This window comes from Nocardia inohanensis NBRC 100128 (assembly GCF_001612945.1).
Taxonomy (GTDB): domain Bacteria; phylum Actinomycetota; class Actinomycetes; order Mycobacteriales; family Mycobacteriaceae; genus Nocardia; species Nocardia inohanensis.
Window position 1 is genome coordinate 743366 of record NZ_BDBK01000008.1, and the last position, 57671, is coordinate 801036.

53 protein-coding genes (1 of these 53 cut by a window edge) are annotated in these 57671 nt (G+C 68.8%); 29 read left to right on the forward strand and 24 right to left on the reverse strand.

Annotation, left to right across the window (positions count from 1 at the left end; translation table 11 throughout):
- Nucleotides 1–78: the final stretch of a hypothetical protein gene (locus NI1_RS19150; protein ID WP_067822156.1), read on the forward strand. The gene continues 129 nt to the left of window position 1, outside the view; the window shows 78 of its 207 coding nt (coding positions 130–207); its start codon lies off the left edge, out of view; the stop codon is at nt 76–78.
- On the opposite strand, the gene otsB is transcribed toward NI1_RS19150, so the two are convergent.
- Entirely contained in the window at nt 63–4055 is a 3993-nt protein-coding gene (gene otsB, locus NI1_RS19155; RefSeq protein WP_281179502.1) for a trehalose-phosphatase, read from the reverse strand. The genes NI1_RS19150 and otsB overlap by 16 nt on opposite strands.
- 145 nt (nt 4056–4200) lie before the next feature.
- Here otsB and NI1_RS19160 point away from each other — a divergent pair, with 145 nt between their 5' ends.
- The 4 genes from NI1_RS19160 (at nt 4201) to NI1_RS19175 (ending at nt 8438) form a co-directional block, all read left to right on the forward strand.
- Nucleotides 4201–5190, forward strand: a complete 990-nt coding sequence (locus NI1_RS19160; protein ID WP_067822161.1) for an Acg family FMN-binding oxidoreductase — start codon at nt 4201–4203, stop codon at nt 5188–5190.
- Between the two features lie 110 nt (nt 5191–5300).
- Nucleotides 5301–5936: a response regulator gene (locus tag NI1_RS19165; RefSeq protein ID WP_067822718.1), complete on the forward strand. Its 636-nt coding sequence runs from the start codon at nt 5301–5303 to the stop codon at nt 5934–5936.
- Between the two features lie 109 nt (nt 5937–6045).
- Nucleotides 6046–6960, forward strand: coding sequence for a universal stress protein (locus NI1_RS19170; protein ID WP_067822164.1), 915 nt, complete (start codon nt 6046–6048; stop codon nt 6958–6960).
- Complete coding sequence (locus NI1_RS19175) at nt 6957–8438, forward strand: bifunctional aminoglycoside phosphotransferase/ATP-binding protein (protein WP_245663292.1); 1482 nt, start codon at nt 6957–6959, stop codon at nt 8436–8438. Before NI1_RS19170 ends, NI1_RS19175 begins: the two co-directional genes overlap by 4 nt.
- Before the next feature lies 1 nt (nt 8439).
- On the opposite strand, the gene NI1_RS19180 is transcribed toward NI1_RS19175, so the two are convergent.
- On the reverse strand, nt 8440–8916 hold the full coding sequence (locus tag NI1_RS19180) for a pyridoxamine 5'-phosphate oxidase family protein (protein ID WP_067822720.1): 477 nt from the start codon (nt 8914–8916) through the stop codon (nt 8440–8442).
- Nucleotides 8917–9229: 313 nt separating this feature from the next.
- On the opposite strand from NI1_RS19180, the gene NI1_RS19185 reads away from it, so the two are divergent.
- The 3 genes from NI1_RS19185 (at nt 9230) to NI1_RS19195 (ending at nt 12074) form a co-directional block, all read left to right on the forward strand.
- Nucleotides 9230–9787: a flavodoxin domain-containing protein gene (locus NI1_RS19185; protein ID WP_067822167.1), complete on the forward strand. Its 558-nt coding sequence runs from the start codon at nt 9230–9232 to the stop codon at nt 9785–9787.
- A 54-nt stretch (nt 9788–9841) separates the two neighbouring features.
- Complete coding sequence (locus tag NI1_RS19190) at nt 9842–10999, forward strand: site-2 protease family protein (protein WP_067822170.1); 1158 nt, start codon at nt 9842–9844, stop codon at nt 10997–10999.
- 73 nt (nt 11000–11072) lie between these two features.
- Entirely contained in the window at nt 11073–12074 is a 1002-nt protein-coding gene (locus NI1_RS19195; RefSeq protein WP_067822726.1) for a zinc-binding alcohol dehydrogenase family protein, read from the forward strand.
- A 41-nt stretch (nt 12075–12115) separates the two neighbouring features.
- Here the strand turns inward: NI1_RS19195 and NI1_RS19200 are convergent, their stop codons facing one another.
- Nucleotides 12116–13459, reverse strand: a complete 1344-nt coding sequence (locus tag NI1_RS19200) for a wax ester/triacylglycerol synthase family O-acyltransferase (protein ID WP_067822173.1) — start codon at nt 13457–13459, stop codon at nt 12116–12118.
- 231 nt (nt 13460–13690) lie between these two features.
- Here NI1_RS19200 and ppsA point away from each other — a divergent pair, with 231 nt between their 5' ends.
- The gene (gene ppsA / locus NI1_RS19205) at nt 13691–16006 is read left to right on the forward strand and encodes a phosphoenolpyruvate synthase (RefSeq protein WP_067822729.1); all 2316 of its coding nucleotides are present in this window, start codon (nt 13691–13693) and stop codon (nt 16004–16006) included.
- Nucleotides 16007–16096: 90 nt separating this feature from the next.
- Nucleotides 16097–17812, forward strand: coding sequence for a GAF domain-containing sensor histidine kinase (locus tag NI1_RS19210; protein ID WP_067822176.1), 1716 nt, complete (start codon nt 16097–16099; stop codon nt 17810–17812).
- A gap of 78 nt (nt 17813–17890) precedes the next feature.
- On the opposite strand, the gene NI1_RS19215 is transcribed toward NI1_RS19210, so the two are convergent.
- The 5 genes from NI1_RS19215 to NI1_RS19235 all read right to left on the reverse strand — a co-directional run bounded on the left by NI1_RS19215 (nt 17891) and on the right by NI1_RS19235 (nt 23139).
- Complete coding sequence (locus NI1_RS19215; RefSeq protein WP_067822179.1) at nt 17891–18790, reverse strand: universal stress protein; 900 nt, start codon at nt 18788–18790, stop codon at nt 17891–17893.
- 92 nt (nt 18791–18882) lie between these two features.
- On the reverse strand, nt 18883–19473 hold the full coding sequence (locus NI1_RS19220; protein ID WP_157535192.1) for an Rv1733c family protein: 591 nt from the start codon (nt 19471–19473) through the stop codon (nt 18883–18885).
- Between the two features lie 6 nt (nt 19474–19479).
- The gene (locus NI1_RS19225) at nt 19480–20472 is read right to left on the reverse strand and encodes an Acg family FMN-binding oxidoreductase (protein ID WP_067822732.1); all 993 of its coding nucleotides are present in this window, start codon (nt 20470–20472) and stop codon (nt 19480–19482) included.
- On the reverse strand, nt 20472–21377 hold the full coding sequence (locus NI1_RS19230) for a universal stress protein (protein WP_067822185.1): 906 nt from the start codon (nt 21375–21377) through the stop codon (nt 20472–20474). The genes NI1_RS19225 and NI1_RS19230 overlap by 1 nt, the downstream gene beginning before the upstream one ends.
- Nucleotides 21378–21444: 67 nt before the next feature.
- Nucleotides 21445–23139 (reverse strand): SulP family inorganic anion transporter, encoded by a 1695-nt coding sequence (locus tag NI1_RS19235; RefSeq protein ID WP_067822188.1) that lies wholly within the window; start codon nt 23137–23139, stop codon nt 21445–21447.
- A gap of 416 nt (nt 23140–23555) precedes the next feature.
- Between NI1_RS19235 and NI1_RS19240 the strand changes: the two genes are divergently transcribed.
- Nucleotides 23556–24545 carry a potassium channel family protein gene (locus NI1_RS19240; protein ID WP_245663293.1) on the forward strand — a complete coding sequence of 330 codons (990 nt, stop codon included), beginning with the start codon at nt 23556–23558 and terminating at the stop codon, nt 24543–24545.
- Between the two features lie 14 nt (nt 24546–24559).
- On the opposite strand, the gene NI1_RS19245 is transcribed toward NI1_RS19240, so the two are convergent.
- The 3 genes from NI1_RS19245 to NI1_RS19255 are packed head-to-tail and all read right to left on the reverse strand — an operon-like array spanning nt 24560 to nt 26724.
- Nucleotides 24560–25405 carry an alkylmercury lyase family protein gene (locus tag NI1_RS19245; protein ID WP_067822195.1) on the reverse strand — a complete coding sequence of 282 codons (846 nt, stop codon included), beginning with the start codon at nt 25403–25405 and terminating at the stop codon, nt 24560–24562.
- A gap of 15 nt (nt 25406–25420) precedes the next feature.
- A complete protein-coding gene (locus NI1_RS19250; RefSeq protein WP_067822198.1) occupies nt 25421–26131 on the reverse strand; it encodes a TetR/AcrR family transcriptional regulator in 711 nt (236 codons plus the stop codon).
- Nucleotides 26132–26166: 35 nt separating this feature from the next.
- The gene (locus NI1_RS19255; protein WP_067822201.1) at nt 26167–26724 is read right to left on the reverse strand and encodes a hypothetical protein; all 558 of its coding nucleotides are present in this window, start codon (nt 26722–26724) and stop codon (nt 26167–26169) included.
- Nucleotides 26725–26815: 91 nt separating this feature from the next.
- Here NI1_RS19255 and NI1_RS19260 point away from each other — a divergent pair, with 91 nt between their 5' ends.
- Nucleotides 26816–27457: a maleylpyruvate isomerase family mycothiol-dependent enzyme gene (locus tag NI1_RS19260; protein WP_067822203.1), complete on the forward strand. Its 642-nt coding sequence runs from the start codon at nt 26816–26818 to the stop codon at nt 27455–27457.
- Nucleotides 27458–27479: 22 nt separating this feature from the next.
- Here the strand turns inward: NI1_RS19260 and NI1_RS19265 are convergent, their stop codons facing one another.
- The 4 genes from NI1_RS19265 to NI1_RS19280 all read right to left on the reverse strand — a co-directional run bounded on the left by NI1_RS19265 (nt 27480) and on the right by NI1_RS19280 (nt 31225).
- Entirely contained in the window at nt 27480–28124 is a 645-nt protein-coding gene (locus NI1_RS19265; protein WP_067822207.1) for a TetR/AcrR family transcriptional regulator, read from the reverse strand.
- A gap of 78 nt (nt 28125–28202) precedes the next feature.
- Nucleotides 28203–28931 (reverse strand): alpha/beta hydrolase, encoded by a 729-nt coding sequence (locus NI1_RS19270; RefSeq protein WP_067822210.1) that lies wholly within the window; start codon nt 28929–28931, stop codon nt 28203–28205.
- Nucleotides 28932–29025: 94 nt separating this feature from the next.
- Nucleotides 29026–30330, reverse strand: a complete 1305-nt coding sequence (locus NI1_RS19275; protein ID WP_067822735.1) for a cytochrome P450 — start codon at nt 30328–30330, stop codon at nt 29026–29028.
- Between the two features lie 187 nt (nt 30331–30517).
- Nucleotides 30518–31225, reverse strand: a complete 708-nt coding sequence (locus NI1_RS19280) for a hypothetical protein (RefSeq protein WP_067822214.1) — start codon at nt 31223–31225, stop codon at nt 30518–30520.
- Nucleotides 31226–31491: 266 nt separating this feature from the next.
- Between NI1_RS19280 and NI1_RS19285 the strand changes: the two genes are divergently transcribed.
- The 6 genes from NI1_RS19285 (at nt 31492) to NI1_RS39405 (ending at nt 37940) form a co-directional block, all read left to right on the forward strand.
- Nucleotides 31492–32466 carry a FecCD family ABC transporter permease gene (locus NI1_RS19285; RefSeq protein ID WP_245663294.1) on the forward strand — a complete coding sequence of 325 codons (975 nt, stop codon included), beginning with the start codon at nt 31492–31494 and terminating at the stop codon, nt 32464–32466.
- Between the two features lie 260 nt (nt 32467–32726).
- Nucleotides 32727–33752 (forward strand): FecCD family ABC transporter permease, encoded by a 1026-nt coding sequence (locus tag NI1_RS19290; RefSeq protein ID WP_245663295.1) that lies wholly within the window; start codon nt 32727–32729, stop codon nt 33750–33752.
- Complete coding sequence (locus NI1_RS19295; protein ID WP_067822223.1) at nt 33749–34579, forward strand: ABC transporter ATP-binding protein; 831 nt, start codon at nt 33749–33751, stop codon at nt 34577–34579. The genes NI1_RS19290 and NI1_RS19295 overlap by 4 nt, the downstream gene beginning before the upstream one ends.
- A gap of 269 nt (nt 34580–34848) precedes the next feature.
- Nucleotides 34849–35256: a BlaI/MecI/CopY family transcriptional regulator gene (locus NI1_RS19300; RefSeq protein ID WP_067709720.1), complete on the forward strand. Its 408-nt coding sequence runs from the start codon at nt 34849–34851 to the stop codon at nt 35254–35256.
- Nucleotides 35257–35293: 37 nt separating this feature from the next.
- Complete coding sequence (locus tag NI1_RS19305; protein ID WP_067822226.1) at nt 35294–36235, forward strand: M56 family metallopeptidase; 942 nt, start codon at nt 35294–35296, stop codon at nt 36233–36235.
- A complete protein-coding gene (locus NI1_RS39405) occupies nt 36228–37940 on the forward strand; it encodes a DEAD/DEAH box helicase (protein WP_245663296.1) in 1713 nt (570 codons plus the stop codon). Before NI1_RS19305 ends, NI1_RS39405 begins: the two co-directional genes overlap by 8 nt.
- A 111-nt stretch (nt 37941–38051) precedes the next feature.
- Here the strand turns inward: NI1_RS39405 and NI1_RS19315 are convergent, their stop codons facing one another.
- Entirely contained in the window at nt 38052–38492 is a 441-nt protein-coding gene (locus tag NI1_RS19315) for a nuclear transport factor 2 family protein (RefSeq protein ID WP_067822228.1), read from the reverse strand.
- A 208-nt stretch (nt 38493–38700) separates the two neighbouring features.
- Here NI1_RS19315 and NI1_RS19320 point away from each other — a divergent pair, with 208 nt between their 5' ends.
- The 8 genes from NI1_RS19320 to NI1_RS19355 all read left to right on the forward strand — a co-directional run bounded on the left by NI1_RS19320 (nt 38701) and on the right by NI1_RS19355 (nt 47697).
- The gene (locus NI1_RS19320) at nt 38701–40137 is read left to right on the forward strand and encodes a GuaB1 family IMP dehydrogenase-related protein (protein ID WP_067822231.1); all 1437 of its coding nucleotides are present in this window, start codon (nt 38701–38703) and stop codon (nt 40135–40137) included.
- A gap of 524 nt (nt 40138–40661) precedes the next feature.
- A complete protein-coding gene (locus NI1_RS19325; RefSeq protein WP_067822738.1) occupies nt 40662–42038 on the forward strand; it encodes a hemolysin family protein in 1377 nt (458 codons plus the stop codon).
- Nucleotides 42031–43095 (forward strand): hemolysin family protein, encoded by a 1065-nt coding sequence (locus NI1_RS19330; RefSeq protein WP_067822234.1) that lies wholly within the window; start codon nt 42031–42033, stop codon nt 43093–43095. Before NI1_RS19325 ends, NI1_RS19330 begins: the two co-directional genes overlap by 8 nt.
- A gap of 2 nt (nt 43096–43097) precedes the next feature.
- Nucleotides 43098–43961, forward strand: coding sequence for a 3-methyladenine DNA glycosylase (locus NI1_RS19335; RefSeq protein ID WP_067822236.1), 864 nt, complete (start codon nt 43098–43100; stop codon nt 43959–43961).
- A 130-nt stretch (nt 43962–44091) separates the two neighbouring features.
- Nucleotides 44092–44544, forward strand: coding sequence for an SDR family oxidoreductase (locus NI1_RS19340; RefSeq protein WP_067822239.1), 453 nt, complete (start codon nt 44092–44094; stop codon nt 44542–44544).
- A gap of 137 nt (nt 44545–44681) precedes the next feature.
- Nucleotides 44682–46256 carry an LVIVD repeat-containing protein gene (locus NI1_RS19345; RefSeq protein WP_067822741.1) on the forward strand — a complete coding sequence of 525 codons (1575 nt, stop codon included), beginning with the start codon at nt 44682–44684 and terminating at the stop codon, nt 46254–46256.
- Nucleotides 46253–46903 (forward strand): DUF305 domain-containing protein, encoded by a 651-nt coding sequence (locus NI1_RS19350; protein WP_067822242.1) that lies wholly within the window; start codon nt 46253–46255, stop codon nt 46901–46903. Before NI1_RS19345 ends, NI1_RS19350 begins: the two co-directional genes overlap by 4 nt.
- A gap of 83 nt (nt 46904–46986) precedes the next feature.
- Nucleotides 46987–47697, forward strand: a complete 711-nt coding sequence (locus NI1_RS19355) for a PaaI family thioesterase (RefSeq protein WP_067822245.1) — start codon at nt 46987–46989, stop codon at nt 47695–47697.
- A gap of 1 nt (nt 47698) precedes the next feature.
- Here the strand turns inward: NI1_RS19355 and NI1_RS19360 are convergent, their stop codons facing one another.
- Complete coding sequence (locus tag NI1_RS19360; protein ID WP_067822248.1) at nt 47699–48226, reverse strand: DM13 domain-containing protein; 528 nt, start codon at nt 48224–48226, stop codon at nt 47699–47701.
- Nucleotides 48227–48278: 52 nt separating this feature from the next.
- A complete protein-coding gene (locus NI1_RS19365) occupies nt 48279–48896 on the reverse strand; it encodes a TetR/AcrR family transcriptional regulator (RefSeq protein WP_067822251.1) in 618 nt (205 codons plus the stop codon).
- 65 nt (nt 48897–48961) lie between these two features.
- Between NI1_RS19365 and NI1_RS19370 the strand changes: the two genes are divergently transcribed.
- Complete coding sequence (locus NI1_RS19370; RefSeq protein ID WP_067822254.1) at nt 48962–49855, forward strand: oxidoreductase; 894 nt, start codon at nt 48962–48964, stop codon at nt 49853–49855.
- A gap of 25 nt (nt 49856–49880) precedes the next feature.
- Here NI1_RS19370 and NI1_RS19375 read toward each other — a convergent pair whose 3' ends face one another.
- Genes NI1_RS19375 through NI1_RS19385 form a run of 3 tightly spaced genes read right to left on the reverse strand, consistent with a single transcriptional unit; the run spans nt 49881 to nt 52560 of the window.
- Nucleotides 49881–51170: an acyl-CoA dehydrogenase family protein gene (locus tag NI1_RS19375; RefSeq protein ID WP_067822256.1), complete on the reverse strand. Its 1290-nt coding sequence runs from the start codon at nt 51168–51170 to the stop codon at nt 49881–49883.
- 2 nt (nt 51171–51172) lie between these two features.
- Nucleotides 51173–51817, reverse strand: coding sequence for a TetR/AcrR family transcriptional regulator (locus NI1_RS19380; RefSeq protein WP_067822259.1), 645 nt, complete (start codon nt 51815–51817; stop codon nt 51173–51175).
- Entirely contained in the window at nt 51814–52560 is a 747-nt protein-coding gene (locus tag NI1_RS19385) for an SDR family NAD(P)-dependent oxidoreductase (protein ID WP_067822262.1), read from the reverse strand. The genes NI1_RS19380 and NI1_RS19385 overlap by 4 nt, the downstream gene beginning before the upstream one ends.
- A gap of 195 nt (nt 52561–52755) precedes the next feature.
- On the opposite strand from NI1_RS19385, the gene NI1_RS19390 reads away from it, so the two are divergent.
- Together NI1_RS19390 and NI1_RS19395 are read left to right on the forward strand one after the other, a co-directional pair.
- Nucleotides 52756–54936, forward strand: a complete 2181-nt coding sequence (locus tag NI1_RS19390; RefSeq protein WP_067822265.1) for a malate synthase G — start codon at nt 52756–52758, stop codon at nt 54934–54936.
- A gap of 86 nt (nt 54937–55022) precedes the next feature.
- Entirely contained in the window at nt 55023–55622 is a 600-nt protein-coding gene (locus tag NI1_RS19395; protein WP_157535194.1) for a hypothetical protein, read from the forward strand.
- A 245-nt stretch (nt 55623–55867) separates the two neighbouring features.
- On the opposite strand, the gene NI1_RS19400 is transcribed toward NI1_RS19395, so the two are convergent.
- The 3 genes from NI1_RS19400 to NI1_RS19410 are packed head-to-tail and all read right to left on the reverse strand — an operon-like array spanning nt 55868 to nt 57473.
- A complete protein-coding gene (locus tag NI1_RS19400; RefSeq protein ID WP_067822270.1) occupies nt 55868–56830 on the reverse strand; it encodes an NAD(P)-dependent alcohol dehydrogenase in 963 nt (320 codons plus the stop codon).
- A 2-nt stretch (nt 56831–56832) separates the two neighbouring features.
- Nucleotides 56833–57054 (reverse strand): helix-turn-helix transcriptional regulator, encoded by a 222-nt coding sequence (locus NI1_RS19405; RefSeq protein WP_067822273.1) that lies wholly within the window; start codon nt 57052–57054, stop codon nt 56833–56835.
- Nucleotides 57048–57473: a hypothetical protein gene (locus NI1_RS19410; RefSeq protein WP_174564508.1), complete on the reverse strand. Its 426-nt coding sequence runs from the start codon at nt 57471–57473 to the stop codon at nt 57048–57050. The genes NI1_RS19405 and NI1_RS19410 overlap by 7 nt, the downstream gene beginning before the upstream one ends.
- Between the last annotated feature and the right edge of the window lie 198 nt (nt 57474–57671).

Below are 57671 nucleotides of genomic sequence, written 5' to 3' on the forward strand. Positions count from 1 at the left end.
ATCTATCTGGCGTTCGCCGAGTACGTGGCGGTGGCGACCGGCCTGCTGCGCTGGGGCGTCGGTCAAATGCGTTCCTGATCCGGCCGCCGGGCCGGAATCGGAATGCGCACCGTCTCGCCCGGCGCGAGCCGTTCGGTCCGCCCCGCGCAGTCGATCTCCACCGGTGCGGCCGCGCACGGGTCCGAGGCGACCTCGACCTCGCCGGTGCTGATGCGCAAGGTGAGCCGGTGCCCGCGGTAGACGAGCGGCAGTCTGGCCGCGCCGAGTTCGCCGGGCCAGCACGGATCCAGGATCAGCCGGTCGTCGCGCAACTCCAGGCCGGTGAAGCACCGCTGCACCAGATCCACGCTCCCCGCCATGGCACCCAGGTGGATGCCCTCTTCGGTGGTGCCGCCCTGCAAGTCCGCCACATCGGAGTCGAGGACCCGCTCGAAATAGCGCATGGCCTCGTCGCGGTGGGCGCGCGCCAGCACCCAGGCGTGCACGAGGGCGCTCAGGGTCGAGCCGTGCGAGGTGCGGGCCAGGTAGTAGTCGATGGTGCGCGGGATCATCTCGCCGGGCAGTTCGTAGTCGAGCCGGGCCAGGGTCTCGCGCAGTTCGTCGGCCGAGAGCAGATAGAACAGCATCAGCACATCGGCTTGTTTGCCGGCGCGGTAGCGGTTGACGTCGTCGCCCTCGGCCTCGAGGACGCGGTCCAGGCGCGCGATGTCGTCGTACTCGGCGTGGTAGTGGTCCCAATCCAGTTCGGCCAGTTGGTCGTAACCCTCGAATTGGGAGAGCACGCCGTCGTGGAACGGGACGTACAGGCGGCTGCCAACGGCTTCCCATCGGGTCCGCTCGACGGCGGTCACGCCCAGCGACTCCAGCAATCGCACCCGGTCGCGCGGTGCCAGGCGGTCGAGGGCGTCGCGGGCGCGCGCGATGGTCCAGGCCGCCATCACATTCGTGTAGGCGTTGTCGTCGATGCCGTCCTGCGGCGCGTCCGGATAGCCGGAGTGGAACTCGTCGGGCCCGATCACGCCGCGCAGATGGTAGCGGTCGCCGCGCGGATCGTATTCGGCTTTGCTCGCCCAGAAGCGCGCGATCTCCACCAGCAGTTCGGCCCCGTAGGAGGTGAGGAATTCGATATCACCGGTCACCTGGTAGTACTGCCAGACGTTGTAGGCGATCGCGCTGCCGATGTGGTGCGCGCGCCAGCTCGGATCCGGATGCCAGTGGCCCGACAGCGGATTCAGATGCATGCGCTGGCTCTCCTCCCGGCCGTCGTTGCCCGACTGCCACGGGAACATGGCGCCGCGCAGCCCGGCCGCCGCGGCCGCCCGGCGCGCCTCGGGCAGCCGGCGGTGGCGGTAGCGCAGCAGCGCGCGGGTCAGGGCCGGGAAGCGAATGTTCAACAGCGAGAACACGAACAGCTCGTCCCAGAAGATGTGACCGCGATACGCCTCCCCGTGCAGGCCGCGCGCGGGCACGCCGACGTCGAGATCGGCCGAGTGCGGGGAAACGGTCTGGATCAAGTGCAGTTGGTGCAGGCGCAGTACGCGCAAGGCGTGCTCGCCGTCGTCCAGGTCGATGCGCATGCGATCCCACAGGTGTTCCCACGCCACGGTGTGCGCCGCCAGCAGGTCGGCGAACCGGCCCGCGCCGTCGAGCTCACGCAGCGCGTCCTCGTCGGGCGCGGACACCGCGGGGTCACGGCCGGTGACCACCGCGACGGTCTTCTCATGCGTGACGCTGTCCCCGGCCGTCATTTCCACGGTGTGGAGGTGCCCCACCGTTGGCTTCGTGTCGATGTATTCGACTGCCGCGCCGGATGATTCGCCGTGCCGGTACAGCTCCGCGCGCGCCGCCATCGCCACCGCGATACCCGACTGGCTGGTCCGCATGACCAGCAGCGCCGTCGCGGGTCCGGCCGCGCGCGCGATGACCGGATTCAGGTGCCGGTCGGCCAATCCCGCGTAACGGGCGACCAGCGTATTGCGCACGCCGCCGTCGATCAGCGACCGGAGAGTCAGGCGATCGCTCCAATTCTCGGCCGTGATCGTGGTTTCCAACGCGCACAGGTGCGGCGCGGACATGGACACGAAACGCCGCTGATCGATGCGGGTGATGCGCCCGGCGGCATCCCGGACCCGGATCCGCCGGGTCAGCAGGGCGCGCCGCAGGTCGAATTGTTGCTGATAGGAGAGAATTTCGGTGGCGTCCAGATCCCACCAGTCGCCGTCACCGATCCGGAAGGTGAGCGGCAGCCAGTTGGGCAGGTTGACCAGGCTCTCGTTGTCCGCGACCCGATCGCCGATCCGGTCGTAGCGCCGGTTGTAGATGCCCGCCACGTAGGTGCCGGGGTAATGATGCTGTCCCGCAACCGATTCCGGCGCGGCGCCACGGGTGGCGAGATAACCGTTGCCCACCGTGCACAACGCCTCGCGCAACCGTTCGCGGTCCGGATCGTAACCGTCGTAGGTCAAGGTCCAGGCGGCCGAGGCGGCCGACTCACCGCCGTCGCGCAGTCGTTCGTGCAGGCGCTCGAGCAGGTCGCGCGCGCCGGCCGGGCCGGTCAGCGAGAATTGTGCGCCGGTGCGCCGGTCGCCGTCCTCGTCGTGGCGCACCACGATGCCGACTCCGTCGGCGCTCACCGCGTCGAAGGCGTCCTCGTCGGTGAGGTCGTCACCGAGATAGATCGGCTGCACCGATTCGGTCAGCTGCGCCAGCACCCAGCGCAACGCGGTGCCCTTGTCCCAGTCCAGATCCGGCCGCAATTCGACGAGCTTGCGACCGGCGGTGACCCGCAGCCCGTCCCGGCCACCCTGTTCGTGCACGGCCGCCAGCACCGTGTCCACCTGCTCCGCCGGAACCTGGCGATAGTGCACGGCGAGCGCGAAACGCTTGTGCTCCAAACGGATTCCGGGCACCTCGGCGAGCCGCGCGGAGAGTTCCGCGGCGGCCGCGGCCAGCGCGCGCTCCGCGCCCGGCGCCGCCTCGGGCTGATGCGCGGTGCCGTCGGGGGCGAGCACGTCGAACCCGTGACAGCCCGCGTACCAGACCCCGGGAACCGTGATCCGCTCGCGCAGATCGGCCAGATCGCGGCCGCTGATAATGGCGACCGGGCAGCGCGCCGCCAGATCGGTCAACGCCGACACCACCCCGGCCACCGGCGTCGCTGCCGCCGGGTCCGCCACGATCTCCGCCAGCGTGCCGTCGAAATCGAGCAGTACGCCGACCTTCTCGGCATCGAGCTCGTCGGCGATCCGGTCCCAGTGGGCGAGCGCGTCCGGCAGCCGGGACATGCGTTCGAAACCGCCGAGCACCCGGACCCCGGCCAGATCGGCGACGATCGCATCGGCGCCCGCCGCCGCCAGCAGTTCCCGGTGACCGCCGCGGTCCACGCCGATCACCAGCCCGAATCCACCGGTATGCCCGGCGCGCACGCCCGCGGCGGAATCCTCGACGACCACCGTGCGTGCCGGGTCCGCGCCACATCGGCGGGCGGCTTCGAACAGCATGGCGGGATCGGGCTTTCCGGCCAGGCCCATGGTCTCGGCGACCAGCCCGTCCACCCTGACCTCGAACAAACCGTCCACTCCGGCGGCGCGCAGTACTTCGGCGCTATTGCGGCTCGCGGAGAACACCGCCGTGGCGACGCCGGCGGCTCGCAGTTGGTGAATCAATGCCACCGTCGACTCGAACGCCGGAACGCCCTGTCGCGCAAGCTGTTCCAGAAACATCCGATCCTTGTCGTTGCCCAGCGCGCACACCGTTCCGGCGGCCGCACCGTCGGCGGGATCCCCCCACGGCAGGGTGATACCGCGCGCGGCGAGGAAGTCACGGATACCGTCGTAGCGGGGTTTGCCGTCGACATGGCGTAGATAGTCGGCGTGGGTGAACGGGGCCAGGTCCTCCCCGGGAACGGGCGGGCGCTGCGCCAGGAAGTCGTCGAACAGCCTGGTCCAGGCCGCCGCGTGCAATTTCGCACTGTCGGTGACCACCCCGTCCATATCGAAGATCACCGCGTCGTAGCGCCGCGAATCGATCAGCGGCACAGTCGTTTTCCACTCCACCCCCACCACGGTGCACCCGACCGGACCGAGGCCCAAGGGCCACAGGTCCCCAACCGGCCCGCGCAGGTCCCCGGTGGCCGGAGTGTCCTGGGATCGAGGACCAAGGACCCCTGGCAACCGCGCCGCCGACACCTAGCGTGGAGATATGAACGACGAACCGAGCGGTGCAGTCATCGAACAGGCCGTGCGGCTCGCCGGGCGGGCGCCGTCACTGCACAACAGCCAGCCCTGGCGCTGGACCTTCGACGGCAGCGCGCTGCGATTGTTCTCGGTCGCCGACCGGATGCTGCCCGCCACCGACAATTCGGGGCGGCAGATGTTCCTCAGCTGCGGTATCGCGCTCGGGCATCTGCGGGCGGCGCTGGCCGCGGCCGGGTGGCGCGCCCACGTCGCGTACCTGCCCAACCCGACCCGCCGCGATCAGCTGGCGACGGTCACCTGGACCCCGGCCACCGTCGTCACCGACGCGGATCGCGAACGCGCCGCGGCCATCGAGCGCCGCCGCACCGATCGGCTGCCGTTCGCGCCGCCGGACGGCTGGGACGAATTCGCCATCGCCCTGCGCAGCATCGTTCCCGCCGAGCAGACCACCCTGACCGTCTTCCCGGACGGTGTGCGGCCCGAACTCGAGCACGCCGCGCGGCTGACCACCGCGCTGCGCCGTTACGACTCCCCGTATCAGGCCGAATTGCAATGGTGGACAGGGCATTCCGGCATGGCCACCGGCGTACCGGCCGACGCGCTGCTCAGTGAGGCGGATCGGAGCCGGGTCGCCGTGGCCCGCCGCATGCCCGCCGGCACCGCACCGGACACGCCCGTGCATACCGATCCGGCCGAGGATCGCGCGACGATCCTCGTGCTGTCGACGGACGGTGACAGCACCGCGGAACTGGTCCGGTGCGGGGAGACGCTGTCGACCGTGCTGCTGGAGTGCACCGCGGCCGGCTACGCGACCTGCACGGTCACCAATATCACCGAGATGCCGCGCAGCCGGTCGTTCGTGCAGGCACTCACCGGATCGCCGCGGCGGCCGCAGGTACTGATCCGGGTCGGCACCCGCACCGGGGATCCCGGCCCGCACACCCCGACCCCGCGTCTGCCGCTGGATCAGATCCTGCACGGATCGCAGGGGTGACACAGGTCACGACCAAGACCATTTGTTCAGGGGACTTTAGGCCATCCCGGCTGTGCCGTACCGGGGGTTATGTTTGAACTGACACAACCCTGGTAGATCGGATGCTGGCCATGATCAAGGTATTCCTCGTCGACGATCACGAGATCGTCCGTCGCGGACTGGTGGACCTGCTCGACAGCGATCCCGACCTCACCGTGATCGGTGAGGCGGGCGATGTCGCGCACGCCCTGGCTCGCATTCCCGCGCTGCGTCCCGATGTCGCCGTCCTCGATGTCCGCCTGCCCGACGGCAACGGCATCGAACTGTGCCGGGAACTGCTGTCCCGCAACGACGGCCTGCGCTGCCTCATCCTGACCTCGTTCACCGACGAACAGGCCATGCTGGACGCCATTCTCGCCGGCGCCAGCGGCTATGTCGTCAAGGACATCAAAGGGATGGAGCTGGCCAAGGCGATCAAGGAGGTCGGCTCCGGCCGCTCCCTGCTCGACAACCGGGCCGCGGCCGCGCTCATGGACCGGCTGCGCCGCAGCGCCGAACCGGACGGCCCGCTGGCCGGCCTCACCGAACAGGAACGCAAGCTCCTGGACCTGCTCGGCGAGGGCCTGACCAACCGGCAGATCGCCGAACGCATGTTCCTGGCCGAGAAGACCGTCAAGAACTACGTCTCGCGACTGCTGGCCAAGCTCGGCATGGAGCGGCGTACCCAGGCGGCCGTGCTGGCCTCCAAACTGCGCAGCGGGCAATAGGATTCGACACTCCGCGGCGGTCCGGCCCGGCCACCGTGGGACTTTGGTCTCTGGGGTTGCCGCTGCCGGTCCCTATCCTCGATCGATCCGCCCGTACACGCTTGTTTACATGGACGCCAACACTTCCCGGCCCGGGCCGCAGGAACTACCGCTACCCGTGACGGCCGGGATCGACGGATCCGGGGCCGGGCTGCGCGGAGCCGTGTGGGCCGCGCGCGAAGCGCTCGCCCGGTCGGTTCCGCTACGCCTGGTCGACGTGCTCGCCGAGCCCGACAGCCCCGCGGCCCGGCCCGGCGGGATCCATTACCGTGACGCCCAGCGCACCCTCGACATCGCGAAACACGCTGTCGAACAGCGCATTCCGGCCGACGCACGGGAACGCCTGGAAATCCGTACGGAGATCGGGCGCGGACGCCCGGCATCGGCGCTGGCCGAGCGCACCCGATCGTCTAGCCTGCTCGTGCTCGGCTCGGCCGAGATCGGGCCGGTCCGGCATCTGATGCTCGGTTCCACCGCCCTCGAAGTCACCCGCACCGCGGCCTGTCCGGTCGCGCTCATCCGGCACACCGATTCCGCGCACGGCCCGGTCCTGGTCGTGGTGGAGGGGTGGCCATCCGCCCGGCCCGCCCTGCTCGCCGGATTCCACGCGGCTCGCACCCGCGGCGGCGAGGTGACCGTGGCACGGGTGTGGCACGGCCCGGAATGGACAACCCCGACTGACTGGTACCTGGACAAGGCGGTGGTATCCGACCAGCAGATCGAGCATTGCCGGCGCGAGTTTCCGGAGATCACCGTGCGGCCGATCACCGTCGTCGGCGACACGATCACCGCCATCGAAACCTTCAGTGCCCTGGCCTGTCTGGTGATCGTCGTCCGCGACCGGTCCATCGCCCACCCCGACCGGCTCGGGCCGATCAGCCGGGACCTGGTACGCCACGCGCCGTGCCCGGTGCTGGTGCTGCCGGAGCCGAACGGAACGGCCGAGCGTGGCGAAACGCAGTCCCTCGGGCAGGTGCTCCCGTGAGAACCGAGGACTCCGCGACGCGGGTCGCGACCAGTGTCGAACCCTTCGCGCAGGTGCGCGAAACCCATACCGGCGTGGTATTCCTCTACGGCGAACGCGCGTACAAGGCCAAGAAACCGGTCACCACCGACTTCCTCGATTTCGGTACTCCGGCCGCGCGCGAACACGCGTGCCGGCGCGAACTCGGGTTGAATCAGCGGCTCGCGCCCGACGTCTACCTGGGGGTGGCACACCTGAGCGATCCGCTCGGCGGGCCCGCGGAACCCCTGCTGGTCATGCGGCGGATGCCCGATGACCGGCGGCTGTCCACCATGCTCGCCGCGGGTGAACTGGATCCCGGCGAATTCTCCACGCTGGCAACGGTACTCGCCGATTTCCATGCGCACGCCGAACGTAGTCCCGAGATCGACCGGGAGGGCACCGTGCCGGCCCTGCGCCGCCGCTGGCGCGTCCTGTTCCACGGTCTGGCCGCACAGCCGCCCGCAGCGATCGACCCCGATCACGTGCTCCGCGCCGAGCATTGGGCCATGCGCTTTCTCGACGGCCGGGCCGCACTGCTGGGCGGCCGCATCAACGCCGGGCGCATGGTCGACGGGCACGGCGATCTGCTCGCCGAGGACATCTTCGCCCTGCCCGACGGCTTCCGCCTGCTGGATTGCCTGGACTTCGACGATCGACTGCGCTACGTGGACGGACTCGACGACGCCGCGTTCCTGGCCATGGATCTGGAATTCCGCGGGCATGCCGAACTCGCCGATGCTTTCCTCGACGCCTACCAGCACGCGGCGGGCGATCCCGCGCCGATCGCACTGCGCCGGCACTACATCGCCTATCGAGCGATGGTGCGCGCCAAAACCGATCGCATCCGCGCGGCCCAGCACGATCCGGCCGCACCGGCGAGCGCGGCCCGGCACCTCGAGCTGGCCCTCGCCCAGTTGGCGGCCGCGCGGGTGCGGCTGACGCTGGTCGGCGGCTTGCCGGGCACCGGAAAGTCCACGGTGGCAACCCGATTGGCTGATCGCACCGGCGCGACCGTGATCTCCAGCGATGCGGTGCGGGCCGAATTGCGCGCGTCCGGTGAGATAACCGGCCCGGCCGGGAACTACGGCGCGGGCGCCTACACCGCCGCCGCCCGCGCCCTGGTCTACGAACGGATGCTGCGGCGGGCGCGGCCATTGCTCGAGCACGGCCACTCGGTCGTGCTCGATGCCAGCTGGCTCGACCCGGACGAGCGCCGTCGCGCGACGGCCCTGGCCGAGCACACCGCCAGCGATCTGATCATGATGCGTTGCGCCTGCCCGCAACCGCTGGCCGCCGCGCGCATCGGCACTCGCACGGCCGGGAATTCGGAGGCCACCCCGGCAATCGCCGGAACCATGGCGGCGTCCGTGCCCGCCTGGGACGACGCCGCGCTACTCGATACCACCGCACCGCCCGCCGAGACCATGGCCTCGGCGCTGGACGCCTGGAATCGCTAGGTCAGCAGGCTTCGGGGCGGAGCCGGCGCGCCTCGTCGGCGGAGACGAGGCGGACACCGGTCACCAGGGTGGGTTCGATGGCGATGACGGTATCCATCGCCCCGGAGACCCAGGGCCGCAGGCGCGCTTCGTATACGGCCTTGCGCACGGGGTCGGTGACCGGACGCGCGATGCCGGTCACCACGACCGACCAGCCCAGCTGCGTGACGGCGTCGATCTCGTCGGCCTCGTAGGCCACCACCACGTGGGTTTCGGCGCGGACCGCGGAGGTCAGCCGGGAGGTGAGCCGGGTACGGACGATGATGATCTCGCCGTCGTCCACCAGGTGGTTGACCGGTCGGATCGCCGGCAGCGCGTCACGGGTGAAGACCACCCGGCCGAAGGGGACCCCGGCCAGTAGTCGCAGGGCTTCGGAGCGGGAAAGGTCCACCATATCGCGGGCTTCCGCGTCGAACGCGCTCATGATCGCACGCCCCATCCGTCGCGCGCCCACGGCGGCGCGGTCCTTTCCGGGCGCACCCGGAACGATGGCTCGCACGAACACATAGGGTGACGATCCCTTCTCGGATTGCTCGCGAACAACGGTCGATTCCATGTCAGCATCGAATCGCGCGGCCGGACAGGGCCGAAGGTCCTCGACGCGGGGACCATCTGGACATGCGACTCAGGGCTGGATTTCGAAGCCGCTGCCGCCGGCCGCCCGCCACCCCGCGTCCTCGGTGACAATCGGCTCTCCAAGCGAGGCACGATGCCCCTCAAAGGTTTTCGCCGCGGCGAGCAGTGTCTACCTCATGAACCAGTACCCACTCCCCCGCATCGCGGTCATCTATGCCACCGCGCAGGGTTCCACCCGGGAAATCGCCGAATACATCGCCGCGGACCTGGCGGCACGCGGCGCGACCGTGGAGGTCGCCGACGTCGAACACGCGCCCGACCTGTCCCGCTTCGACACCGTGATCCTCGGCAGCGCCGTCCACAACCGGGCGCTGCTCCCGGAAGCGGCCGAATACCTCCGCTCGCATCGGCAGGAGCTGCTCGCCCGTGAGGTGTGGATGTTCAGTGTCGGTCTCGGCCCGGCGCTGCGCGGTCCGATCGGGCGTCGCGTGGGCACCGCCGTCCCCAAGCGCATCGCCCTGGCGCGTGATCTGGCCGGCGCCCACGAATACCGGGCCTTCGCCGGGCATTACGAGCGCGCGGGCGTCTCGTGGAGCGCCCGCACCATCTACCGGCTGCTGGGCGGTACGCGCTACGGCGACCTGCGCGATTGGACGGCCGTCTCGCTGTGGTCGGCCTCGATCGCGCGGGCCCTGAAACTGCCGCAGCCCGCGGCGATCCCGACTCACCCCTGACGACGCACGGCTCACCGCCGATCGGCGCACGCTACTCCTCGCGAAGGATCGCTCATGTTCGAGGCAACCATTCCGCTCGGCCGCATCGCCGGTGTCCGCCTGCGGGCGCACTGGACGGCCCTGATCACCATCGGACTGCTCACCTGGCTGCTGGCGGCATCACTGTCGGGCACCGGCGACCCGCTCGCGGTGTGGCTCAGCGCCGGGCTCGGCGCGACGGCCTTGCTCGGCTGTCTGCTGGCGCACGAGCTGGCGCATTCGATCGTGGCCCGCCGAGCCGGTGTGCGGGTGCACGGGATCGTACTGTGGCTGTTGGGCGGTCTCTCGGAACTGGCCGAGGAACCGCGAGATCCCAAGTCCGACTTGCGTATCGCGCTGGCGGGACCGGTCACCAGCGTGGCGCTGGCCGTTGCCGCGGGCGCCGCGGCCGGGCTGTCCGGGCGCATCGCGCCGGACGGGCCGGTGACCGCCGTGCTGGTGTGGCTGGCCACGGTGAATCTGGTGCTGGCCGTGTTCAATCTGCTGCCCGGCGCTCCACTCGACGGTGGGCGCGTGGTGCGGGCGGTGCTGTGGTGGCGGACCGGTGACCGCTTGCGCGCCGAGGCGACCGCGGCGCGCTGGGGCCGGCTGCTCGGCGCCACCCTGATGCTGCTCGGTATCGCCGAGGTGATCGTGCTCGGCCAGTTCGGCGGGTTGTGGCTGATCCTGCTCGGCTGGTTCCTGCGTAACACCGCCGCCGAGGAAATGGTGGTCGCCGGGCTGCGGCATCGGCTGGGCGACACCACGGTTCGCGACCTCATGACACCGAGCCCGATCGCGGTGGCGGCGGACTGGCGGCTGCCCGACCTGCTGGCGTCGCCCGCAGCCTGCTCCCGGCATCGGGTCTTCCCGGTGGTGGATGCCGAAGGCCGCCCGGTCGCGGTCCTGGCCTGGTCGGATCTGTCCGCGCTGCCCGCCGGCCGCCGCACGGAGGCACACCTGGGCGAGGTGGCGCGCAAGCTCCCACGCGCGGCCATCACGACGGCGGCGGAACGCCTGTCCGATCTCATGTGCCGAATCGTGTTGCGCCCCAACTTGGATGCGGCCGTGGTGGTGGATGAATACGGCCGGCTCACCGGGATACTGACGGCCACCGATCTGATCCTGGCCGCCGACCGATCGGCGCTGTCGCTGCCGGTCGCACTCCCCGCCCACGACACGGCCGCCGGGTAGGCGGCGACCCGGGCCCGGCCACCGGGGCACACTGTAGAAAGCCGGGAGTCGAAGGGTGAATTCGATGGTGTCGATGCGTGCGTGGCAGGTGACGAAACCGGGTCCGATCGACAACGGGCCCCTGCGTTCCGAACTGCTCGAGGTGCCGGACCCGGGACCGGGCGAACTCCAGGTCCGGGTACTCGCGTGCGGGGTGTGCCGCACCGATCTGCATGTCGCCGAGGGCGATCTGGCGGTGCACCGCACGGACGTGGTGCCCGGCCACGAGGTGGTGGGGGTGGTCACCGCGCTCGGCCCGGACGCCGGAACCGAATTCGCGGTCGGGGATCGGGTGGGGATCGCCTGGCTGCGGCACACCTGCGGGGAATGCCGGTTCTGCCTGCGCGGCGCGGAGAATCTGTGCCCGCGTTCGCGATACACCGGATGGGACGCCGACGGCGGGTATGCCGAATTCGCGGTGGTGCCGGCCGCATTCGCACTGCCGCTGCCCGCGGGCTACGGCGACACCGAACTCGCGCCGCTGCTGTGCGCGGGAATCATCGGCTACCGGGCGCTGCGCCGGGCCGCCTTGCCGCCGGGCGGGCGGCTGGGCATCTACGGGTTCGGCGGCAGCGCGCATCTGGCCGCGCAGGTGGCGCTGGCCGAGGGCGCCGAGGTGCATGTGATGACGCGCGACGCCGCCGCCCAGCGCCTGGCCCTGGAGCTCGGTGCCGCCTCCGCACAGGGCGCGGCCGAGCCACCACCGGTCCCACTGGATTCCGCCATTCTCTTCGCCCCGGTCGGTGACCTGGTGCTGCCCGCCATGGCGGCATTGGACCGCGGCGGTGTCCTTTCCATCGCTGGCATCCATCTTTCCGACATCCCGCCCTTGAATTACGACCGGCATCTGTTCCAGGAGCGCGAGATTCGCTCGGTCACCGCGAATACCCGCGCGGATTCCCGGGAGTTCCTGGCCTTCGCCGGCGCGCACCGCCTGGAGGTCACGGTGCATCCCTACGCGCTCGCGGACGCCGATCGGGCCCTGCGCGATCTGGCACACGGCCGCTTCGCGGGTGCGGCGGTCCTGGTGCCGTAACACGGACTACAGATCGCCCGCGTTACGGCCACGCCACGGGGTCAGGCGGCGCGGGCGGCCCGCAACAGCTCGGCCACGGCCGAATCGATGCCCGCCGCGATCACTCGCAGGTCCGGCACGGTGTCGTAATCGCCGGTGAGCCCGAAGGTCAGCTGATCGGTGTAGCTCAGGATGGCGATGCCGGTGCGCAACCGGACCGCGATGGGCACGATCGGGAGCAGTTCCAGCACCGCACGACCCGCGAACGTCAGCGGGGCGCGCGGGCCCGGGACATTGGTGGCCACGGCGGTGACCCGGTTCTGCGGCAGGCGGGCCACGAGCCGGACGGCCCAGCCGAGCGGCGCGAAGGGCAGCAGGCCGGCCAGACCGAGCAGGCTGCTCTCGGCGGCGGCTTCCCCGCGGGCCTTGTGCTGCCGCATCCGCCCGCTGATCACCGCGAGTCGTTCGACGGGATCGCCGACGTGCACCGGGAGCAACGGCAGCACCGCCGAAACCCGGTTGTCCAGTACCGATTTCGCGTCGGCGGCGCGAGTGGAGACGGGGACGAGGATGCGGAGTTTATCGGGGGTGGGGTCCTCGCCGCGATGCAGCAGCAGCGCACGGTAGCCGGCCGTGATGACCGCCAGCACCACGTCGTTCACGGTGGCGTCGAAGGCGTGGCCGATTTCCCGGATGTCGTCGAGCGCCGCCCGGGTGACGGTGTAGCGGCGCTGCTGTCCGATCGCACCGATGAGGGTCGATCCTTCGGTGGCCGAGAGGAAGGCGGACATGACCGGGAGCAGTCCGCGCACGGTACGAATCGTGCCCAGCGGCAGGTCGATCGGCAACCGGGCCAGCGACATCATCCGGCGATACCAATCCGCCGACGAACCGCCATCCGCCGAATCCGCGGTGGCGGAGGGTGTCTCGGCCGCAGCACGGGGATCACAGAACCCGGTGAGCAGACCGATTCCGGAAACACCGTCCAGCACACTGTGATGCGCCATCAGCAGGATCGCCCACCGGTCCCCCGCCAGCCGCTCGACGACGGTGCACCGCCACAGCGGATGATCCCGGTCCAGCCGGTCCGCCACCTCCCCAGCCACCACATCGCAAAGCGCATCCTCGTCCGACGGCTCGGGCAGCGCGATCCAGCGCACGTGATGGGCGATATCGAAGGCCGGATCCTCCTCCCAGCTCGGAATGGCCAAATCCAAGGTGGTGCGCCGCATGCGCTGCCGCAGCCGCGGATCGACCGCCAGCCGCTCGGCCAGCGTGGCCGTGAATTCCGCGCGGCTGGGCGGCGGTCCGGCCAGTATCGCCACCACCCCGATACCGAGGCTGATGTGCCGGTCGGAGTCCTCGAGTTCGACGAACCCCGCGTCCAACGGTCGTAATTCGGTCATGACCGGTACCTGAATTCTGGAGTGACGCTGATCCTTACAGCGTCGCATCGCGCACTTGCGCCGGGGAGAGCCGAAAGACCCCGTCGCCGTGCCGATTCGCCGCTGTCGCAGGGTTCCCGCCCGCAGTGACCGGCAGGTCCAACGCCGGTCGAGTCGGGACCTTGGCCCCTGCTCCGGACCGGGTTTCGCGCTGGAAGCTGAAACGACGACACCCGATGGATCGGAGCGATGATGGGCGACTATGTGGCCAGTCTGGGTGAACTGCGGATGGCCGATGCCGACCGCGCCGGCGGCAAGGGTGCGAACCTCGGTGAACTGGTGGCCGCGCGCCTGCCGGTCCCGCCCGGATTCGCGGTGTTGAAGTCCGGCTATCAGGAGGCGATCTGTGCCGGGCCGCACGGACCGGAGCTCGACGACCTGCATCGGCGCGCGCTGGCGGCGGCCGCGGCGGACCGGGGCGCGGAACTCGAGGAACTGTGCCGCCGCATGCGGGAACTGGTGCACGACAGCCCGATTCCGCCCGCCCTCCGCGATGCCCTGCTGACCGCCTATCACGGCCTGGACCCCGCTGCGCCGGTCGCGGTGCGGTCCTCGGCCATCGGCGAGGACGGCGCCACCGCCTCGTTCGCGGGAATGAACGTCTCGCGCACCAATATTCGCGGCGACGAACGCCTGCTGAACGCACTCGTCGACTGCTGGTCGTCACTGTTCACGCCCCGGGTGCTCACCTATCGCTCCCGGCGCGGCATGCACGAGCGCCCGGTCATGGCGGTGATCGTGCAGCGCATGGTGACCGCGCGCCGGGCCGGCGTGGCCTTCACCGCCGATCCGGGCAGCGGCCGCCGGGACCGGGTGGTCATCGAGGCGGCCCGCGGACAGGGCGAGGTGGTGGTGTCGGGGGCCACCGAACCCGACACCTATCTGCTGGATGCCACCGGGCCGGTGCTGCTCGAAAGCCGGCTCGGGCAACAGAGTTTCGCGATCGTGGCCGGTGACGACGGTGACCGGCGCGTCGAGCTCGACCCCACCGAGACCGCCGGGCCGGTGCTGACCACGGGCGAAATCGTCGAGGTCGCCACCCTCGCGCTGGCCGTGCAACGCCATCACGATGGTATCCCCCAGGATGTCGAATGGGCCTACGACGATCAGTCCCTGTGGCTGGTACAGGCCCGCCCGATCACCACCCTGTCCGAACCGGGAACAACGGAAACCCCGGTGGCCCAACCGGTTCCCGGCCGGGTGCTGCTGCGCGGCCTCGGGGCCGCGCCGGGCTCCGCGGCCGGCCCGGTGCGAATCCTGTTGTCCCCCGGCGAAGGCCGGTCGCTGCGGGACGGTGAAGTCCTGGTCGCGCCGATGACGAACCCGGACTGGCTGCCCACCCTGTCGCGCGCGGCCGCCGTCGTCACCGACAGCGGCGGCATGACCTGTCACGCTGCGATCGTCGCCCGCGAGCTCGGGGTGCCGTGCATTGTCGGAACCCGCACGGCCACCAAGGATCTCACCGCGGGAGCCCTCGTCACCGTGGACGGGGCGACCGGCCAGGTGCGCGAAGGCCGGGACGGACGTCCGGCCGCCAGCACCACGGCCCGGCCCGTCGGTCCGGCCGTCGCGGCGGCCGAAACCACGGCCACCCGCATCTACGTCAACCTCGCCCTGCCCGAAGTCGCCGAACGAGTGGCCACCGCAGCGGTCGACGGCGTGGGACTGCTGCGCGCGGAAACCCTGCTCACCCAAGCGCTCGGCGGACGCCATCCCCGCGACCTCATCGCACGGGGCGAGGGCGAACGCTTCGTCACGTCCATGACCGAATCGCTGCAACGCATCGCGGGCGCCTTCGCACCGCGCCCGGTCGTCTACCGCGCAACGGACCTGCGCAGCAACGAATTCCGGGCACTGGAAGGCGGCGGCAAATACGAGCCGCTCGAACACAATCCGATGATCGGCTTCCGCGGCTGCTACCGCTACGTCCGCGAACCGGAACTGTTCACCCTGGAGCTGACCGCACTGGCCCGGGTCCGCGAGCAGCACCCCAACCTGCACTTGATGATTCCGTTCGTGCGCACCCGCTGGGAACTGGAGGAATGCCTGCGGCTGGTGGATGCCAGCGCACTGGGCCACCAGCGCGGACTGCACCGGTGGGTGATGGCGGAAGTGCCTTCCATCGTGCACCGCCTGCCCGAATACGTGAGCATGGGCATCGACGGCGTCTCCATCGGCAGTAACGATCTGACCCAGCTCATGCTGGGCGTGGACCGCGACTCCGCCGAATGCGCCGAACTGTTCGACGAATCCGATGCCGCGGTGCTCGATGCCATCGACCAGATCATCGGCACCGCCCGCCGGCACGGCATCACCTCGTCGCTGTGCGGGCAGGCGCCGTCGACCCATCCGGAATTCGCCGAACGGCTGGTACGCATGGGTATCACGTCGATCTCGGTGACGCCGGACGCCATCGATCGCACCCGCCGGACGGTGGCGGCCGCCGAGCGTCGCCTGCTGCTCGAGCAGGCGCGATCCGCCGCTGCCGCGAACCATCTTCGCGTCTGAACACAGGGGTTCCCCACGTCCGAATAAACTGTGAGCACACGGCCCGTCACAATCGTGCGTGCTGCACCACAGAAGTACAGGACATCAGACATGACCGGGGATTCCGCCGACTCGTACTCGGTGCGCACCACGCTCTCGCAGTTGCGGCTGCGAGAGCTGCTGTCCGAGGTCAAGGACCGGGTCGACCAGATCATCGACGCCCGCGACCGGATGGACGGTCTGGTCGAGGCGATGCTGTCGGTGACGGCCGGTCTCGATCTGGACGAGACGCTGCGCACCATCATCCGAACCGCGATCAGCTTGGTGGACGCGCGCTACGGGGCGCTGGGCGTGCGCGGTTCCGACTCCCATCTGGTCAATTTCATCCACGAGGGCATCGACCCCGATACGGCCACCTTGATCGGGGATTTGCCCTCGGGCCGCGGGGTGCTCGGATTGCTGTTGAGCCAGCCCAAGCCGATCCGGCTGGACAATATCGCCGATCACCCGTCGTCGGTGGGCTTCCCGGCCAATCACCCGCCCATGCACACCTTCCTGGGCGTGCCGGTGCGGATCCGCGACGAGATCTTCGGCAACCTCTACCTCACCGAGAAGAAGAACAACCTGCCGTTCAACGAGGACGACGAGGTGATCGTGCAGGCGCTGGCGGCGGCCGCGGGCATCGCGATCGACAATGCGCGGCTCTACGAATCCGCGCGCACCCGCCAGGCCTGGATCGAGGCCACCCGTGATGTGGCGACCGCGTTCCTGGCCGACACCGATGCCGACGACGTGCTGGCCGAAGTGCTCGAGCACGTCCGCACGCTGACCGAATCCGAACAGGCGTTCCTGGCCGTCGCCGACGACCCGGAGGGCCTGCCCGAGGAGACCCCGCAATTGCGGATCGCCCGGTGGTCCGGTCCCGGTGACGGGCCCGCCGTCACGTCGGTCCGCACCACCGGCACCGCCATCGGGCAGGTGTTCATGGAGGGCACACCGCTGCGTTTCGACGATCCGGGCGGCATCGACCTGGGCAAGCCGATCTCCGACGCCGGCCCCACCCTGATCCTGCCGTTGCATGTGCAGAACGGCACTTTCGGGGTGCTGTGCGTGGTGCGGCCGCTGTCCGCGCCGTCGTTCTCCGACGAATTGCTGGAACTGGCGGCGGCGTTCACCGATCAGGCCGCACTGGCCATCCAGATGTCGGAGACGCAGCGGCGCATGCGCGAACTCGACGTGCTCACCGACCGCGACCGCATCGCCCGCGACCTGCACGACCATGTCATCCAGCGGCTGTTCGCGGCCGGTTTGAGCCTGCAAGGCACCATCGCCCGCGCCCGGACTCCCGAAGTGCGGCAACGACTTACCGATGTGGTCAACGATCTCCAGGATGTGGTGCAGGAGATCCGCACCTCCATCTTCGATCTGCACGGCGGCAACGGCCAGAGCACGCGGTTGCGGCAGCGGCTCGAGCAGGTGATCGCCAAGCACACCGCCGACGTCGAAATCCGTAGCTCGCTGCGCATTTCGGGTCCGCTGTCGGTGGTCGGCGCGGAGCTGGCCGATCACGCCGAGGCGGTGATCCGTGAGGCGGTCAGCAATGCCATCCGGCATTCGGGGGCCGAAACCCTCACCGTGGCAGTGGATGTCGGCGACGATCTGACCATCGTGGTCTCCGACGACGGCCGCGGCATGCCCGACGATGTCACCTCCAGCGGCCTGAACAATCTGGCGCGGCGCGCGGAGCAGGTCGGCGGCGAATTCGCCATCCTGCGCAATACCGACGACACCGGCACCCGGCTGCGCTGGTCCGCGCCGCTGGACTGAGCCCGGGCCCTTGACGCCGAAACGGCTCGGTGGGCAGCCCTTTCGGGACTGCCCACCGAACCGGCGGGGCCGCGGCTGTCAGGGTTGCCGCACCACCACGGTCGGGCAGTCCACACTGTGCAGCACCGCGGTGCTGGTCGATCCGAGCAGCATGCCGCTGAATCCACCGCGGCCGTGGCTGCCCACGACGAGCAGCTGCGCGTTCTCCGATTCCTCGAGCAGCGCGCGAACCGGGCGGTCCAGCACCAGGATTCGGCGCACCTCGACATCCGGGTAGCGTTCGCCGAATCCGGCCAGCCGCTCGGAGAGCAGTTCGCTCTCCTGCTCGCGCACCATGTCCCAGCCCGGGACCGGCAGGGTCGGACCGGTGAGGTCGGTCCAGGCATGCAGGGCGGTGAGACCGGCCTTACGCAGCGAGGCTTCCCGGAACGCGAATTCCAGTGCGGGCACGCTGTTCTCGGTGCCGTCCACTCCGACCAGGACCGGCTGCTCCGCCGACACCGGGTCGGTGTTCGCGGTCGTGTGAATCACCGCGACCGGACAGTGGGCGTGGCGGGTCACCGCCGAGCTCACCGAGCCGAGCAGACCGCGGCGCAGGGCGCCCAGGCCGCGACTTCCGACGACGATGGTGCGGGCGCTACCGGATTCGGCCAGCAGCCGGGGGATGATCGGCTCCATGGTCTGCTCGGTGTGAATGGTCAACGCCTCCCCCGGGACCGCCGTCCGCGCCACCCGGCTGGCTTCGTCCAGCACCCGCCGCCCGTCCCGCCGCAGCCACTCCACATCGGATTCGGTGAGCACCGTGCCCGGCGCGAAACCGGTCGGTACGGCCGACGAATTGACGATCCGCAGCGGAGCGCCGTGCAGGGCCGCGTCCACCGCTGCCCACGCGACGGCCTGATAGGACACCGCCGAACCGTCCACGGCGGCGATGATCGGCGGATTCGATTCGCCTCGGGCTGTGCTGTTCTCGGTCATCCTGATCTCCTTCGTTCGTGCTCCGGCGGACCGAAGTCCCTTCCGGCACCACCGCTCGGGCGGCGCTGGATGCTTGCTTTCGTTGGTGTCGTTCAGGTTTCGACGGAGTCGGCCAGGCTGCGCCATTCCAGGTCCAGCCGACGGCCGCGAATCACGTTCAGCAGCAGGCCGATCGACCACGCCGAAGCCATCGCCACACACCAGCCGGCCAGCATTACCGCGAGCGCCGCGCCCACGCCGTCGCCGACCGCGACACCGGCGGGCTTCGGCGCCTCGGTGGGCCGTCCGTCCGCGCCGAGCCAGATGCGAACCGTGGCACCGGCTTTCGTCTTCGCGTCGACTTCGACGGTGCCGGTCGACTCGGTTCCGTTCCAGACCCAGCGGGCGGCGGCCCGATAGTCGTCGCTCACCTGGCGCGAGTTCGCGGGCAGTCGCAGCTCCGGTTTCCCGGTCACGATGGCCGCTACCTCGACCTTTTCGGCATTGGACCGCGCCAGGTCAGCGGCACTGCGGCTGTAGGCGGCGGTTCCCATGGCCGCGGCCACCGGGATCAGCAGTAGCGCGGCCACGACCATCAGCAGCCGCAAGCCCGCCTCTCCGCGATCGATGCCGCGCATCAGGCGGTTGGCGCTCCAGGGCTGTACTCGCCAGATACGTAGCAGCGGAATCGATATCGACGACATGGGTCCTCATCCCAGGGTGTCGGCCGGCTCCAGCGGGCGCAGCACCGTGTCGAGCGCGAGCCGCGGCGTCGCGGGCACGGGCTCGGCGCTGGTGGCGGCCCAGCCCAGCCGGATGATCAATTGCGGGTAGCCGAAACCGCCCAGCAGGTCGGCGCGAATGCGTTCGCGCACCTGCGGCAGTTCGAGGGGCTCGGTCAGCGGACAGGTCGCCAGCCCGCGGGCGGTGGCGGCCAGCAGCACCGCGCTGGTGGCCTCGCCGGCGCTGAGCCAGGACTCCGGATCGTTGGATGCGGTGCACACCAAAAGCATTCGTGCGGGCTCGTCGGTGTCGGTCACCACCGCCTCGGTCAGTTGCGGATCACCGAACGGGCGCACCGTGGGATCGGTGACGGCCACCGCATTGCGGGCCGGGACACCCTCCGTGGTGGCGTGATGGCCACTCCAGGAGGACAGTTCGGCGTTGTAGCCGGGATCGGCGGCATGCAGGGCGGCGGCTTCGGCGAAAGCCCGTTGCAGGCGGGTGCGTTCACCGCCGGTGTCGACGACCCGGACGTTCACGCCGGGTCCGGCGCCCGCCGCGACCAGGGCGTCGAGCTGCCCCGATGTCACCTCCCACGAGGTGAAACGCCTACGGTCACTGTGCCTTCGAGCGATCGCGCGCGCCGACCGCACCGCTTCCGGGTCGGGTTCGGCATGCCGGAATTCGATGGCCGCCAGATGCCGGGGTTCGGCGGGATTGGGTAGCCGGTGCACCACCGTGTCCCAACCGAAGGCGCGCATCGCGATTCGGAAGTGGTGCAGGGCCGCACCGCAGCTCATCAGCATTTCGCGGCTGTCGGGGTCGGCGTGGGTCAGGTGGCGGCTGTCGTCGGAGTAGAGGTGCACGGTGGTGTCGCCGAGCCGCCACTGCCAGGGCTGGGTGTTGTGCACCGACGGGGCGCGCAACGCCAATGCCAGTGCGGCACGGACGGTGTGGTGGTCGGGATGGTGCGCGGACATCACTCGGCCGCCGTTTCCCGCGAGCGCACCACGAGCACCGGGCATTCGGCATCGTGCAGCAGCGCGGTGCTCACCGAACCGAGCACCAGGCCGGCGAATCCGCTGCGGCCGTGCGTGCCGACGACCAGCAGTTGCGCACCCGCGGCGTGTTCGAGCAGGGCGCGGACCGGGGTGTCGCAGACGACGTAGCGTTCGACCTTCACATCCGGGAACTCCTCGCCGAATCCGGCGAGCCCCTCGGCCATCAGCACGTCCTCGGTCTTGCGGATCGTATTCCAGCCGACCACTTCCAGATCGAAACCGCTGGAATCGCTCCAGGCGTGCACCGCGATCAACGGAACCTCACGCCGCGACGCCTCTTCGAAAGCCATTCGCACGGCGGGCAGGCTGTTCGCGGACCCGTCGACGCCGACCACGATCGGTTTGCTCCCCGCGCCGGCCTCGGCATCGCCGTGCACGACGGCCACCGGGCAGTGCGCGTACCGCGAGAGCCCGGTGCTGACCGAGCCCAGGACCGCACGCCGGATGGCGCCGCGACCGCGATTGCCCACCACCATCAGCGCGGCCTGCTTGGAGCGTTCGATCAGGGTGGGCAGCACCAGATCATCGATCGCCTCGGTGGTGATGTCGAGGGTCGGCTCGGACGCGGCGTGCCGGGCCACCCGGGCGGCTTCGGTCAGGACCCGTTCGGCCTCCGCGCGCATGGCCGCCATTTCCGCCGCCCCGAGCGAGGTCCGGGTCTCGCGGCCGATCGGCAGGCCGTAGGCGAGCACGATGCGCAGCGGCCGGTGGCGCAGTACGGCTTCCGCCGCCGCCCAGGCGACAGCTTGGTACGAGATCTCCGACCCGTCGACGCCCGCGACGACGGGGTGTTCGCCGGTGACCGGAGCGGTCTGGTCTGCCATGATTCCTCCTGGAAGCGGTGTTGTTTCGAGCATCGCGCGCGCTCGCACCGCAACCCAGAGACCAATGTCATTCGCCCGCCGGGCCGTCGGGCCCCGAATCACCGGACTCCCGTCGGTAGGCCGCCAGCGCGGTCGGCAGCGTGGGATACATCCGCTGCGCTCCGATCAGCTCGGTCAGCCCGGCCGCGTCCAGCGCGCGGCGCAGGTCCTGTTTCACCCGGGCCATGGCGAAAACGATGCCCCGCGAAGCCAATTCGGTGCGCAGCTGACCGACCGCGTCCAGCGCGGTCAGGTCGACCTCGACATTGGCCTCGGCATTGAGCACGAACCAGCGCAGCGGCGGGGCGGCCTGGTCGGCGGCGGCCAGGGCGCGCCGCCGGAAGTCCTCGGCATTGGCGAAGCAGAGCGGGGCGTCGTACCGGTAGATCACCATGCCCGCAACGGGTTTCGCGTCCGGATAGTCGTCCACGTCATGCATGCCCGCCAGGCCCGGCACGAATCCGAGGATGGCGTCGTGACCGCGGGCCACCCGGCGCAGCAGATCCAGAATCGACAGGGCCACCGCGATTCCGATGCCGTAGAGCACGCCGAAGACCAGGACCGCGGCGGCCGTTCCCAGCGCCAGCACCAGTTCGCTGCGCCGGAAGCGTGCGATCCGGGCGAATTCCGCCACATCTATCAGCCGCAATGCCGCATAGATCACCAGCGCCCCCAGCGCGGCCGACGGGAAGCCCGCCAGTACACCGCGCGCACCCAGCAACACCACCAGTACCGCCGCCAGCGCGACGACCGAGTACAACTGGCTGCGTACCTTCGCGGCGTCGGCGATCGAGGTGCGGCTGCCGCTGCAACTCACCGGAAACCCGTGCATCAGCCCGGCCGCCAGATTGGTCGCCCCGAGCGCCGCCAGCTCCCGGTTGGCGTCGACCTCCTCGCCGTGGCGCACCGCGAAAGCCCTTGCGGTGAGCGCGTTGTCGGAGAATCCCACCAGGGCGATACCGACTGCGGGCGCGGCCAGCGTGGCGATATCGGCGACGGCCAGATCGGGCAGGCCGACTGGTGGCAGCCCCGCCGGTATCGCGCCGACCACCTCTATTCCGAACCGCCGCAACGCGAACACCGACACCACGGCCGTCGCGCCCAGCGTCACCAGCAACGGCCCGGGCACTCGCGGCAGTCGCCAGGCCAGCAGCAACAGACACGCCAAGGTCGCCGCCGCCAGCGTCACCGTCGGCCAATGCACGGCATCGAGATGTTCGGCGAAGGAACGCAATTGGCGCGGCAGGACTTCCCCGTCCACCGGAATCCCGGTCGTGCGCTCCAGTTGCCCGGCGATCATGATTCCGGCCGTCCCCGCCATGTACCCCACCAGCACCGGTTTCGACAGCAGCTCCGCCAGCACCCCCAATCGCGCTGCCGCGCCCACCAATCCGATCACGCCGACCAGCAGCGCCAGCCCGGCGGCCAGCGCCGCGTAGCGCCCGGGATCGCCGGCGGCCAGCGGCGCCAAAGCCACCGCCGTCATCAACGCCGTCGTGGACTCGGGGCCCACCGATAAGCGCCGCGACGTTCCCAGCAGCACGTACACCGCCAGCGGCCCGATGACCGCCCACAACCCCGCGACCGGCGGCAGACCCGCCACGGTCGCGTAGGCCATCACCTGCGGGACCAGATAGGCCGCGACCGTGATGCCCGCGAGCACGTCCGATCGCAGCCATGCACGCCGATAGCCGCGAAACTGCCGCACTCCCGGCAACAACATCGCCGGCCGCCCCGCCTCGGGGCTATCGCGGCTGATCACATCGTCATCATGGGAAGCACGCCCTGCTGGTGCAGCCACATCATCATCGTGCACAGGGCCTGGCAGAGCGGCGATTGCATATCCATCGTGTTCATATCCATCGATCTCATCTCCTGAAATCCGCAGCGGTCGCGAAATTCCCCGGCACCTACGATCCAGCCGTCGCTCTCGGTCTCAGCAGGGCCGAACGTCCTCGAAGGAGGCGACGTCGGGCCCGGCCGGGCGCGAGGGCCGGTGGGCCGAAGACCTCGGGCGGCGGGACCATTCGATCTTTCGGCCGCCCCGGGGATGCGGAATTCTGCGGGTATGAAAGCGAAATCGTCCACCGGGACCGGGATGCCGACCGCGGCATGCGGCGCCGATGCCATAGTTCACGGGTGAATCCGTTGCGCCGCATCATCCGAGTGCTGCTGGCATTCCTGCTCGTGGCCATGGTCGGCACGCTGGGTTACCGAATCCTCGGGTTCGGTTATCTCGACGCGCTGTACCAAACCGTCACCACCATCACCACGGTCGGGTTCCGCGAGGTGCATCCGCTCAGCCCCGCAGGCCAGGTATTCACCATGGCGCTCATCCTTTTCGGCGCGGGTACCGCCTTCTACATGTTCGGGGTGCTGCTCGAGGCGCTCATCGAAGGTCATCTGCATCAACATCTGGAGAGACGGCGAATGAACAAGCAGATACAGCGCATGCGCGGGCACATCATCGTGTGCGGCTGGGGCCGGGTCGGGCGGTCGACCGCGCAGTATCTCAACGGTCTCGGCAAGAGCATCGTGGTGGTGGATCGCGAACCGCAACGGCTCGTAGATATCGAATTCCCTTGCATCCTGGGCGATGTCACCGATGACAGCGTCCTGGAAGCCGCCGGTATCGAGCACGCGCACGCCCTCATCGCGGCCCTCGACGGCGATGCCGACAATGTCTACGTCACCCTGTCCAGCCGGGCCATGCGCAGCGATCTGGTGATCATCGCTCGCGCCCGCACCGAGAGCTCGAAGTCGAAACTGTTGCGCGCCGGCGCGAACCGGGCCGTCAACCCGCAGCTGATCGGCGGGCGGCGGATGGCGGCCTTCGCGCTGCAACCCAATGTCGCGGAGTTCCTGGACGTGGTCATGCACGACGAGAACCTGGAATTCCGGATCGAGGAGATCCTGATCGATCCGGACTCCCCGGTTCTCGACCGCGCCCTCGCCGACATCGATCTGCGGGGCGCCACCGGCGCCCTGGTGCTCGCGGTCCGCACCGCCGACGGACGGTTCGTCGCGAATCCCAACGGGGACATCAGGCTTCGGCCCGGGACGGTACTGATCGCATTGGGCACGCCGCCGCAGCTCGCGGCGATGCGCGCGCACGCTGAATGCGCCTGACCGGCGCGGCCGGTTCAGTTGAAATGGAACCGGAGGAAATTGCCGAGACCACGGCGACGCCAGTCGATGACCATCCGCGGCGTCGGCATCCAGAACGGGTCCGGCATCGGCACGCCGAGCCGGGAGGGCCGGGTGAGACCGAAGCGGCTGGCTTTACGCATCACCGTCGACAGCGGGAAGTCCGGCTGGTAATCGTGGGCGAGGCGGCCGCGGCCGAGCAGTTCGGTGATCAGGTGCGACATTTCCTCCGGAGACCTGGTGACTCCGCTGATTTCGGGATGCTCGCGCTGCCATTCGACGGCGGCTACCTCGGAGACGAAGAAGCTGTTGTAGTCGCACCAGCCGACGACCCGGTCCGGCATCTCGCGCAGCGGATAGCCGAGGTGTACGCGCAAAGTGGCGGGCGCGTAATCCAGCAGCACCCCGTCGCGGCCGACCAGCCGGATCGGCTCCCCGGTCCGGCGGCAGATCGAATCCACGACCACCTCGGCTCCCGGGAACTGGCCCGAGATCGCGCAGGCTTCCACCGCGCACTCGGCATACCATCGCTGCTCACCGTCGACGCTCACCCGATAGTGGTTGGGGAAGGTCGCGAACGGCCGCGCGTAGACGAGTTCGCCCAGCGCCGGTTGCGGGGTGGCGAGCGGCTCGTCCTGAAAATACGGGCTGCCGGCATGCTCGCCGTCCTGGCGTGCCACGCAGATCGCACCCTCGAGATCGCGTAGATCAGCGGCTAATTCCGCCTCCGAAAGCCCGAATTCCGTACGCAATTCGGCGATCGTCGGCGCGGTGCCGGCGCCGCGCACCTGGTCCATGATCCGCTGCCGGACGGCCCGGGCCCGCGTACTCAACTCTGCCATGACTGTCTCCTGGATCTATCGCTCCGCCGGAGCTGGTTCGTCTCGAAACCCCATGCCGCGCATGACGGTTCGCACATGACTGTGGAAAAGCTCATCGGGGTCCGCAATGAGCTGGGCGAGGCTGCCGAAGGTCTCCGCGGCGAGGAAACCGAGAACCGAAGCCCACGCATTGACGAGAATTCCGGGAACCGCTGAGCCGGAACCGGTTTCACCGCCCAGCAGCGGCCCGGGAGCCAATGGCGGCACCAGCGTGGTCGCCGGATCCGCCGCACCGCTCGCGATGGCCTCCAGATACGGGCTCGCGACCGCGTCCATCAGCAGCGCCGCCGCCGGCCCGGTGTCCTCGACCCGGGCCTGATACCCGGGAATGGGAGTGCCGTTGATCAAGGCGAATTCACCCGGATTGGCCAGCGCCCACCGCCGCGCACCCGCGCACCCGGCACTCCAGCGCGCGCCCGGATCCGCTCCCGCGGCCGCCTGCGCGGTGGTCATGGCCTCGGTGAGCGCACCGTACGAATCGACGCACAGCGCCGTGATCAGCGCCGACTGACTGTCGAAATACCGGAACAGCGACGCCGGGGATACCCGCATGGCCCGCGCGATCCCCCGCAGCGACAATCCCCCGGTGCCTTCGGTCGCAAGCTGTTGCCGCGCCTGCGTTTTGATCTCGGCGATGGTCGCCGCGCGGCGTTCCTCGCGCCGGGTCGGCGGCACCGTGTTTCCCATGCCTGCTCCTGTCCTGTACGTCGGCGAGTGCCGGGCTACCACTTGACCATCGGCAAGGGCGACAACGGGTGACTGCGTACCCGGCGCGCGCCGAGCTGGGCGAGCCGGCGGTGGAATCCCGCGTTCGGGTAGCGCTCCGCCACCGCGCGGTAGGCGCGGCGGCTGATCCCGGATCGCACCAGTCCGGCGCTGACATCGACCAGATCCGCCCGCCGGAACACTTCGACCCCGGGATAGGGGCCGCGCACCGGGCGGATCCGGTGATGGTCGTCGATCATCGCGGTCACCTCGGGGACCAGTTCCGGTTGCCCGTTCCCGATCAGCCAGTCGCGCGCGAGATCGATCGACGGCGGCAGATAGTCGAAGGTGTTCGCCGTCCACACCCCGAGGTCGTGAAAGACCGCCGCGCACCGGAACTCCGGGCGAGCGCTCGGCGCGTTCGTCCCCCCGGGACTCGTTCCGGCGAGGAGATCGCAGAACGACAGCACCCGCAGCACGTGGTTGGTGTAGGCGTCACGGTCACCGCCCAGCTCCGCGGCCCACGGTTCCAGCCGGTCGCGGACGACGGCTTCGAATTCGAGCGGGTCCGGCATGCGCCTGCCCCTTCCCTTGTCGAAATACGATCACTGATTACATAATGATCAGTGTTCACGTTTCGCGCAAGATTCGCTGGAAGGCGGCACCATGACAGGCTCGAACACCACCGGGTTCACCACGCTGTCCGCGGTGACGGACGAGAGACGCCAACTGGCGGCGCTGTTGCGCACCCTCTCCCCGCAGCAGTGGAATACCGAATCGCTGTGCGCCGGATGGCTGGTGCGCGATGTCGTCGCACATCTGCTCTACGCGAGCACTCCACTCCCGGCGTACCTGCTGGAAGTGGCGCGCGCCGGCGGTTCGAACGATCGGCTCAATGATCTCTATATCCGGCGCGGCCGCACCATGACCCTCGACGAACTGCTGACCGCCTTCGAATCCACCATCCGGCCGGGCCCGCTCACCCGGTCGGCACCGCGAATCATCCTGGCGGACACCTTCATTCACCATCAGGACATCCGCCGCCCGCTCGGACTCCCCCGCGAGATCCCCGAACAGCGTCTCGCCGCCCTGCTCCGCCACCCCGACCCATTCCTGCGTCCCCGCCGGCGCATGCGTGGATTGCGTTTCACCGCAACCGATGTCGACTGGCAGCACGGAGACGGCCCGACCGTGCAGGGACCGGGCGAGGCCATCGTCATGGCCATCGCGGGCCGCTCCGCCGCGCTGGCGGATCTGGGCGGCGCGGGAGTCGACATCCTGCGCGAAAGGCTCGGCGCCGCCGCCTGATTCGGCCGCCGACTCCTCTGGGTCAGGCGCGGATCGCAGGCCAGATGGTTGCGGTGAGCTTGTCGGCCAGGCCGCTGCGGACCTCGGCGTCGTCGCCACGCAGGAAAGCACCGAAGTAGGCGCCGAAGACCATGGTGGCGATGGTGCGGGTATCGAGGTCCGGTTGGACGGCGCCGCGTTCGGCGAGCCGACGCAGGATCTCCTCGACCTGACCGACGCGGGGTTCGACGGCGCGTTCGACCACGTGGGCCAGGAGTTCGGGCACGCGCTCGGCCTCGCTGATGAAACCGCCTTGCAGGATGATGGCGTCCGGGTTGTAGTAGCAGGGGTCGACGCGGCGGATGGCCTCGGTGAACGCTTCGCGCGGCGTCAGCTCGTCGAGCGGGAACGGCGGCGTGGCCGCGGTCTGCGCGGTGAATCCGTACTCGAGCGCGTCGATGACGAGTTCGAGTTTGTTCGGCCAGCGGCGATAGAGGGTGGGCCGGGTGACCCCGGCATCGGCGGCGATATCGCCGAGCGCCATGCGGGTGTAGCCGTCGGTGACGAGCCGGCGGCGCGTCGCGAGAATGATCGCCTCGTCCACCGCGGGGTCGCGGGGGCGGCCGCCGCGCGGACCGGACTTGCGCGCCGGTGCCTGCCCGGTGGATTCGGTACGCGAGTGGGTCATGGCCTCCCCGTTCGATGTTCCGTTACACCCGAAGACTGTAATCCTCGGCGCGGGCGCGGCACCCGATCGCGGCCCGGGTCAGCGGGTGCCCTGATACGCCTGCTCGATCACGCCGGCGACCGCCTCGGGATGGCTGACCATCACCGCGTGCGAGGAATCGACCTCGGTGATGTGCGCGCCCGCGCGCTCGGCCATGAACCGTTCCAGGCTCGGCGCGATGGCCTGATCCTTGGTCGCGACGATTGCCCAGGACGGCACCGTCTTCCAGCCGGCCGCGGTGACAGGCTCGCCGAACGCCTCGGCGGCGACCGGTCGCTGCGCGATCGCCATGAACGCGGCGGTGGCGGCATCGACGTCGGCGGCGAAGGCGGTCGCGAATTGCGCCGGGTCCAGCTGGACTTCGGTGCCGGTGGAGCCGTCGGGGCGGGTGTATTGGAAAACCTGCTGCGGCAGCGGCGGCACGGACGCGTCGGCATGCTGTTCGAGCAGCCCGCCCAGCGCCTCACCCTCGCCCGGCGCGAACGCGGCGACATAGACCAGCGCTCGCACATCCGAGATGCCCGGGGCGGCATTGGTGATGACCGCACCGGCGTAGGAGTGCCCGACCAGGATCTTCGGTCCTTCGATGCCGGCCAGCAAGCCCTGCAAGTATGCCGTGTCGAAAGTGAGTCCCCGCAACGGATTCGGTACCGCGACGACCGGGAAGCCGCTTCGACGCAGCCGCACCGAAACATCCGCCCAGCCCGACGCGTCGGCGAACGCGCCGTGCACCAGCACTACGGTCGGCTTCAGTTCCTGGTTGTTCATCGTGTCTCCTCGATCAAGCAGTTTCGTTACGAGCAGTGACTGTAACGTAACTGCTCGAGGCCTGCAAACGAGCAGCTCACAGCGGAGTCAGGCGTCAGCGGTCACCGGCGGCGACCAGCAGGCGTAGCCCGTGCGGCGCGACGGTGGTTCCGATGCGCGGGCGCAGTGGTTCGCCGGTGAGGGTCCGCAGTTCCCAGCGGGCGGCGAGGGCCTGGAGGGCGGCGGTGAGTTCGAGGAAGGCGAAGCGGTTGCCGATGCAGCCGCGGGGGCCGTCGCCGAAGGGGATGAAAGTGCATGGGGGCGGGGGTGATTGGGTGGTCCAGCGGTCCGGGTCGAAGGTGTCGGGGTCGGGGTAGACCTGCGGATTGCGATGCTGCACATAGGCGCTGTAGGCGATGGCGGTGCCGGCTGGAATGTGGTGCTCCCCCAATTGGGTGTCGACGGTCGCGACGCGGGTGAGAATCCACGGGGGCGTGTACATGCGCAGTGATTCCTGGATGATGCGATGGCACAGCGCGGTCGTCTCGTCCTCGGTGTCGCCCAGCGGGGCGGGCCCGGAGGCGGCGACCCGGTCACGGAGTTCGCGCTGGATCTTCGGATGAGTGGCCAGCAGATACATCGCCCACGCCAGAGTGGTTGCGCTGGTTTCGGTTCCGGTGGCCAGGAAGGTGACGGCCTGGTCGGTGAGTTCGGCGTCGCTGAGCCAGCCGTCCTCGTCGTCGTGCGCCAGGATCATGCTGGCCAGCAGATCGGATTCGTCGGTGGTGTCCTGCCGCCGGCGCTGTTCGACGATCTCGTCGACGGCCTCGCGCAATCCCGCGATGGTGCGCTGCCAGCGCCGGTTGCTGGGCAGCGGCAGGCGCGCCAGCCAATCCGGGGTGAGCATGCGGCGCGGCACTTCGGCGACGAAGTCGTCCAGATCGGCCAGCGCCCCGTGCAGCAGTTCCTCGGTCAGCGAGGCGGAGAACAGGGTGCGGAAGACGATGCGCCCGGTGTAGGCCATGGTGGTCCGGGAGACGTGGAAATCCTGTCCGTCACTCCAGGACTCGACCATGCGCGCCGCTTCTTCCCGCATGACGGCCTCGTAGCGCCGCATCTGCGCGGGCCGGAAAGCGGGCTGCACCAGTCGCCGGAGCCGGCGATGTTTGGATTGCGGGCAGGTGCCGACGCCGTCGCCGAACAGATCGGAGAGTTTGTCGAAGAACGGGCCGCCCTTGTCGAAGGTGCGGTCGTCCTTGAGAACTCGATAGGTGAGCTCCGGATCGCAGAGCATCACCATCGGCATCGGCCCCAATCTCAACCACACCAGATCCCCTCGCGCGGGTAGCGCGGCCAGGAATCCGACCGGATCGCGCAGCAGGGGCCACGCATCGCCGAGGATCGGGAGAGTGCGGGACATCGAACCCACCCCCTGGGTGTTCGAGTGGTCGACAGTGCCTCGATTATCCCGCCGACCAGGCCCGATCCGACAGCCCGGCAACGGGATCGGCGAGTGTGACTCTGCGAAGGCGTCACCCCGCGGTCGGCGCGCCGCGGCGGATCCGGACGAAACGGTTCGATCGCCCGGAATCCGCTTTCGGGCCTGGCTACCGGGTGGAACAGGCCCGCCGCACCGGCAATCCGCGATCCGCCAGCGCCGCCAGCATTTCCTGCCCGCGCTTGGCCCCCTCCGCCGACGACGTCCGGGCCAAGGCGGGCACGTAGGTCGCGGCGCCGACCACCGATTCCGCGACCAGGGACCAGAATCGGCGGGCGCTCAGGCCCGCGCACCGGGCCAGCGCCTCCTGCACCAGGATCAGGGCCGGTTCGCAGCGGGCGGCGAGCCAGACGTAGAGCGCCGCCTCGCAGGGCAGGGCGACCACGCCGGGTTCGCCGGTGAGCAGATCGCCGTCGATCACCCGAATCGTGGTGTCCGACAGGCCCGCCCAATCGATGCCGCCGTCGTTGTCGGTGTGCACCCAGAGGTTCTCCAGGCCCGGGTCCCAGGCGCGCCCCTCGGCCACCACCATGGCCATCACCCGGCCGACGACGGCGTGGATGAGGGCGGTGGCCACCACTTCGGCGGCGATATCGGCATTGCTCATCTCGGCGGCGTGGCGCCGGTACATCAACTCGATGCGACCCTCGCGAACCCCGTCGGCCAGCCGCCACCAGCGGCGCTTGCCCTGTTCGGACATGGCCGCGACGGCATACACGCGGGGGTGGTCAGGTTGCAGCGCGCGCAGCCGGGTGCAGGCGCGGGCGAACGAGATCCTGGAATCGCGCGGCGGGCAAACGGTCACGGGTTCGGGCACACGAACCTCCTCATTCTGTGGCTATCCGGCCGAATCGGTAGATAAGGTTAGGCTTACTTATCTTTCTGGGCAATGTGCGAAGAACAACCTGGAGTCATTCGGTGCCGTACCGGCCGGGGGCTCAGTATGAAGATTTTCGGGTGCCGCCAAGCTAGGTTAGGCTTACCAGACCTATCGGTTCAGGTCAGGAGTAGTTCGTCGCCGTGCCAGCCGCAGTCACCCCCAGACGGCGACGTCTGATCGGCCTCCTCGTACTAGGTGCGCTGTTGCTCGTCGCGATCGCCGCCAGCATCGCGCTGGGATCCCGCAACATTCCGCTCGGCACCGTGTACACCGCGCTGACCTGCCCGGACGGCTGGCCGCTGAGCTGCCCGGCCGACGGGTCCGCCGCGCAGATCGTGCGCGAATTGCGGTTGCCGCGAACCGGACTCGCACTCGTGTGCGGGCTCGCGCTCGGCATGGCCGGGGCGCTCATCCAGGGCTACACCCGAAACCCGTTGGCGGATGCGGGTTTGCTCGGCATCAATGCCGGGGCGGCGTTCCTCGCGGCGCTGAGCATTCACTTGCTCGCGCTCACCTCGCCGGCCCAGTACATCTGGTTCGCGTTCGCGGGCGCTCTGATCGCCGGGGCGACGGTGTTCGGCGTCTCGTCGGTCGGCGGCGGCAAGGCCAGTCCGCTCACCCTGGTCCTCGCCGGTGCGGCGATCACGGCGTTTCTCCAGGCGATGACCAATATCGTTGTGCTGCTGGACGGCACCGCCCTCAATACCTACCGGTACTGGGTGATCGGCGACGTGGCCGGCCACGATTCCTCGGTCTTCCAGCAGGTTCTGCCCTTCCTGATGGTCGGCGCGCTGCTGGCCCTCGCGACCGCTCCCGGCCTGAACCTGCTGGGCCTCGGCGACGATGTAGCCCGGGGTCTCGGCGTGAGCATCGCCCGAAACCGAGCCCTCGGCCTGGCCGCGATCGTGCTGTTGGCCGGAGCCGCGACCGCCGCCGTGGGCCCGATCGCCTTCCTCGGCTTGATCGTCCCCCATATCGCCCGGGCCTGGACCGGCCCCGACTACCGTTGGCTGCTCCCCTATTCGGGCCTGGTCGGCGCGATCACGCTGCTGGTCGCCGACACCCTCGGCCGCCTCATCGCCCGCCCCGGTGAACTTCAGGCCGGCGTCACCCTGGCCGCGATCGGCGCACCCTTCTTCATCCTGCTGGTCCGCCGCCGGAAGTTGGTGAGCCTGTGAACGACTCGACTTCCCGCGCCGGGCGCGGCCGAACCCCGGTTGCCACCGACCCGGACGTGGCCGGATCCCGGGCCGGCACGCCGGCTGTCGGAGTGGCGGGGCACACGAGCCCGCCGGACGGGGCGACGCCGCAGGTCACGGCGGGTCCAACGGCCCCGGCGGGCACGGGTTCCGGGACACCCGAACCAACCGGCGGCCAGAAATCGGCCACCACACCCCGGGCGGCTCGACGGGCCGTGCGCGTCGGCGGGTTCTCCGCGGTGCTACGTGTCAGGGTGCTGCTCGTCTCGGTGGTCCTCGCGGCGATCCTGGTCGGTCTGTTGGCGCTCGATATCGCGGTGGGCGACTTCCGGATTCCCATTGCCAAGGTGCTGGATGTGCTGGGCGGCGGTGGAACTCGCGCGCAGCGGTTCGTGATCATGGATTCGCGGTTGCCGCGGGCGCTGACCGCCGTGGTGGCGGGTGCGGCGCTGGGTCTGGCGGGGGCCGTGGCGCAGTCGATTCTGCACAACCCCCTGGCCAGTCCGGACATGCTCGGCATCACCTCGGGCGCGAGCTGCGGTGCGGTGGCCGTGATCGTCGGGGCGGGCGGAGTGGCCACGGGAACGGTTGCCTCGGTGGGGGTTCCGCTGGCGGCCTTGACCGGTGGGCTGCTGACCGCGGTGCTCATCTATCTGCTGGCTTGGCGCAGATCGGTGAGCGGCGATAGTGGAGTGATGGGATTCCGGTTGGTGCTCATCGGCATCGGCGTCAATGCGGCGCTGCTGTCGGTGGTGAGCTGGCTGCTCACCCGGGCGACGCTCACCGATGCGGCGCACGCGCAGCAGTGGCTGACCGGTTCGCTCAACGGCGCGGACTGGTCGACCCTGGTGCCCGCCGCCATCGGGCTCGCGGTCGCACTGGCCGTGATCGCCGGATCCGCTCGCGCCTTGGCCGCCATGCGATTCGGCGCCGACACCACCCGGGTGCTGGGCGTGCGCATCCAGACACAGCAGGCGATTCTGCTCGGCGCGGCCGTGACCTGCACCGCGCTCGCCACCGCCGCGGTCGGGCCGCTCGGGTTCGTCGGCTTGGCCGCCCCGCAGATCGCCCGCCGGCTCTTGCGCACCCCCGGCGAGCCGATCCTGGCCTCGGCGCTCACCGGAGCCATCGCCGTGGTGGGCGCGGATCTGCTCGCCCGCACCGTCTTTCCCGTCGATCTGCCCGTGGGCGTGGTGACCGCCGCGTGCGGCGGGCCGTTCCTGCTGTACCTGCTCGTACGCGCCAATCGGAAGGCCACGCTATGACGATCTCCGCGGAGCACCCGGTCTCCACCGACGCGCATCGCCTCGCCGCCGAGAACGTCACCCTCGGCTACGGCGACCGCATCATCGTCGACGGCCTGTCGGTCGATATCGAACCCGGCCTGATCACCACCGTCATCGGCCCCAACGGCTGCGGCAAATCCACCCTGCTGCGCTCGCTGGGCCGGCTGCTGCGCCCGCGCGAGGGCCGAGTCGTGCTGGACGGCAAGGCGATCAGCACCCTGAAGACCCGCGATATCGCCCGTATCGTCGGCATGCTCCCGCAAACCCCCGTCGCCCCCGAAGGTCTCACCGTCGCCGATCTGGTGGCCCGCGGCCGCCACCCGCACCAATCCTGGCTCCGCCAATGGTCTTCCGACGACGAGTCGGAAGTCGCTGTGGCCCTGGAGCAGACCGGCATCGCCGACCTGGCCGATCGCACCCTCGACGAACTCTCCGGCGGCCAGCGCCAGCGCGCCTGGATCTCCATGGCCTTGGCCCAGGGCACCGACATCCTGCTGCTGGACGAGCCGACCACCTACCTGGACCTCGCCCACTCCCTGGAAGTCCTGGACCTGGTCGACCGCCTGCACGACGACTTCGGCCGCACCGTCGTCATGGTGCTGCACGACCTCAACCTCGCCATCCGCTACAGCGACCGCCTGATCGTCATGAACTCCGGCCGCATCGTCGCCCAGGGCGCCCCCGCCGACATCATCGACGCCGACCTGCTCCTGGAAGTCTTCGGCCTCAAAGCCGAAGTCCAGGACTGCCCCGTCTCCGGCCGCCCCATGATCGTCCCGATCGGCACCCGCCACGTCCTGCCGTGACAACCAGGAGTAGCAAGGCAGTTCGGCGTCCCCGCCGAAACGAACACGACGCGGTTCCGGCGTCCTCGACCACCGAATCCCGAGCGGTTCGAGGGCACCGACCGCCCAGAATCCGAGCGGCTCGAGGGCACCGACCGCCCGGAATCCGAGGGGGTTCGGGGGCTGAGCCCCTGAGAGTTACGAGAGTTGTTACCAATCCCACACAGCTACTCCCGAGTTACGACGACCTGTAGTACGCATTTCTGTCGGAGTCTCCGTAAGCTGGTGGGATGGCAGGTCTTGGTGAACTCGAGAAAGCGGTCATGGACCAGTTGTGGTCGGCCGACGAACCTCAAACCGTCCGGCAGGTCCATGAAGCCCTCGCTGAGCGTCGCGAACTCGCGTACACCACGGTGATGACCGTCCTTCAGCGCTTGGCGAAGAAGAACCTGGTGGTCCAGCAGCGCGACGACCGCGCACACCGCTACGCACCCGTGCACACCCGCGACGAACTCGTCGCCTCCCTCATGGTGGATGCGCTCCAGCAAGCCGACGAAGTCGGCAGCCGCCGGGCCGCGCTCGTGCACTTCGTCGAACAGGTCGGAGCCGATGAGGCTGCCGCATTGCGGGACGCACTCGCTAAGCTCGAAGCCACCGAGGCGGCTCGCAAGAAGTCCGGAGACTCCAAGCAGCCCTGAGCCTCGCCCTGGCCGACACAACGCAGTGAGCTGAGGTATGGACGTAACAGCGCTGGTATTCGCCGGTCTCGCCTTGCTTTTGGCGGGACCGGTCCCAGCGCTGCTCAGCCGGGCCAAGTGGCCGTATCGCAGTCCGCGCGCGGCGCTGGTGCTCTGGCAGGCGGTCGCGCTGGCCGCGGTGCTGTCGGCGTTCGGTTCCGGGCTCGCCATCGCGAGCCGGCTGCTCGTACCCGGCGAGGACGGCCGGCCCACCACCTCGCCCACCAGTGAGATCGATGCCCTCGGCCTGCCGCTGTGGCTCGCCTACGTCACCGTCTTCGCCCTTACCCTGCTCGTCGGCGGTCGCCTGATCTGGTCCGTCGTGCGCGTGGGCATCCACACTCGCCGCCGCCGCGCCCGCCATCGCATGCTCGTGGACCTGCTCGATCAATCCGGCGTGCATCGCCAAGCCGCCGATATCCGCGTGCTCGCCGCCACCGAACCCATCGCCTACTGCCTGCCCGGCATCCGCCAGCGCGTGGTCCTGAGCCAGGGCACCGTCACCAGCCTCTCCGATCAGGAGCTCACCGCCATCGTCAGCCACGAACGCTCGCACCTGCGCGCCCGGCACGATCTCGTGCTGGAGGCGTTCACGGCCGCGCACGAGGCGTTCCCGCGGGTGGTGCGTTCCAAGTCCGCGCTCGACTCGGTGAAACTGCTCATCGAACTCCTCGCCGACGATTCGGCGGTCAAGGTCACCGGGCCGACGCCGCTCGCCCGCGCGCTCGTGGCCTGCTCCAATTCCCCTGCCCCGCAAGGGGCCATGGCCGTCGGCGGGCCCACCACGCTGATTCGCATCCAGCGGCTCGCCGGGCCGATCGGCGATCTGCGCATCGCCGTGGCCGCGTATCTCGCCGCCGCCACCATCCTCGTCGTTCCCACCATGGCCGTCGCGATACCGTGGCTGGTCGAGTTGAGCCGGCTGCTCAGCCGTGCCTGAACCTCGCGGCACCGCCCGCGAATCCGCCCCGGGCGGACCGCAATCCACCATGCCCACCCCCAGTGAGGAATCCACCCTGTCGTCTTCCGCCGCGCCCGCCTCCGACCGTCCCGCCGCACCCGCGGGCACCGGTTCGACCACTCCCGCGCGAAAAGGCGATACCCGCTTCGCCGATCTCGGGCTGCCGCCGGTGCTCGTGCACGCCCTGCGGCGCGACGGCATCGACCGGCCGTTCCCGATTCAGGCCGCCGCGATTCCGGACGCCTTGGCCGGTCGCGACGTATTGGGCCGGGCCGCAACGGGTTCGGGCAAGACCCTGGCCTTCGGATTGCCCATGCTGGTGCGGCTCTTCGGCGCGCCGAGCACACCGCGACGCCCGCGCGGGCTGATTCTCGCGCCCACCCGCGAACTCGCCATCCAGATCGAAACCGCGCTCGACGAACCCGCGCTGTCGCTGGGGCTGCGACTCGCGACCGCGGTCGGCGGCCTGCCCATCAAGAAGCAGGAAGAACGGCTGGCGCGCGGCGTGGATGTCGTCATCGCCACGCCCGGCCGCCTCACCGATCTGCTCGGCCGCAAAGCGGTGCAGCTGTCGGCGATTCAGGTCGTCACCGTCGACGAAGCCGACCACATGGCCGCGCTCGGGTTCATGCCGCAGCTCACGGCATTGCTCAACAAGGTGCCCGCCGAATCGCAGAAGCTGCTCTTCTCGGCGACGCTGGACGAGACGATCGACGGTTTGGTGCAGCGGTACCTGCGTGATCCCGTCGAGCACGCGGTGAGCGCACCGGCCACCGCACAACCGGCCCCGACAGACGTCACTGCGGGCTCCACCGGCTCCGAGACCGACACGGGCACGGGTCACGATGCACGTTCAGTCACAGGCGAAGCCGCGAATCCGGCTTCGAATGCGCCGACACCGACAGCCGCCCAGGGCACCGCGAATCGGGCCGGCGGGGCGGCTACGCAGACAGCCACGCACGACTCCGCGAATCCGGCTCCCGATCCTCAGGTTTCGGGCTCGACTCCGTCCGCCGTACCCGACATCACCCACTACGCCCTGCACATTCGCCGCACCGACAAGCGCGCCGTCGTCACCGAAATCGCCGCTCGCCAAGGCCGGACGCTGTTGTTCGTCCGCACCCAGCACGGCGCGGACAAACTGGCCCGCCGACTACGCGAGGCCGGTATCGGCGCGGTCGCCCTGCACGGCGGCAAACTCCAGAATCAGCGCTCGCGCACCCTGGCGGCCTTCGCCGACGGCACCGCCCCCGTCCTGGTCGCCACCGACGTGGCCGCGCGCGGCCTACACATCGACGACGTCTCCCTGGTCGTACACGTCGATCCGCCCGAGGACCCCAAGGACTACCTCCACCGCACCGGCCGCACCGCGCGTGCCGGAGCATCCGGAACGGTGGTCACCATCGTCACGCCGGACGACCGCGATGCGGCGGAGCAACTGGCGCGGCGGGCGGGCGTCACGGTCACCGTCGTCGAAGTGCGTTCCGGCGACCGCCAACTGGCCGAACTGACCGGAGCCCGCCGCCCGTCGGGCCGCGCGGTCGCCGATCCCGCCGCCGGACCCGCCGCCCAGGCGAAGGAGATCTCGAAAGATCCACGCTGGGCCCCCAAGCGCGCGAAGGGCGAAAGCCGCCCGCACAACAAGAAGCGCAAGCCCGGCGCGGCCAAGCGCTCGTCCCGCTGACCCTCCCGCTACGGTCCGAAACCGGGAACTGACGGCACGCGCGGGGCACTCGGCGACACGCCGACCGATACCCCGCACGGAATCGGGTCCCGCTATTGCTGAGCGAATGGCTCAGGTGAGGTCGGCGTTGCCGTCGATCAGCTTGAGCTTGTACTCGAAGCGGTTGATGCGCCAACCCTTCTCGGTGCGCTCGAAGCCGAGGACGTAACTGCCTACGAACCAGCGCGTCTTGCCTTGCGTCGCATCGTTCTTCAGGTGCACCGCGATGGCGTCCGCATGGGCCAGGGCGGTGTCGCCGGTGATCTCGATCAGGTGGTTTCCGGCCTGGTGGTGCACGGCGTCGAGGGAGCCCAGGCCCTCGGCCCAGTCGTCGACGATGTCGGACCCGGCGCGCGGGCCGGGCTCGCCGCCGAATCCGCTGTCGAAGTAAACCTGCTCGGCGAGCACGCTTTCCGCCAGATCGCTCCAGCGCGCCTGGTCGCAGTAGACGAAGAGTTTGGTGATCAGATCGCCGAGTTCGAGCCGCTCGGCCAGTGCCGCGATATCAGTCACGCCGGCGAAAGTAGGGCACACCCGACCGGGCGACAACCGGAATTTCGGCCCGTGACCGACCGGCATACTCACAGCATCCTGGTCGATGGCTATACTGGACAGCTGCATGTGTGACATCAGGTGTCGATGGACTCGTTCCACCCGCCTGCCTCCGTAGCATGGCCACCACGAAAACCTCCACGTCAATCCCATGAGGCGGCTAACCAACGTGCAGTTTCTCCCCGGGCAGCATCCCCCGTACGACCTGACCTACGACGATGTCTTCCTCGTCCCCAACCGGACCGATGTGGCGTCGCGGTTCGATGTCGATCTGTCCAGCTCGGACGGCACCGGCACCACCATTCCCCTCGTGGTCGCGAACATGACCGCCGTCGCGGGCCGCCGGATGGCCGAGACCGTGGCGCGTCGCGGTGGTCTCGTGGTGCTGCCGCAGGATCTTCCGCTCAAGGCGGCGGCGGACACCATCGCCTTCGTCAAGAGCCGTTCGCTCACCGCCGACACCCCGGTCACCCTCGATCCCGACCAGTCGGTGTCGGATGCGCTGGCGCTCATCCACAAGCGCGCGCACGGCGCGGTCATCGTGGTCGATGCCGGTAAGCCGGTCGGCGTGGTCACCGAATCGTCCTGCGCGGACGTGGATCGGTTCGCCCGGCTGAGCACGGTCGCCGACAGCAATTTCGTCACCGCCGCGGCCGATGCCTCGCCGCGCGACATCTTCGATCTGCTCGAGGCCAAGCACCAGAACATCGCGGTGCTGGTCAACGCCGACGGCACCCTCGCCGGCGTGATGACCCGCACCGGCGCCATCCGCGCCGGCATCTACCAGCCGGCCGTCGACGCGCACGGCAAGCTGCGCATCGCGACCGCGGTCGGCATCAACGGCGATGTCCCGGCCAAGGCCAAGGCGCTCGTCGATGCCGGCGCCGACGTGCTGGTCATGGACACCGCGCACGGCCATCAGCAGAAGATGCTGGAGGCGCTCGCCTCGGTGGCCGCCCTGGATCTGGGTGTGCCGCTGGTCGCGGGCAATGTGGTCTCGGCCGCGGGCACCCGCGATCTGATCGAGGCCGGCGCGGACATCATCAAGGTCGGTGTGGGCCCCGGCGCCATGTGCACCACCCGCATGATGACCGGCGTGGGCCGCCCGCAGTTCTCCGCGGTCGCCGAATGTTCCGCCGCCGCAGCCGAATTCGGCAAGCACGTGTGGGCCGACGGCGGCGTGCGGCACCCGCGCGACGTGGCCCTGGCGCTGGCCGCCGGCGCCGCGAACGTCATGATCGGCTCCTGGTTCGCGGGTACTTACGAGTCCCCCGGCGACCTGCGCGCCGACCGCGACGGCAACCGCTACAAGGAGTCCTTCGGCATGGCGTCCAAGCGCGCCGTCGCCGCCCGCACCGCCCAGGACTCCACCTTCGATCGCGCCCGCAAGGCGCTCTTCGAAGAGGGCATCTCCTCCTCGCGCATGCGCCTGGATCCCGAGCGCCCGGGCGTCGAGGACCTGATCGACCACATCACCTCCGGTGTGCGCAGCTCCTGCACCTACGCGGGCGCCCGCACCATCGCCGAGTTCCACGAGCGCGCCGTGCTCGGTGTGCAGTCGGCCGCCGGGTTCGCCGAAGGCCGCCCGCTGCCCTCGGGGTGGTGAGCGGCTAGTACCGCGCACGCGAAACCCGGCGGGCCCCGCAGCGGCCCGCCGGGTTTCGCGGTTGTGAGTCCGGCGAGTTTCGGGGGCGAGACGCCAGAGCGTTCCGTCCACGATGCGCAGGCACGGCCGGCCGTGCCGGGCCGAACGGCCAGACCTGATATGGCAATGCAGCAGTGCGTCTGCGACCGCTTCCGCGGCGCCGCTCCCCCACGGCACCCGATTCGATCGCGGTCGGTCCGTGGTGCGCGCCGCCGACCGGGCACGTGATGCGGAGCGCGAAATCAGCCGGACCCGTCGTGCGCGTGTGCACGGGCCTTGCCGGTACCATGGGCGCATGCCGGAGCGCGACACCGCGTGTCGCCGCACCGGCCGGAGCACATATCGCGTCGTTGTCACCCCTGCGAAAGGAACCAGTTGTCACCCGCGTCCAAGGGCGCTTCCCAGGAGGGCTCCTCTACCGAGCCGGGTGACAAACCCGGCTTCCCCGTCTCCTCTGCCACCGCGACAGCCGGGTGGTGCTGACCGTGTCGGTCCTGATCACCATTGCTTCGCTGTTCGGATTCATCGCATTGACCGCCGGCACCGCGTTGTTCGTGGCAGCGGAATTCTCGCTCACCGCCTTGGAACGCTCCACCGTGGAGGCGCACGCCCGTGAGGGCGATCGCCGCGCCCGGCAGGTGCGGCAGGCGCATCGCACGCTCTCGTTCCAGCTTTCCGGCGCGCAGCTCGGCATCACCATCACCACGTTGATCACCGGCTATATCGCCGAGCCGGTGCTGGCGCGGCTGCTGGAGCCGATCTTCAACGCGTTCGGCGTGAGTTCCGGTACCTCGCACGGGATTTCGCTGGCGCTGGCATTGATTCTGGCGACCTCGCTGTCGATGATCTACGGCGAGCTGGTGCCCAAGAACATCGCCATCGCCGCGCCGCTGTCGACCGCGCGGCTCACCGCGGGGCCGATGATCATGTTCTCCACGGTCTTCCGCTGGATGATCAATTTCTTGAACGGGACCGCCAACTGGGCCGTCCGGCGACTGGGTGTGGAACCGGCCGAGGAGCTGCGCTCGGCGCGCTCCCCGCAGGAACTCGGCTCGCTGGTGCGGACCTCCGCGCTGCACGGCGCGCTGGATTCGCGTACCGCGCAGGTGGTGGATCGGTCGCTGCAATTCGGTGAGCGCAGCGCGGAGGAGTTGATGACCCCGCGCGTGAAAATCGAATCACTGGACCGGGATTGCACCATCGCCGATCTCATCGACGCCGCACGCGATACCGGGTACTCGCGTTTCCCGGTGATCGACGGCGACCTGGACAACACGCTCGGCGTCGTGCACATCAAGCAGGCGTTCCTGCATCCGGTGAAGGCGCGGCGCACCGTGAAACTGGAGTCCATCGCCCAGCCGGTGCCGATCGTGCCCGCCAGCCTGGACGGTGACGAGGTGCTGGAACGGGTGCGCGCCGACGGCATGCAGGTGGCCCTGGTGGTCGACGAGTACGGCGGCACCGCGGGCATCGTCAGCATGGAGGACCTGATCGAGGAGATCCTCGGCGATGTCCGCGACGAACACGACGAGGAAGAGGCCGATGTCCGCCGCACCCCGAACGGCTGGAACTGTTCCGGGCTGATGCGCGTCGACGAGGTTTCGCGCACAACGGGTTACGACGCCCCCGAAGGCGAGTACGAGACGCTGGGCGGGCTGGTGCTGGAGCGGCTGGGCCGGATCCCGGTGACGGGCGACGAAGTGCTGCTGCCGCATCCGGGCAACGGCCACTACGGCGAACCGCATACCCGCGGCGGCTGGATCGCCAAGGTGGAGCGGATGGACGGCCGACGCATCGACCGGGTGCTCTTGCGCCCGGTGGACGCCGACGCCCTGGCGATCTGGGAGCACAGCCATGGGTGATCTGTGGGCCGTTCTGCTGACCTTCGTACTGCTGCTGGGCAACGCGTTCTTCGTGGCCGCCGAGTTCGCGCTCATCTCCGCCCGCCGCGATCGGCTGGAAGCCCTTGCCGCCCAAGGCAAGCGCAGCGCCAACACGGTGATCGAGGCGGGCCAGAACCTGTCCATGATGCTCGCGGCCGCGCAGCTCGGCATCACCATCTGCTCGATCCTGCTGGGCCGGGTGGGTGAACCGGCGGTGGCGCATCTGCTGGAGAAGCCGTTCGAGCTGCTCGGCGTGCCTGATCAACTGCTGCATCCGATCTCGTTCGCGCTGGCCTTGACGATCGTGGTGATCCTGCACATCCTGCTCGGCGAGATGATCCCCAAGAACATCGCGCTGGCCGGGCCGGAGCGTTCGGCGCTGCTGCTGGTTCCGCTGCATCTGATGTGGCTGCGGCTGGCTCGCCCGCTCATCTACATCTACAACCTGGCCGCGAACTTGACGCTGCGGATGCTGCGCATCGAGCCGAAAGACGAACTGGATTCCACGGTTTCGTCGGTGGAGCTGGCGGAGATGTTCGGTGAATCGCACTCCGAGGGCCTGCTCGACGAGGAGGAGCACCGCCGCCTCACCCAGGCGCTGGGCTCGAGCGACCGCATGGTCGCCGACGTCATGGTGCCCCTGGACAAGACCCGCTCGGTCCCGCTGCGCGGCGACGGCACCACGCTCGGCGATATCGAAACCGCGGTCGCCGAAACCGGTTTCTCCCGCTATCCCGTGCGCGCCACCGACGGCTCCCTGGTCGGCTACCTGCACGTCAAGGACGTGCTGGACCTGGTGGCCGATGACGACGCGGGCCCCGGCACCCCCATCCCCCGCACCGACATCCGCCCCCTGCCGACGCTCAGCATGGGCACCACCCTCTTCGAGGCCCTTGCCCGCTTGCGCCGCACCAACTCCCACCTCGGCCGCGTGGTCGACAGCCGCGGCAACACCGTCGGCATCGTCGCCCTCGAGGACCTGGTGGAGGAGTTCGTCGGCACCGTCCGCGACGCCACCCACCGCATCGCCGAGTAGTCATGAACGTCGTCGATCTCCAGGTACTTCCGGCCCCCGAATGGCGTTCCCGCGCGGCCGCCCACCGCGACCGCGTGGACGCCCTGGTCGGCCCCTACCTGCAAGCCCGCTCCGCAGGCACCAAGCACCCGGTGATCGACTTCCTCTTCACCTACTACGGCCACAAACCCGCCCAGCTCAAACGCTGGCACCCCGGCTTCGGCACCGCCCTGGCCGAAGCCGGGGAGTACACGGGTTCCCGCGGCTACCACCAGGTTTCGGCCGGCTGGACCGCAGACTCGGCCTTCCTCGAAAAGCGCCGCGACACCATCGAATTCGTAGCGAACCTGCTCTCCGCGACCGCCGCCCGCCCCGCCCAGCTCTCCTGCTTCGGCCTGCACGAATGGGCGATGGTCTACCGCAGCGATGACGTCCGCCACCAGCAGGTCCCCCTGCGCCTGGGCGCGGCGGGCACCGACGCCGTGGTCGAGTCGATGCAACTGCGCTGCACCCACTTCGACGCTTTCCGCTTCTTCACCCCCGCCGCCGCCCCCCTCAACATCGAACCCCTGACCCGCGACGATCAGGTCCACCGCGAACAACCCGGCTGCCTGCACGCCAACATGGACCTCTACAAGTGGGGCTTCAAACTAACCCCCCTGATCCCCTCCGACCTCCTCTTCGACTGCTTCGAACTCGCCTGCGCCGCCCGTGAACTCGACATGAAGGCCAGCCCCTACGACCTCACCGCCTTCGGCTACACCCCTATCCGCATCGAAACCCCGTCCGGCCGAGCCGAATACGTCCGCGCCCAAGCCGCCATCGCCGACCGCTCGGAAACCCTCCGCACCCGCCTCCACACCGCCTGCACCGCACTGCTCGGCTAGGCGCGAAGACCACTCGGCGCTTGCCGGGGAATAGCGGAATTGCCACCACCCGATCCCCAACCGCCAACGCGGCCTCCACAAACGCCCGCCCCAGCCCCCGATTACCACCCGCAATGAGGCTTTCGGTGCGGTGGGGCGTATCGATGTGGTCGTGAACAATGCCGGGTACGGACTGGTGGGGGGCGATCGAGGAGCTTCGCTGGCGGATGAGCTGCGGCCGTTCGGGATTCACGTGACGCTTGCCCAGATGGGTGGGTTCGATACCGATTGGGCCAAGTCGAGTATGCAGTTCGCGGTGGGGTTGCCGGAGTATGCGGGGCAGCGGGAAGCGATTCTGGGGATGGGGGACTATCCGACCGCGGACGATGTCGCTGCGACGGCCGGCGAGGACGAGGCGGTCGAGTCGGAGTGGGTGGAGGCCAAGCCGGAAGTCGGTGCGGCCGGGCTGCTGGAGTTGGTGGCGATGCCGAATCCGCCGTTGCGGAAGGTGATCGGGCCGGGGGCGCATCAGATGGTCGCGATGGCGCTGGACCAGCGCCGCGAGGACTATCTCAGGGATCCGGAATTCACCTGGCCGGTCTGATTTCCGGACTATCTGAGACACCCCCTACCGATCGGTCAGTTTCTGGGTTACGGTTCCGAGATGTAACCGTGACCACACCGAGGGGCCGCCCGTGCCTCGGGTCACGATGACTCGAACGGAACGGGGGTGCCGCAGTGCTGCGGTTCTCGGGGATACGACGGTCCAAGCCGGCGATCACGCTGGCCACGGCCCTGCTGGCGGCTGCCGCACTGCCGCTCGGCGGGGCCTCGGCCGACCTGCAATCGGATCTGACGGATGCGGTGCAGAACTTCTTCGATGTTGGTCGCTATTCCGTGCCGCGTGCGGAGTGCGGCGCGGACTCGCTGCCGGAAACCGGTTTGCAGGGCGATGTCCCGGCCGAGGACCGCAACAGCGGGCGCAGCACGCAGGGGTATCGCTGCAATATCTCGTTCGTCGGCGGATATGTCGGGCGGGGCGCGGGCATCACCTCGACGAGTTTCGAGCACTGCTCGTACACCGGGTCCATGTTCCCGGGCAATATTCTCGGGCCCGCGCAGGGCGTGCAGGTGCTGGATGTGTCCGATCCGGCCAACCCGGTGGTCACCGCGACCCTCACCGAACCGGCCATGCTGGCCGGGACGTGGGAATCGCTCAAGGTCAACACCGAGCGGAAGTTGCTGGTGGGCACGGGCGTTCCGGTCGGCACCGGCGCGGGCTATCTGTCGGTCTACGACATCTCCGATTGCGCGCATCCGCGGCTGCTGAATCCCGGCGCGGGCACGAACCTGCTGATGCCGATCCCGATCACGACACACGAGGGCGGGTTCTCCCCCGACGGGCGCACCTATTGGGCGTCGGGCATCGCACCCGGGTTCGTGAGCGCGGTGGATCTCACCGATCCGTCCAACCCGCACGTGATCTGGCAGGGGCTGACCGGTATCGAGGCGCACGGGTTCGGTATCAGCCCGGACGGCAATCGCATGTACCTCTCGGCGCTCGGCGGATTCACCGTCCTGGACATCAGCGCAGTACAGCGCCGCGACCCCAATCCCCAAGTGCCGCACCTGGGCCGCAATTTCTGGATCGACGGCTGGGCCACCCAGCACAGCATCCCGGTCACCTATGACGGCCAGCCCTACCTGTTCACCGTCGACGAGGGCGGCGCGGGCGGGGTGAAGCTCATCGACATCTCCGACGAGACCTCCCCCAAGGTGGTCAACAAGATCAAGCTGGAGATCAACCTGCTGGAGAACCAGGATTCCGCGGTCGCCTCGGCCATGGGCGGCTCGGTGTTCTCCTACGACGCCCACTACTGCGCCGCCGACCGCCAGGACAATCCGACCGCCTTGGCCTGCGGCTGGGAAGAATCCGGCATTCGGGTGTTCGATGTGCGAGATCCGTTCCACGCGCGCGAGATCGCGTACTTCAACCCGCCCGCGCGCAAGGGCCGCAACCTGGAACTCTGGAACTCCCCGCACGCCCTGGCATCGCTGATCGGCATCCCCGGCATGGAGTTCACCTCGGTCGCGCGCGCCCTGCTGGAGGGCAAATTCGATCCGTCCCAGGCGCTTTCGTCCCGCAGCGGGATGGTGGCGCTGGGCGACCTGTCCAGCGACTGGTGCTTCTCGCCGCCGGAATGGCACGGCAACCAGCTCTGGACCACCTGCAACGACAACGGTTTCATGGTGCTGGAACTCTCCGGCGATGTGTACACCCCGCCCGCCGATCAGCGCTCCGTGGTGGGTTCGTGACGGCGGGTAAATGGCAGCGCGCGGCGGGGGCGATCACCCTCGCCGCGCTGCTGCTCCTCGCCGGCTTCCTGATGCGCCCCGTCCTGGCGCCCGAGAATCGGAGTGCGCCTTCGGTTCTCACACCCACCGAGATCGGTTTCGCGCAGGATATGACCGCGCACCATCAACAGGCGCTGCAAATGGTGCAGCGCCTGGACGCCGGCGTCGATCCGGCGATTCGCCAGCTGGCCCAGCAGATCGCCGATACCCAGCGCTCGGAGATCGGCACCATGCTCGGCTGGCTGCGCCTCGCCAACGCCTCCCCCACCAATGCCCATCCGATGAACTGGATGCACACCACCGGCACCACACACGACCACGCCGCCATGACCACCACGGCCGCCGAACCAAATCTCATGCCCGGCATGGCCACCCTCGCCGAACTCGACGCCCTGTCCGCGGCGCGCGGGGCCGATGCCGAATCCCAGTTCCTGCAACTCATGCAACGCCATCACCGCGGCGGCGTCGCCATGGCCCAAGCCGTCGACAAGATGGTCGAATCCGGTGCGGTGAAGGAGGCGGCCCGCGGCATGATCAGCGCCCAATCCCAGGAAGCGGGCATCATGACCTTGCTGCTCGCCCAGCGCGGGGTGCAACCGCTGTCCTGAAGTGGGATATCCCACCGGCTCCGTTCCCCGCGTCCTGGGTATCGTCGAATGATCGGACCGTGCGGGAGAGGTTGACACACAGCATGATCGCGACGGAAGCGCTGACCATTCCGGACCACATCCACGGCTACCCCGAGGTGGCCTTCGGCGGCTATGTGGCCGGGGTGCTGGCCGCCCGCACCGAGGCCGAAGCGGTACGCGTCGACTTCCGCCGCGCCGTCCCGGTCGGCACTCCCCTGCTGCTGAACGGTTCCGCGCTCACCGCGACCGACGGCACCCTGCTGACCGAGGCCACCCCCGCGACCCTCGATATCGCCGCGCCGCCGCTGCCGTCCTGGTCGGATGCCAAGCGCGCCACCGAAACCGCGCTCTCCTCCCCCGACCGCCGAGTCACCGACTGCTACGGCTGCGGCGTGCAATGCGCGCCCGGTCGCGGCCTGCGCTTGTTCCCGTGGGCGGTGCCCGGCAGCGAGATCATGGCCGCCGCCTGGACTCCCGACACGGGCTTGGCGGACGAGAACGGCGAACTGCCGCCGGAGGTGGTGTGGTCGGCGCTGGACTGCCCGGGTGGTATCGCCGCGTGGGTCCACTTGGGTATGGGCCTCGGCGCGTTCACCGCGGCGCTCACCGCCGCACAGTATCGGCCGGTGCTGGCCGGAGCCGAGCACATCGCGCACGCGTGGCCGATCCACCGCGACGGCCGCAAATTCACCGTTGGCGTGGCGCTTTCGACCGCCGACGGCGAGCTGTGCGCGCTGGCCGAGGCGCTCTGGATAGAGCCGCGCACCAGTTAGATCAGGCGGCACGCAATTCCGCTGCCCCGAACGACACATTGAACCGGTCGCACCAGATCGAAACACTGCGCAGCACCGACAGATCGGCATCGGCCGGAATCTCGTAGTTCTGATTCCCCTTGTTGCCCTTGAGGTTCCCGAGGTCCCGGTACGCGCCGTCGTCGAATACACCCCACCCGTCCTTGCCCGGCACCACCGCGGCGTCACTGAGCCAGACGTGCAGCGCGGGACCGTCGGAGGTGTCGAGGTTCTCCAGCCGCAGTACCCGGCTGCCGTCGGGGAGTTGCAGGATGGACACCGTGCCGGCGGTGTCGTGCTCGTGCGAGATGAAGGTGCCGGTGGAGAGCGTGCGCGGCGCGGCGACGGCTGCCGAGGTACCCGTGACGGTCGGAAGCGCTTCGTCGACGGTCGTATTCGTGAACAGCCGCCAGGGCTGGAACAGGATCGATCCGCCGATCAGCACGACCGCGGCCAGTGCCGCGAGCGTCCACACGACGGGTTTGGATGCGATCCTTCGTTTCGAGGCCATGCTCGAATACTCGCGCTCGCGGGCGGCCCGCGACAGGGCTTCCGGCGCGAGGTCAGAGTTTCGTCACCGGTGCCGTACGCGGTTGCAGGCCCTGTGTCAGCCGGGTCACCGTCTCGTCCAACAGGTCGTCGATGCCGTCCGGGGCGACCAATCCGGACATGACGAAGCTGGCGAGCCCTTGCAGCGCGACCGCGACCGTCCAGCCGATCCGCATCGGATCGCCCTCGACGACCTCGCCGCGCGCCTGCGCTTCGGCGGTCAGCCGCACCGGTACCGCGAACGCGTTCGCCACGGCCGCGGCCATCGCCTCGCCCCCGGTCGGGCTGTGTTTGCGCGCGAACATCAGCGTCAGCAGCGCCGAATTGTCCACGGCGAAACGCAGATACGCCCGCGCCAGCTCCCGGAACTGCTGCTCGAACGACTGCCCGTCGGCGGCGGCCACGGCCCGGAAGGCATCGCCGATGCGCTGGAATCCGGCCAGCGCGAGCGCGTCCAGCAGTGCCTGCTTGTCCGGGAAATGGCGGCTGGGCGCATTGTGCGTGACCCCGGCCTCGCGGGCGAGCTTGCGCAAGGAGAGCTGTTCGACCCCGTGCTCGCGGAGTGCCTGCTCGGCCAGATAGAGCAATTGCTCGCGCAGGTCACCGTGGTGGTAGCGGCGGTCGGCACTCATAGTGCGCCCAGCCTAGCAGGATGTGGACATTGACCACTTTGTGGGCAGTGTCTACATTGGGTGTCATGACGAATTCCGGATGGACAGCAGCAGATCTCCCCCGCATGGACGGCGAGACCGTCATCGTGACCGGAGCCAACAGCGGCCTCGGCCTGGTCACCACCCGTGAACTCGCCCGGGTCGGCGCACGCGTCGTGCTCGCGGTCCGCGATACCAAGCGCGGCGAGGCGGTCGCCCGAGAAGTGCGCGGCGACACCGAGGTTCGCCGCCTCGACCTTGCGAGCCTGGAATCGATCCGGGAATTCGCCGCGAACTGGTCCGGGCCGATCCACGCGCTGGTGAACAACGCGGGCATCATGATGGTCCCGTTCGGCCACACCGCCGACGGTTTCGAACGGCAGCTCGGCACCAATCACCTCGGGCATTTCGCCCTGACCAACCTGCTCTTGCCGCACATCACCGATCGGGTGGTCACCGTGTCTTCGCAGGCGCATCGCCGGGGCACCATCGATCTGGACGATCTGAACTGGAAGTCTCGTCCCTACAGCGCAAGCGGCGCTTACGGTCAGTCCAAGCTGGCGAATCTGCTTTTCACGCTGGAACTTCGGCGTCGCCTGGACGAGGCGGGATCGAAAGTACGCGCGATGGCGGCGCATCCGGGTTGGTCGGCCACGAACCTTCAGGGCCACACCGAGAACGCGGTCGCGACACTGGCCATGCGCATCGGCAATCTGCTGATCGCCCAGGATGCCCGCGACGGCGCACTGCCCACCCTGTACGCCCTGTCCCAGGACCTGCCATCGAACAGCTACGTCGGCCCCGACGGCTTCTACGAGTACCGTGGCCATCCGAAACTGGTGGGCCGCTCCGATGCCGCCCAGGACGCGGGCACCGCACGTCGCCTCTGGGAGCTGTCGGAAGAATTGACCGGCACCGGGTTTCCGTCGACCGCGAGCTGAATCCGCTCGCGGCCAACGGGTTCGGTCAGAGGTTGCCGACGGTGTGTTCCAGTCGCTGGGCGACCAGTTCACGCGCCTTCTCGCGCAGCGCGGGCCGATATCCGCTGGGGTACACCGGATCCCCGGGCGCGTAGGTCTTGAGGATCTCCTTGGCCAAGGTGATCTTGTGGACCTCGGTCGGACCGTCCGCGATGGCCATGACCTGCGCGTAGTTCATCATGTCGACGAACGGCAGGTCGGTGCTCACGCCGATGGCCCCGTGCAGGTGCATGGCGCGCTGGGCGATATCGTGCATGACCTTCGGCATCGCGACCTTGATGGCGGCGATGTCGTGGCGCACCTTGCGGTAGTCCTGCTCTTGGTCGATACGCCACGCGGTGCGCAGCACGAGCAACCGGAACTGCTCCATCTCGATCCAGGCTTCGGCGATCTTCTCCTGCGTCATCTGCAACCCGCCGAGCACGCCCTTGCGCATGGGACGGGAGACGGCGCGCTCACACATCATGTCGAAAGCCTTGCGCACCATGGCGACCGTGCGCATGGCGTGGTGCACGCGGCCGCCGCCGAGCCGGGTCTGGGCGACGATGAAGCCGAGGCCCTCCGCACCGAGCAGGGCGTCGGCGGGGACGCGGACATCGGTGAAGCGCAGGTGGCCTTCGTTTTCCGAGAAGCCGGGGACGGTGAAGTTCTTCACGATCTCCAGGCCGGGAGTGCCGGCGGGGACGATGAACATCGAAAGCCGTTTGTGCGGTTCGGCTTCCGGATCGGTCACCACCATGACGATATGGAACGTGGCGAACTCGGCGGCCGAGTTGAACCACTTCTCACCGTTGATGACCCATTCGTCGCCGTCACGCACGGCACGGGTCTTGAACGCGGTCGGATCCGAGCCGCCGGTCGGCTCGGTCATCACGTAGCAGGAGCCGATCTCGCCATCGAGCAGGGGCTGCAAGTACTTCGCCTTCTGCTCCGGGGTGCCGAAGTGGGCGAGGATCTCGGCATTGCCGGAATCCGGCGCCTGGCAACCGAAGACGAGTGGAGCCCACTTGGAGGTGCCGATCACCTCGTTGAGCAGCGCCAACTTCACCTGCCCGTAGCCGGGTCCGCCGAGTTCGGGGCCGAGGTGGCAGGCCCACAGGCCCTGCTCCTTCACCTTCTCCTGCAACGGCTGCATGAGCGCCCGGATCTCCGGGTTCTTGCGGTCGTAGGGTTCGGGGTAGAGCAGGTCGAGGGGCTCGACCTCGGTGCGCACGAACTCCGCCACCCAGTCCAGCTTCTTCTGATATTCGGGGTCGGTTCCGAAATCCCAAGCCATGATCAGCCTTTCGTTTTCTGTGCAGCCGGTGTCGCGACACCGTCGAGGAGGGTGGTGGTGAGAATGTCGGCGATTTCGCCGGGGGTGTGTGAGCCGTCGGGGCGGTACCAGGTGCTCACCATGTTCAGCATGGCGACCATGCTGTTGGTGACGACGTGATCGTTGGTGGTCATCACGCCCGCCGCGTAGCCGTCGTCGACGACCCGCTGCCAGCGGGTCTGGATGCCGTCGCGCAGCAGCTGGAGATCGGCTTCGCGTTCGGCGGTCAGGGCTCCGGAGTCACGCAGCGCGATGGTGACCTCGTGCCGGTGTTCGACGATCAGCTCCACGTGGCTGCGAATCAGTGCACGCAGCTTGGTGAGCGGCGGTTCGTCACCGTCGGTGATGCGGGCGGCGGCATCGAGCATGAGCTGGGTGTAGTTGCTGCGGATCTGGAAGAGCAGTTCTTCCTTGGATCCGATGTGGTAGTACAGCGCACCCCGCTGGATGCCGGCCCGGTCGCCGATCTCGCCGACGCTGGTGGCGTGAAAGCCCTTCTCCGCGAACAGCTCCATGGCCGCGCGCATGATCCGCTCCCGGGTCTCCCCCGGATTGGTTTCGGAGGCGGGTGGCCGGCCGCGCCGGCGGGCGGGTGCGCTGCCGGTCATTTCCAGCCGCCGTCCAGGGGTAGCACCGCGCCGGTGCAGAAGGCGGAGGCGTCGGAGGCGAAATACAGTGCCGCGCCGACGATATCGGCGGGCTGGCCGGTGCGGCGCAGGGCGTTGTGCTCGACCATGGCGGCGCGCATCTCGGGCGTCCACGCCTTGGAGATATCGGTTTCGAACGGCCCGCAGCGAATGGTGTTGACCCGCACCGCCGGTCCATAGGTATTGGCGAGCCCGCCGGACAGCGCCTCCAGTCCGGCCTTGGCCGCACCGTAGGGCACCGCGATGGCCTCCGGCCGGACCGCTTCGATCGACGAGATATTGATGATCGATCCGCTGCCCGCCGCCGCCATCCGCGCCCCGATGGCCGCCGACAGCCGGAACGGCCCCTTCAGATTGGTGGCGATGATCTTGTCGAACATGGCCTCCGAAACCTGGTCCAGGCTCGGGTACAGCAGCGACATGCCCGCATTGTTGACCAGCACATCGACCTTGCCGAACTCCGTGTAGGCGGCTTCGACCAGCTGATCGCACTGGTCCCACACGCCCACATTGCAGGCCACGGCCAGGGCGCGCCGCCCGAATTTCTCACGTACTTCGGCCGCCAGGGCCTCGCATCCGTCGATCTTGCGGCTGGCGATCACGACGTCCGCGCCCTCACCCGCGAATGCGAGGACCATTTCGCGTCCGAGCCCGCGGCTACCGCCGGTGACCACAACGACCTTGCCGGACAACGTTTCTCCCATGGACGGCACCTCACCGTGTCTGAACGCCAATAATGTTCTGCCCGGTACATTAAATGTACCGCACGGAACATTCAAGGGGTCACGCCCGAATGCCGTGGATCACTTCGACAGGGTGCCGTGACCGCCCGCCGGGTACCCGCGAGTAACATGACAGGCGTACTTTTTCCACCCGGCTTCTCGAAATGAGGCATGTAGATGACAGAGCGGATCCAGGTCGGCGGGCTTCAGGTTGCCAAGGTTCTCCACGATTTCGTGGAGAACGAGGCCCTTCCCGGCACCGGCGTTGATTCCGCCGCGTTCTGGTCGGGTGCCGAGGCCGTCATCAACGACCTCGCCCCCAAGAACCGTGCTCTGCTCGCAGAACGCGACGACATCCAGGCCAAGATCGACGAGTGGCACCGTGCCAACCCCGGCACCGGCTACGACAAGGCTGCCTACAAGCAGTTCCTGTCCGAGATCGGCTACCTGCGCCCCGAACCGGCCGATTTCCAGATCGGTACCGAGAACGTGGACGCCGAAATCGCCACCCAGGCCGGCCCGCAGCTGGTCGTGCCGGTCATGAACGCCCGCTTCGCGATCAATGCCGCGAACGCCCGCTGGGGTTCGCTGTACGACGCGCTGTACGGCACCGACGCCATCTCCGAGGAGAACGGCGCCGAGAAGGGCACCGGTTACAACAAGGTCCGCGGTGACAAGGTCATCGAATGGGCGCGCAACTTCCTCGACGACGCGGTGCCGCTGATCACCGGCTCGCACGTCGGCTCCACCAAGTACTCGATCGAGGACGGCGAGCTCGTCGTCGGTCTCGAGGACGGCACCGAGATCGGCCTGGCCGACAACGACGCGCTCGTCGGCTACCTGGGCGACCCGGCCAACCCGACCTCGATCCTGTTGAAGCACAACGGCCTTCACATCGAGATCCAGATCGACCCGTCCTCCCCCATCGGCTCCACCGACACCGCCGGTGTCAAGGATCTGGTGCTGGAGTCCGCGGTCACCACCATCATGGACTTCGAGGATTCCGTCGCCGCCGTGGACGCCGAGGACAAGGTCCTCTGCTACCACAACTGGCTCGGCCTGATGAAGGGCGATCTGGCGGAGCAGGTTTCGAAGGGCGGCAAGACCTTCACCCGCACCATGAACCCCGACCGCGTCTACACCGCGCTCGACGGTTCCGAGCTGGTGCTGCACGGCCGTTCGCTGCTGTTCGTGCGCAACGTGGGTCACCTGATGACCTCGGACGCCATCATCGACAAGGATGGCAACGAGATCCCCGAGGGCATCATGGACGGCCTGATCACCGTCCTGATCGCCAAGCACGCCCTCAACGGCGATACCAAGCTCAAGAACACCCGCACCGGCTCCATCTACATCGTGAAGCCGAAGATGCACGGCCCCGACGAGGTCGCCTTCACCAACGAGCTGTTCGGCCGTATCGAGGACGCCCTCGACCTGCCGCGCAACACGCTCAAGGTCGGCATCATGGACGAGGAGCGCCGCACCACCGTCAACCTGAAGGCGTCCATCCACGCCGCCAAGGACCGCGTGGTCTTCATCAACACCGGCTTCCTCGACCGCACCGGCGACGAAATCCACACCTCCATGGAGGCCGGGCCCATGGTCCGCAAGGCCGAGATGAAGGCCCAGCAGTGGATCAAGTCCTACGAGGACTGGAATGTCGACACCGGCATCGCCACCGGCCTGCCCGGCAAGGCGCAGATCGGTAAGGGCATGTGGGCCATGCCCGATCTGATGGCCGAAATGCTGGTCCAGAAGATCGGCCACCCCAAGGCCGGCGCCAACACCGCCTGGGTGCCCTCGCCCACCGCCGCCACCCTGCACGCCACCCACTACCACCTGGTGGACGTGTTCAAGCGGCAGGCCGAGATCGCCAAGGGCGGCCCCCGCGCCACCGTCGACGAGATCCTCGAAATCCCCTTGGCCCAGGACACCAACTGGACCGCCGAGGAGAAGCAGCAGGAACTCGACAACAACTCCCAGGGCATCCTCGGCTACGTGGTGCGCTGGATCGACCAGGGCGTCGGCTGCTCCAAGGTGCCCGACATCAAGGACATCGGCCTCATGGAAGACCGTGCCACCCTGCGCATCTCGTCCCAGCAGGTCGCCAACTGGCTGCGGCACGGCATCGTGACCGAAGCCGAGGTCATCGCCTCCCTGGAGCGCATGGCCCCCGTGGTGGACAAGCAGAACGCCGGAGACTCCAGCTACTTCGCCATGTCTCCCAACTTCGACGCCTCCATCGCGTTCCAGGCCGCCAAGGAACTGGTCCTGGAAGGCACCAAGCAGCCCAACGGCTACACCGAGCCGATCCTGCACCGCCGCCGCCGTGAGGCGAAGGCGCTCAAGTGCCTGTGAGGCACGCCGGATAGGTTGAAGCACAGGGGAATCCCCGGTCGAAATCGATTCGACCGGGGGTTCCCCTTTTCGGCAGGATGGTGATCGTGAGCTACTACCCTCCGCCCCCGGCCCCGCCCGCCCGGCGCGGCGCACCCGTCGGCTGGACGGCTTCGATGGCCACGACCAGTGGACTCGTCTTTCTGGTCTGTCTGTGGGTGCTGTGGCATTTCACCGCCAGCAACGACCGGCTGGGCGCGTTCTTCCTCGGCGGCTGCGCGATCATGATTCTCGGGATCGGCTGGCTCGTGCTCGCCATTCTGGGTATGGCGAAGTACAACAGGTTCGTGCTCTCGGCGATCGTGCCCGCGGTCGTGGTGATGACGCTGATCCTGTTGTGGTCGGGCATTCCGGGCCGGATCGGGTGGGCATTCAGCAAGCCGGCATTGGAGCGGGCCGCGGCGGACTGCACCAGGACCGACGACGCGGGGCGGATCGGACTCTTCGATTTCGATTACGTACGGCCCGAAGGCGATGGCGGATGCTCGTTCTCACTGAAAAATTCGGGATTCGGTCCCGACGGATACGCGTACTTCCCGCGCGAGGCGCCCGCGAATCCCGGCGCCGGGGCGGGTTCGGGCACTCGCTATCACCGGTATGACGGCAACTGGTACACCTTCACCAACTTCGTCGAGAGCTGGATCTGACAGCATCTCCGTTTCTGATCCACGGCATGACTCGCTCAACTACGCTGCCGGGCGATAGTCACCCCGCAAGTGAGGAATTTCGATGGGTTCTACCGCACTCGATGTCGTCAATCTGATCGTCGCGCGCGTCAATGCCGCCTGGTTGTGGGCTTCCACCGGATCGACGGGTTCGATTCCGCTGTAGTCCGGCCGACAAGACTTCCGAACCCCCGTGCCGGAGCGCGGGGGTTCGGTCGTTTCCGGGGTCAGGCGACGGTGAGGACGACTTTTCCGGCCGGGTGCGATTCGGCGAGGTAGTCGATGGCGGCGGCCGCGTCGGGGAGGGCGAAGGTGCGGTCCAGGCGTGGGAGGACCGTGCCGGCGGCGGCGAGTTCGGCCAGGGCGGTGAGGATTTCGGGGTCGGCGAGGGAGAGCAGGGCGCGCAGGCGGTGCCGGACGAAGGGGTTCAGCAGGACCGCGCGCAGGGAGCGGTCGGTGCCGGCCATCCAGCGGCCGCCGTTCTCGCCGCCGCCGAGCACCAGGGTGCCCGATGGGGTGAGCAGCCGGCGCAGGTCCGGGAGTGTCCGGTTGCCCGCCATGTCGAGGATGAGATCGTATGGGCCGGTGAGGGTTTCACGCGTGTAGTCGATGACGTGGTCCGCGCCCAGCCATTTCACGAAATCCACTTTGCCGGTGCTGCATACACCGGTGACCTCCGTCCCGTAATGCTTGGCGAGCTGTACGGCCAGATGCCCGACTCCCCCGCCTGCCCCGATGATCAGCACGCGCTGACCGGCTCGGATCTGCCCGCTGTCCCGCAGTCCGGCTACGGCTGTCATGCCCGAGGTGGGGATGGCCGCGGCCGTCGCGAAATCGATGTTCTTCGGTTTGACGTGCAGGTTCTTCTCCGCGCCGCAGGCGAATTCGGCGAAGGAACCCGGCACCGTCCCGAAAACCTCGTCGCCGGGCTGGAATCGGGTCACTCCGGGCCCGACGGATTCGACGACACCCGCCACATCCCAGCCGCGAATCTTGATGCGCGGTGCACGCAATCCCAGCGCCGGCCTGGCGACCAGCGGCAGTCCGGTCATGATGTGCCAGACGCTCGGGTCCACCCCGGCGGCCTGCACCCGGACCAGCACCTCACCCTTCCCCGGTACGGGTGTGGGCACCTCGGCATAGGACAGCGCGTCGGTGGTTCCGTACGCCGATTGCGTGATCGCTTTCATCGCTACTCTTCTTCCGGATACTCGAAGACGTCGTCCAGGGGCAGGCGAAAAACCCTGGCGATCTGGAACGCCATCTCCAGCGACGGCGAATACTTGCCCTGTTCGATGGCGTTCACGGTCTGCCGGGTCACCCCGAGCCGATCGGCCAGTTCGGCCTGCGTCATCTCGCCGTTCGAGAACCGCAGCGCGCGAATGTTATTGGTGACGTTGGTCGGTTTCACCACGGCCAGAACCCCCGCCGGTAGGCGGCGAGCTTGGTGAGCGCGGTGAAGACGCCCGCCAGGGTGAACCCGAGGTAGAGGACGTTCGCGATCCAGAAGGTCTCCCGGTCGGCCAGCGCGAGCCCGAGCGCGGCTATCGCACCGATCGCGACGAACGCATTGCCGACCCGCTCCCCCTCCTTACCGATCTGCCGGTCCCGCTGATCGCGCCGATCCCCGTCCCGCGAGGCGATCGAAACCAGGATGCTCGCCACGATCGACACCCCGATGGACGCCCCGACCGTCCACAGCAGCGGACCCACATAGGCCACCTCGGACAAGGCCGAATCCTGTGCTCGCACAAGCACTATCACCAGGTAGACCGTGTACGACAGCACCGCCGCGATCCCCAGGATCCAGGTCCGCTTCTCCTCGTAGGACATACCCTCAGAGTAAAGAAAACTGGACACCATGTAAAGAATCTTTTACATGGCACCTCGTGGGAACAATCCGGTGCGATGGCTCGTTGTCCCTACATCCCCGCAAAAAATGACCCGACAACGGTATGACCGTTGTGTCACCATGGGTTTCGACGATGATCAATCGACCGTATCGGTCGTGACCAGCAGGAAGGAGGAGAC

Excerpts from the sequence above, each read along its gene's own strand:
- NI1_RS19160 (WP_067822161.1), top strand. The coding sequence starts at position 4,201 with ATGAACGACGAACCGAGCGGTGCAGTCATCGAACAGGCCGTGCGGCTC.
- NI1_RS19165 (WP_067822718.1), top strand. The coding sequence starts at position 5,301 with ATGATCAAGGTATTCCTCGTCGACGATCACGAGATCGTCCGTCGCGGA.
- NI1_RS19170 (WP_067822164.1), top strand. The coding sequence starts at position 6,046 with ATGGACGCCAACACTTCCCGGCCCGGGCCGCAGGAACTACCGCTACCC.
- NI1_RS19180 (WP_067822720.1), bottom strand. The coding sequence starts at position 8,916 with ATGGGGCGTGCGATCATGAGCGCGTTCGACGCGGAAGCCCGCGATATG.
- NI1_RS19185 (WP_067822167.1), top strand. The coding sequence starts at position 9,230 with ATGAACCAGTACCCACTCCCCCGCATCGCGGTCATCTATGCCACCGCG.
- NI1_RS19190 (WP_067822170.1), top strand. The coding sequence starts at position 9,842 with ATGTTCGAGGCAACCATTCCGCTCGGCCGCATCGCCGGTGTCCGCCTG.
- NI1_RS19195 (WP_067822726.1), top strand. The coding sequence starts at position 11,073 with ATGCGTGCGTGGCAGGTGACGAAACCGGGTCCGATCGACAACGGGCCC.
- NI1_RS19200 (WP_067822173.1), bottom strand. The coding sequence starts at position 13,459 with ATGACCGAATTACGACCGTTGGACGCGGGGTTCGTCGAACTCGAGGAC.
- ppsA (WP_067822729.1), top strand. The coding sequence starts at position 13,691 with ATGGGCGACTATGTGGCCAGTCTGGGTGAACTGCGGATGGCCGATGCC.
- NI1_RS19210 (WP_067822176.1), top strand. The coding sequence starts at position 16,097 with ATGACCGGGGATTCCGCCGACTCGTACTCGGTGCGCACCACGCTCTCG.
- NI1_RS19215 (WP_067822179.1), bottom strand. The coding sequence starts at position 18,790 with ATGACCGAGAACAGCACAGCCCGAGGCGAATCGAATCCGCCGATCATC.
- NI1_RS19220 (WP_157535192.1), bottom strand. The coding sequence starts at position 19,473 with ATGTCGTCGATATCGATTCCGCTGCTACGTATCTGGCGAGTACAGCCC.
- NI1_RS19225 (WP_067822732.1), bottom strand. The coding sequence starts at position 20,472 with ATGTCCGCGCACCATCCCGACCACCACACCGTCCGTGCCGCACTGGCA.
- NI1_RS19230 (WP_067822185.1), bottom strand. The coding sequence starts at position 21,377 with ATGGCAGACCAGACCGCTCCGGTCACCGGCGAACACCCCGTCGTCGCG.
- NI1_RS19235 (WP_067822188.1), bottom strand. The coding sequence starts at position 23,139 with ATGTTGTTGCCGGGAGTGCGGCAGTTTCGCGGCTATCGGCGTGCATGG.
- NI1_RS19245 (WP_067822195.1), bottom strand. The coding sequence starts at position 25,405 with ATGGCAGAGTTGAGTACGCGGGCCCGGGCCGTCCGGCAGCGGATCATG.
- NI1_RS19250 (WP_067822198.1), bottom strand. The coding sequence starts at position 26,131 with ATGGGAAACACGGTGCCGCCGACCCGGCGCGAGGAACGCCGCGCGGCG.
- NI1_RS19255 (WP_067822201.1), bottom strand. The coding sequence starts at position 26,724 with ATGCCGGACCCGCTCGAATTCGAAGCCGTCGTCCGCGACCGGCTGGAA.
- NI1_RS19260 (WP_067822203.1), top strand. The coding sequence starts at position 26,816 with ATGACAGGCTCGAACACCACCGGGTTCACCACGCTGTCCGCGGTGACG.
- NI1_RS19265 (WP_067822207.1), bottom strand. The coding sequence starts at position 28,124 with ATGACCCACTCGCGTACCGAATCCACCGGGCAGGCACCGGCGCGCAAG.
- NI1_RS19270 (WP_067822210.1), bottom strand. The coding sequence starts at position 28,931 with ATGAACAACCAGGAACTGAAGCCGACCGTAGTGCTGGTGCACGGCGCG.
- NI1_RS19275 (WP_067822735.1), bottom strand. The coding sequence starts at position 30,330 with ATGTCCCGCACTCTCCCGATCCTCGGCGATGCGTGGCCCCTGCTGCGC.
- NI1_RS19295 (WP_067822223.1), top strand. The coding sequence starts at position 33,749 with ATGACGATCTCCGCGGAGCACCCGGTCTCCACCGACGCGCATCGCCTC.
- NI1_RS19300 (WP_067709720.1), top strand. The coding sequence starts at position 34,849 with ATGGCAGGTCTTGGTGAACTCGAGAAAGCGGTCATGGACCAGTTGTGG.
- NI1_RS19305 (WP_067822226.1), top strand. The coding sequence starts at position 35,294 with ATGGACGTAACAGCGCTGGTATTCGCCGGTCTCGCCTTGCTTTTGGCG.
- NI1_RS19330 (WP_067822234.1), top strand. The coding sequence starts at position 42,031 with ATGGGTGATCTGTGGGCCGTTCTGCTGACCTTCGTACTGCTGCTGGGC.
- NI1_RS19335 (WP_067822236.1), top strand. The coding sequence starts at position 43,098 with ATGAACGTCGTCGATCTCCAGGTACTTCCGGCCCCCGAATGGCGTTCC.
- NI1_RS19355 (WP_067822245.1), top strand. The coding sequence starts at position 46,987 with ATGATCGCGACGGAAGCGCTGACCATTCCGGACCACATCCACGGCTAC.
- NI1_RS19360 (WP_067822248.1), bottom strand. The coding sequence starts at position 48,226 with ATGGCCTCGAAACGAAGGATCGCATCCAAACCCGTCGTGTGGACGCTC.
- NI1_RS19365 (WP_067822251.1), bottom strand. The coding sequence starts at position 48,896 with ATGAGTGCCGACCGCCGCTACCACCACGGTGACCTGCGCGAGCAATTG.
- NI1_RS19370 (WP_067822254.1), top strand. The coding sequence starts at position 48,962 with ATGACGAATTCCGGATGGACAGCAGCAGATCTCCCCCGCATGGACGGC.
- NI1_RS19375 (WP_067822256.1), bottom strand. The coding sequence starts at position 51,170 with ATGGCTTGGGATTTCGGAACCGACCCCGAATATCAGAAGAAGCTGGAC.
- NI1_RS19380 (WP_067822259.1), bottom strand. The coding sequence starts at position 51,817 with ATGACCGGCAGCGCACCCGCCCGCCGGCGCGGCCGGCCACCCGCCTCC.
- NI1_RS19385 (WP_067822262.1), bottom strand. The coding sequence starts at position 52,560 with ATGGGAGAAACGTTGTCCGGCAAGGTCGTTGTGGTCACCGGCGGTAGC.
- NI1_RS19390 (WP_067822265.1), top strand. The coding sequence starts at position 52,756 with ATGACAGAGCGGATCCAGGTCGGCGGGCTTCAGGTTGCCAAGGTTCTC.
- NI1_RS19400 (WP_067822270.1), bottom strand. The coding sequence starts at position 56,830 with ATGAAAGCGATCACGCAATCGGCGTACGGAACCACCGACGCGCTGTCC.
- NI1_RS19410 (WP_174564508.1), bottom strand. The coding sequence starts at position 57,473 with ATGTCCTACGAGGAGAAGCGGACCTGGATCCTGGGGATCGCGGCGGTG.